General features: G+C 63.3%; 50 protein-coding genes. 22 read left to right on the forward strand and 28 right to left on the reverse strand.

All coding sequences use genetic code 11. The features are described from left to right. Nucleotides 1-201: 201 nt before the first annotated feature. The 4 genes from RA20_RS15860 to RA20_RS15875 are packed head-to-tail and all read right to left on the reverse strand — an operon-like array spanning nucleotide 202 to nucleotide 4,045. On the reverse strand, nucleotides 202-585 hold the full coding sequence (locus RA20_RS15860) for a carboxymuconolactone decarboxylase family protein (protein WP_039130840.1): 384 nt from the start codon (nucleotides 583-585) through the stop codon (nucleotides 202-204). A 14-nt stretch (nucleotides 586-599) separates the two neighbouring features. Further along, nucleotides 600-2,054, reverse strand: a complete 1,455-nt coding sequence (locus RA20_RS15865; protein ID WP_039130842.1) for an aldehyde dehydrogenase family protein — start codon at nucleotides 2,052-2,054, stop codon at nucleotides 600-602. 6 nt (nucleotides 2,055-2,060) lie between these two features. After that, nucleotides 2,061-3,161 (reverse strand): aromatic ring-hydroxylating oxygenase subunit alpha, encoded by a 1,101-nt coding sequence (locus tag RA20_RS15870; RefSeq protein ID WP_039130844.1) that lies wholly within the window; start codon nucleotides 3,159-3,161, stop codon nucleotides 2,061-2,063. Then, nucleotides 3,158-4,045: a MurR/RpiR family transcriptional regulator gene (locus tag RA20_RS15875; protein ID WP_039130847.1), complete on the reverse strand. Its 888-nt coding sequence runs from the start codon at nucleotides 4,043-4,045 to the stop codon at nucleotides 3,158-3,160. Before RA20_RS15875 ends, RA20_RS15870 begins: the two co-directional genes overlap by 4 nt. Nucleotides 4,046-4,116: 71 nt before the next feature. Here RA20_RS15875 and RA20_RS15880 point away from each other — a divergent pair, with 71 nt between their 5' ends. The 9 genes from RA20_RS15880 to RA20_RS15920 all read left to right on the forward strand — a co-directional run bounded on the left by RA20_RS15880 (nucleotide 4,117) and on the right by RA20_RS15920 (nucleotide 14,041). Beyond that, on the forward strand, nucleotides 4,117-6,576 hold the full coding sequence (locus RA20_RS15880; protein WP_039130849.1) for an FAD-dependent oxidoreductase: 2,460 nt from the start codon (nucleotides 4,117-4,119) through the stop codon (nucleotides 6,574-6,576). Between the two features lie 104 nt (nucleotides 6,577-6,680). After that, nucleotides 6,681-7,778, forward strand: coding sequence for an alcohol dehydrogenase family protein (locus RA20_RS15885; RefSeq protein WP_039130852.1), 1,098 nt, complete (start codon nucleotides 6,681-6,683; stop codon nucleotides 7,776-7,778). Further along, nucleotides 7,775-8,383 (forward strand): dimethylsulfonioproprionate lyase family protein, encoded by a 609-nt coding sequence (locus RA20_RS15890; protein WP_039130855.1) that lies wholly within the window; start codon nucleotides 7,775-7,777, stop codon nucleotides 8,381-8,383. The genes RA20_RS15885 and RA20_RS15890 overlap by 4 nt, the downstream gene beginning before the upstream one ends. A gap of 16 nt (nucleotides 8,384-8,399) precedes the next feature. Continuing rightward, complete coding sequence (locus RA20_RS15895) at nucleotides 8,400-9,512, forward strand: mandelate racemase/muconate lactonizing enzyme family protein (RefSeq protein WP_039130857.1); 1,113 nt, start codon at nucleotides 8,400-8,402, stop codon at nucleotides 9,510-9,512. Between the two features lie 87 nt (nucleotides 9,513-9,599). Continuing rightward, nucleotides 9,600-9,884 carry a cupin domain-containing protein gene (locus RA20_RS15900; RefSeq protein ID WP_039130859.1) on the forward strand — a complete coding sequence of 95 codons (285 nt, stop codon included), beginning with the start codon at nucleotides 9,600-9,602 and terminating at the stop codon, nucleotides 9,882-9,884. Beyond that, the gene (locus RA20_RS15905; protein ID WP_039130862.1) at nucleotides 9,881-10,990 is read left to right on the forward strand and encodes a mandelate racemase/muconate lactonizing enzyme family protein; all 1,110 of its coding nucleotides are present in this window, start codon (nucleotides 9,881-9,883) and stop codon (nucleotides 10,988-10,990) included. Before RA20_RS15900 ends, RA20_RS15905 begins: the two co-directional genes overlap by 4 nt. After that, nucleotides 10,971-11,600 carry a dimethylsulfonioproprionate lyase family protein gene (locus RA20_RS15910; protein ID WP_193748855.1) on the forward strand — a complete coding sequence of 210 codons (630 nt, stop codon included), beginning with the start codon at nucleotides 10,971-10,973 and terminating at the stop codon, nucleotides 11,598-11,600. The genes RA20_RS15905 and RA20_RS15910 overlap by 20 nt, the downstream gene beginning before the upstream one ends. Further along, on the forward strand, nucleotides 11,597-12,700 hold the full coding sequence (locus tag RA20_RS15915; RefSeq protein ID WP_039130864.1) for a mandelate racemase/muconate lactonizing enzyme family protein: 1,104 nt from the start codon (nucleotides 11,597-11,599) through the stop codon (nucleotides 12,698-12,700). Before RA20_RS15910 ends, RA20_RS15915 begins: the two co-directional genes overlap by 4 nt. Before the next feature lie 66 nt (nucleotides 12,701-12,766). Further along, on the forward strand, nucleotides 12,767-14,041 hold the full coding sequence (locus RA20_RS15920) for an aspartate aminotransferase family protein (RefSeq protein ID WP_039130866.1): 1,275 nt from the start codon (nucleotides 12,767-12,769) through the stop codon (nucleotides 14,039-14,041). Between the two features lie 112 nt (nucleotides 14,042-14,153). Here the strand turns inward: RA20_RS15920 and RA20_RS15925 are convergent, their stop codons facing one another. The 8 genes from RA20_RS15925 to leuB form a co-directional block, all read right to left on the reverse strand. Continuing rightward, entirely contained in the window at nucleotides 14,154-15,698 is a 1,545-nt protein-coding gene (locus tag RA20_RS15925) for a trimethylamine methyltransferase family protein (protein ID WP_039130869.1), read from the reverse strand. Then, nucleotides 15,695-17,026, reverse strand: coding sequence for an MmgE/PrpD family protein (locus RA20_RS24715; protein WP_052249030.1), 1,332 nt, complete (start codon nucleotides 17,024-17,026; stop codon nucleotides 15,695-15,697). The genes RA20_RS15925 and RA20_RS24715 overlap by 4 nt, the downstream gene beginning before the upstream one ends. Nucleotides 17,027-17,171: 145 nt before the next feature. After that, nucleotides 17,172-18,167 carry a sterol desaturase family protein gene (locus RA20_RS15935; RefSeq protein WP_039130871.1) on the reverse strand — a complete coding sequence of 332 codons (996 nt, stop codon included), beginning with the start codon at nucleotides 18,165-18,167 and terminating at the stop codon, nucleotides 17,172-17,174. A gap of 4 nt (nucleotides 18,168-18,171) precedes the next feature. Then, on the reverse strand, nucleotides 18,172-19,215 hold the full coding sequence (locus RA20_RS15940) for an Ldh family oxidoreductase (protein WP_039130874.1): 1,044 nt from the start codon (nucleotides 19,213-19,215) through the stop codon (nucleotides 18,172-18,174). Between the two features lie 6 nt (nucleotides 19,216-19,221). Continuing rightward, nucleotides 19,222-20,706, reverse strand: coding sequence for an aldehyde dehydrogenase (locus RA20_RS15945; protein ID WP_039130876.1), 1,485 nt, complete (start codon nucleotides 20,704-20,706; stop codon nucleotides 19,222-19,224). Between the two features lie 115 nt (nucleotides 20,707-20,821). Beyond that, nucleotides 20,822-22,435, reverse strand: a complete 1,614-nt coding sequence (locus tag RA20_RS15950) for a 5-guanidino-2-oxopentanoate decarboxylase (RefSeq protein WP_039130878.1) — start codon at nucleotides 22,433-22,435, stop codon at nucleotides 20,822-20,824. Then, the gene (locus RA20_RS15955) at nucleotides 22,432-24,114 is read right to left on the reverse strand and encodes a GMC family oxidoreductase (RefSeq protein ID WP_039130881.1); all 1,683 of its coding nucleotides are present in this window, start codon (nucleotides 24,112-24,114) and stop codon (nucleotides 22,432-22,434) included. Before RA20_RS15955 ends, RA20_RS15950 begins: the two co-directional genes overlap by 4 nt. Then, nucleotides 24,111-25,199: a 3-isopropylmalate dehydrogenase gene (gene leuB / locus RA20_RS15960; protein ID WP_039130883.1), complete on the reverse strand. Its 1,089-nt coding sequence runs from the start codon at nucleotides 25,197-25,199 to the stop codon at nucleotides 24,111-24,113. Before leuB ends, RA20_RS15955 begins: the two co-directional genes overlap by 4 nt. Before the next feature lie 103 nt (nucleotides 25,200-25,302). On the opposite strand from leuB, the gene RA20_RS15965 reads away from it, so the two are divergent. Continuing rightward, entirely contained in the window at nucleotides 25,303-26,196 is an 894-nt protein-coding gene (locus tag RA20_RS15965; protein ID WP_193748856.1) for a LysR substrate-binding domain-containing protein, read from the forward strand. A 42-nt stretch (nucleotides 26,197-26,238) separates the two neighbouring features. On the opposite strand, the gene RA20_RS15970 is transcribed toward RA20_RS15965, so the two are convergent. From RA20_RS15970 to RA20_RS15980, 3 genes are all read right to left on the reverse strand, one after another. Beyond that, nucleotides 26,239-26,589: a RidA family protein gene (locus tag RA20_RS15970; protein ID WP_039130888.1), complete on the reverse strand. Its 351-nt coding sequence runs from the start codon at nucleotides 26,587-26,589 to the stop codon at nucleotides 26,239-26,241. A 63-nt stretch (nucleotides 26,590-26,652) separates the two neighbouring features. Then, nucleotides 26,653-27,003, reverse strand: a complete 351-nt coding sequence (locus RA20_RS15975) for a hypothetical protein (protein WP_039130890.1) — start codon at nucleotides 27,001-27,003, stop codon at nucleotides 26,653-26,655. 123 nt (nucleotides 27,004-27,126) lie between these two features. Next, nucleotides 27,127-27,999, reverse strand: coding sequence for a MurR/RpiR family transcriptional regulator (locus RA20_RS15980; protein ID WP_039130892.1), 873 nt, complete (start codon nucleotides 27,997-27,999; stop codon nucleotides 27,127-27,129). 152 nt (nucleotides 28,000-28,151) lie between these two features. Here RA20_RS15980 and RA20_RS15985 point away from each other — a divergent pair, with 152 nt between their 5' ends. The 7 genes from RA20_RS15985 to RA20_RS16015 all read left to right on the forward strand — a co-directional run bounded on the left by RA20_RS15985 (nucleotide 28,152) and on the right by RA20_RS16015 (nucleotide 36,275). Then, entirely contained in the window at nucleotides 28,152-28,937 is a 786-nt protein-coding gene (locus RA20_RS15985; protein WP_039131147.1) for an N-formylglutamate amidohydrolase, read from the forward strand. Beyond that, nucleotides 28,930-29,526 carry a TRAP transporter small permease subunit gene (locus RA20_RS15990; protein ID WP_039130895.1) on the forward strand — a complete coding sequence of 199 codons (597 nt, stop codon included), beginning with the start codon at nucleotides 28,930-28,932 and terminating at the stop codon, nucleotides 29,524-29,526. The genes RA20_RS15985 and RA20_RS15990 overlap by 8 nt, the downstream gene beginning before the upstream one ends. Further along, entirely contained in the window at nucleotides 29,526-31,028 is a 1,503-nt protein-coding gene (locus RA20_RS15995) for a TRAP transporter large permease (protein WP_039130897.1), read from the forward strand. Before RA20_RS15990 ends, RA20_RS15995 begins: the two co-directional genes overlap by 1 nt. Before the next feature lie 51 nt (nucleotides 31,029-31,079). Then, the gene (locus RA20_RS16000) at nucleotides 31,080-32,114 is read left to right on the forward strand and encodes a TRAP transporter substrate-binding protein (RefSeq protein WP_039130901.1); all 1,035 of its coding nucleotides are present in this window, start codon (nucleotides 31,080-31,082) and stop codon (nucleotides 32,112-32,114) included. A gap of 117 nt (nucleotides 32,115-32,231) precedes the next feature. Then, on the forward strand, nucleotides 32,232-33,584 hold the full coding sequence (locus tag RA20_RS16005) for a glutamine synthetase family protein (RefSeq protein WP_039130903.1): 1,353 nt from the start codon (nucleotides 32,232-32,234) through the stop codon (nucleotides 33,582-33,584). A 98-nt stretch (nucleotides 33,585-33,682) separates the two neighbouring features. Beyond that, nucleotides 33,683-35,065, forward strand: coding sequence for an aldehyde dehydrogenase family protein (locus RA20_RS16010; protein ID WP_039131149.1), 1,383 nt, complete (start codon nucleotides 33,683-33,685; stop codon nucleotides 35,063-35,065). Nucleotides 35,066-35,129: 64 nt separating this feature from the next. After that, nucleotides 35,130-36,275, forward strand: a complete 1,146-nt coding sequence (locus tag RA20_RS16015; protein ID WP_039130904.1) for an iron-containing alcohol dehydrogenase — start codon at nucleotides 35,130-35,132, stop codon at nucleotides 36,273-36,275. Between the two features lie 72 nt (nucleotides 36,276-36,347). Here the strand turns inward: RA20_RS16015 and RA20_RS16020 are convergent, their stop codons facing one another. Together RA20_RS16020 and RA20_RS16025 are read right to left on the reverse strand one after the other, a co-directional pair. Then, the gene (locus RA20_RS16020; RefSeq protein ID WP_039130907.1) at nucleotides 36,348-36,563 is read right to left on the reverse strand and encodes a hypothetical protein; all 216 of its coding nucleotides are present in this window, start codon (nucleotides 36,561-36,563) and stop codon (nucleotides 36,348-36,350) included. Nucleotides 36,564-36,709: 146 nt separating this feature from the next. Next, a complete protein-coding gene (locus RA20_RS16025; protein WP_039130909.1) occupies nucleotides 36,710-37,714 on the reverse strand; it encodes a LacI family DNA-binding transcriptional regulator in 1,005 nt (334 codons plus the stop codon). Nucleotides 37,715-37,857: 143 nt separating this feature from the next. Here RA20_RS16025 and gap point away from each other — a divergent pair, with 143 nt between their 5' ends. Both gap and RA20_RS16035 read left to right on the forward strand, forming a co-directional pair. Continuing rightward, the gene (gene gap / locus RA20_RS16030; RefSeq protein ID WP_039130912.1) at nucleotides 37,858-38,886 is read left to right on the forward strand and encodes a type I glyceraldehyde-3-phosphate dehydrogenase; all 1,029 of its coding nucleotides are present in this window, start codon (nucleotides 37,858-37,860) and stop codon (nucleotides 38,884-38,886) included. A gap of 254 nt (nucleotides 38,887-39,140) precedes the next feature. Then, the gene (locus tag RA20_RS16035) at nucleotides 39,141-40,211 is read left to right on the forward strand and encodes an Mrp/NBP35 family ATP-binding protein (protein WP_039130914.1); all 1,071 of its coding nucleotides are present in this window, start codon (nucleotides 39,141-39,143) and stop codon (nucleotides 40,209-40,211) included. A 200-nt stretch (nucleotides 40,212-40,411) separates the two neighbouring features. Here RA20_RS16035 and RA20_RS16040 read toward each other — a convergent pair whose 3' ends face one another. From RA20_RS16040 to phnC, 5 genes are all read right to left on the reverse strand, one after another. Then, nucleotides 40,412-41,026 (reverse strand): chloramphenicol acetyltransferase, encoded by a 615-nt coding sequence (locus RA20_RS16040; RefSeq protein WP_039130916.1) that lies wholly within the window; start codon nucleotides 41,024-41,026, stop codon nucleotides 40,412-40,414. 30 nt (nucleotides 41,027-41,056) lie between these two features. Next, complete coding sequence (phnE, locus tag RA20_RS16045) at nucleotides 41,057-42,421, reverse strand: phosphonate ABC transporter, permease protein PhnE (RefSeq protein WP_039130918.1); 1,365 nt, start codon at nucleotides 42,419-42,421, stop codon at nucleotides 41,057-41,059. Beyond that, on the reverse strand, nucleotides 42,418-43,287 hold the full coding sequence (gene phnE, locus RA20_RS16050; RefSeq protein ID WP_039130921.1) for a phosphonate ABC transporter, permease protein PhnE: 870 nt from the start codon (nucleotides 43,285-43,287) through the stop codon (nucleotides 42,418-42,420). Before phnE (RA20_RS16050) ends, phnE (RA20_RS16045) begins: the two co-directional genes overlap by 4 nt. A 115-nt stretch (nucleotides 43,288-43,402) precedes the next feature. Further along, the gene (gene phnD, locus RA20_RS16055) at nucleotides 43,403-44,305 is read right to left on the reverse strand and encodes a phosphonate ABC transporter substrate-binding protein (protein ID WP_039130924.1); all 903 of its coding nucleotides are present in this window, start codon (nucleotides 44,303-44,305) and stop codon (nucleotides 43,403-43,405) included. A 63-nt stretch (nucleotides 44,306-44,368) separates the two neighbouring features. Then, nucleotides 44,369-45,187 (reverse strand): phosphonate ABC transporter ATP-binding protein, encoded by an 819-nt coding sequence (gene phnC / locus RA20_RS16060; protein WP_039130926.1) that lies wholly within the window; start codon nucleotides 45,185-45,187, stop codon nucleotides 44,369-44,371. Between the two features lie 220 nt (nucleotides 45,188-45,407). Here phnC and rpe point away from each other — a divergent pair, with 220 nt between their 5' ends. Continuing rightward, complete coding sequence (gene rpe, locus RA20_RS16065; RefSeq protein ID WP_039130930.1) at nucleotides 45,408-46,097, forward strand: ribulose-phosphate 3-epimerase; 690 nt, start codon at nucleotides 45,408-45,410, stop codon at nucleotides 46,095-46,097. Nucleotides 46,098-46,275: 178 nt separating this feature from the next. Here the strand turns inward: rpe and RA20_RS16070 are convergent, their stop codons facing one another. The 6 genes from RA20_RS16070 to RA20_RS16095 all read right to left on the reverse strand — a co-directional run bounded on the left by RA20_RS16070 (nucleotide 46,276) and on the right by RA20_RS16095 (nucleotide 54,477). Beyond that, a complete protein-coding gene (locus tag RA20_RS16070) occupies nucleotides 46,276-48,366 on the reverse strand; it encodes a 3-hydroxyacyl-CoA dehydrogenase NAD-binding domain-containing protein (protein WP_039130933.1) in 2,091 nt (696 codons plus the stop codon). Between the two features lie 231 nt (nucleotides 48,367-48,597). Continuing rightward, nucleotides 48,598-49,830 (reverse strand): Tm-1-like ATP-binding domain-containing protein, encoded by a 1,233-nt coding sequence (locus RA20_RS16075; protein ID WP_039130934.1) that lies wholly within the window; start codon nucleotides 49,828-49,830, stop codon nucleotides 48,598-48,600. A 121-nt stretch (nucleotides 49,831-49,951) separates the two neighbouring features. Further along, entirely contained in the window at nucleotides 49,952-51,418 is a 1,467-nt protein-coding gene (locus RA20_RS25095; protein WP_152618530.1) for an aldehyde dehydrogenase, read from the reverse strand. Beyond that, the gene (locus RA20_RS16085; protein WP_039130937.1) at nucleotides 51,301-52,920 is read right to left on the reverse strand and encodes a tripartite tricarboxylate transporter permease; all 1,620 of its coding nucleotides are present in this window, start codon (nucleotides 52,918-52,920) and stop codon (nucleotides 51,301-51,303) included. Before RA20_RS16085 ends, RA20_RS25095 begins: the two co-directional genes overlap by 118 nt. 9 nt (nucleotides 52,921-52,929) lie before the next feature. Next, the gene (locus RA20_RS16090; protein ID WP_039130940.1) at nucleotides 52,930-53,460 is read right to left on the reverse strand and encodes a tripartite tricarboxylate transporter TctB family protein; all 531 of its coding nucleotides are present in this window, start codon (nucleotides 53,458-53,460) and stop codon (nucleotides 52,930-52,932) included. Between the two features lie 69 nt (nucleotides 53,461-53,529). After that, entirely contained in the window at nucleotides 53,530-54,477 is a 948-nt protein-coding gene (locus RA20_RS16095) for a tripartite tricarboxylate transporter substrate binding protein (protein ID WP_039130942.1), read from the reverse strand. A 161-nt stretch (nucleotides 54,478-54,638) separates the two neighbouring features. Between RA20_RS16095 and RA20_RS16100 the strand changes: the two genes are divergently transcribed. Further along, entirely contained in the window at nucleotides 54,639-55,418 is a 780-nt protein-coding gene (locus RA20_RS16100; RefSeq protein WP_039130944.1) for an IclR family transcriptional regulator, read from the forward strand. A 47-nt stretch (nucleotides 55,419-55,465) separates the two neighbouring features. Then, nucleotides 55,466-56,821 (forward strand): aspartate aminotransferase family protein, encoded by a 1,356-nt coding sequence (locus tag RA20_RS16105; protein WP_039130946.1) that lies wholly within the window; start codon nucleotides 55,466-55,468, stop codon nucleotides 56,819-56,821. The last annotated feature ends 144 nt before the right edge of the window (nucleotides 56,822-56,965 follow it).

Genomic DNA, 56,965 nt, shown 5'->3' on the forward strand with positions numbered 1-56,965 from the left:
CCCGCCGCAAACCCCGCACCCGGGCCACTTACCCACAGACTCGACCCGATTATCCACAGAACAAAACTCATGAATCGCAAAAACGGACCGGTGAATCGCAGACACAATCCCTCGAACACCCCCAATCCCGCCCCACCAAAGGAGCCAAACAAAAAGAGCGGGCCAAAAGGCCCGCTCTGGAAAGGTCGTCACTAATGGCTGTCAGCCCTGCTCTTCCAGAACCTTGCGGGCGACCCGGAAGCATTCCAGCGCCTGGGGCACGCCGCAGTAGATGCCGACCACATGGATGATGGCGCGGATCTCCTCCTTGGTGACGCCGTTGCTGATGGCGCCGCGGCAATGGATCTCCCACTCATGCATTTTGCCAAGCGCACCGATCATCGAAAGGTTCATCATCGAGCGGGTTTTGGCGTCGATCACATCGTCGCCCCAGCCGAACCCCCAGCACCAGGCGGTCATGGCTTCCTGAAAGGGCCGGGTGAAGTCATCCGCCGCAGCCAGGTTCTTCTCGACATATTCGGCACCCAGGGTGCCCTTGCGCTGTTCCAGACCTTTCAGGAACAGGTCTTCGTCAAATGTGCTCATCTCAGCCTCTCAGGTCAGCTCTTCAATTTCATGGCGATGTTCTTGGTCTGCACATAGTTCCACAGCGCCTCGCGGCCTTTTTCGCGGCCGTAGCCCGATTTGCCGAATCCGCCAAAGGGGGTTTCGACGCCGCCGGCATACCATTCGTTCACGAAGACCTGGCCTGCGCGGATCCGGCGGGCCGATTGGGTGGCGCGGTCGAGGTCGCGGGTGAAGACGCCGCCGACAAGGCCGTATTCGGTGCTGTTGGCGATCTCGATCGCCTCGACATCGGACTGGAACTTGAGCACCGACAGAACGGGACCGAAGATTTCCTCGCTGGCGATGGAGTCGTTCGGGGTGATTCCGGACACGATGGTCGGAGCCAGGAAAGCGCCTGCGTTGCCGACAGGCGTGCCGCCGGCGGCGATGGTGGCGCCGTCAGCCTGGGCCTGCTGGACGATGCCCAATGCACGGTCGCGCTGGGGCATGGAGACCATGGCGCCCATGTTGGCGCCGAATTCAGGGCGGTCGATGCCGGCACCAACGCTGAGGCTTTGGGCTACGCTCACCGCACGCTCGACCAGTTCGTCGTGACGGCTTTCGTGCACGATGACGCGGCTCATGGCGCTGCAGACCTGGCCCGCGTTGAAGTAGATGCCCCAGCGGATGTCATTCTCGAACGCTTCTAGGTCGGCGTCCTCATGCACGATGGCGGCGGATTTGCCGCCGAGTTCGAGCACGCAAGGAACAACATTCTGCGCCGCCGCAGTGGCGATGCGGATGCCGGTGGGCACCGAGCCGGTGAAGACGATCTGGTTCACCTGCGGATGGCCGGACAAAGCCGCCCCCGCTTCATGGCCATAGCCGCACAGGATATTCACCGCACCGGACGGGAAACCGGCAGCCTCGGCTGCGCGAGCGAGCCAGGCGTTGGTCAGCGGGGTAAGCTCGGGCGTCTTGATCACGCAGGCGTTGCCGGTGGCAAGTGCTGCCGACAGTGAGCGCGCGGTCATCTCCACCGGGTAGTTCCAGGGGATGATTTGGGCAGAGACGCCCATCGGCTCATTCTCGGTCCAGTCGAAGTAACCGCCGCCCAGCGGGATCGAGCGGCCTTCGACGGTGCTGGCCTGGTTGCCGTAGTATTCGAAATAAAGGGCGGCGCCTTCGATCTCGATCCGGGACTCCCACAGCGGCTTGCCCTGCTCCAGGGTCAGAACGCGGGCGATCTCGTCGATGTTGTCGAGCAGGTAGCGGCCCATCGCCTGCACCATGCGGCCGCGGGCAATCGGGCGCAGCGCCGAGAGTTCGCCGGACAGATGCAGGCGGCGGGCCGCCTGCACCGCGCGGTCCACGTCCGCGGCGTCGGCCAGCGCATGGCGGGCCAGAACCTCGCCATTGGCCGGGTTGGTGACATCAATCCACCCTGCCCCGCCGGGCACCCAGGCGCCATCGATGTAGTTCAGCCATTCGGCATCAAGCTGTGTCATAGTCCGTTAGTTCCCTGCTGCGAGATCGTGGTCTGCCGCTTCACGCATCCACTTCTGGAGATGCAGGATTGAATGTTCCGAGTTCACTCCGCAAGAGGGATCTACCACCAGGGGCCCGGGAACATAGCCGCGGCTCTTGAGGCCGCGCTGGACGGATTCCACCAGATGGATGTCTTCCTCAACCGTGGTGGCCCGGTCCTGCACTGCCATTTTGCGCACGGTTTCATTGTCCTCGCCGCCGATCGAGTACCAGCCGCGCCAGACCACAACATGGTCGGCATCCACTGCGCGCCAGTGGTAGGTGTTCAGCAAGTTGCCCGGGTAAACCTGGAACGAGAACATCGGCCAGAGGAACCAGCTGGAGTACTTCTCGTTATTCTCAAACCCCGAATTGATATCATAGGTCATCTGCTCCAGGGAATTGCACTCGGTGGTGTGGCGCAGGCAGAAGCCCTGGGGCTGGATGTCATAGGTTTCCGGCTTGATTACCCCGGTGGAAAACGTCGGATGGTTCAGGCTGCAGTGGTAGCATTCGGAGTAGTTTTCGACTGATACCTTCCAGTTGCAGTTCTCGGGGATCTCGACCCATTCCAGCGGTTTCAGATCACCCCAGTTTGGCACAAAGCTTTCCAGCTCGCTGCGGACATTGGGGAACCACTCATCCATCGGCTTGGCCTCGGGGTCGAGGTTCACAAAGATGAAGCCCAGAAACACCTCGGTGCGGACCTCGGTCAGGCAGATCTTGGATTTGTCAAAGCCCTGCACCGCTTTGATGTTCGGCCCGGCGCGAAGCTCGCCCGTCAGCTCATAGGTCCAGGCATGGTACGGGCATACCACGACCCGCGTGGTTCCCTCGCCCGAGACCAGCTGGTGGGCGCGGTGCTGGCAGACATTATAGAAGGTGCGGATCTCGCCATCGCGCCCCTTGATGCTGAACAGGCTTTCGCCTGCCAGTTCAAAAGCGAAATAGTCGCCAGTGTTTTCAAGCTGGCTGGCGTGGCCGGCAAATTGCCAGCTGCGGGCCAAAAGACCTTTCCGCTCGGCCTCAAAGACAACTGGGTCCGTGTAGTACCTGGCGTCAAGAGAATGGGTCAGAGGGGCGTTCATTCAGGTTCCTCCGCATAAAGGCCCAGCTGGTGCCTGCGTTTGTGGAATTTCTCGACCCGCTCGACAATTTCCTCGCTGGAGACGGCAATCACGAAGGAGAGCAAAGTTTCCAAGAGGGCGATCATCGAGACGGATGAGGGGAAGAATTGCGGTGTATCCACCGCGACGGTGAACCCGTGGTCCGCATTGAGGATCACGGGACTGGCGGGGCTGTCGGAAATGCCGACGATAGTAACCCCTTGTTCGCGCGCTATTTTAATCGCCTCGATCACCTCGGCCCGGTAGGGCTTGCAGGTCATAGCAATGAGCACATCCTGGCTGTCCGCCCAGGCGAGATCGTCAATCGCCGTGGAACCGGGCCGCGGGATGGCGTGGAATTGCTTCATGCCGGTGGAGGCAAGATAGGTGAAGTTGCGGGCATTGGCGTTGTTCACCCCCACCCCAAGCGTAAAGACCTGCCGGGAGTTCCAGATCGCATGGGCCGCGGCCTCCAGCACCTGTGCATCGATGCCTGCAAAGGTCTCCTCGATATTGCGCATCGCGGCGGCGGCCATATCGGCATAGAGCCCGCCCAGCTCGCCGGACCTGGAAATATCCTGCAGCCAGCGCGCCCGGTCGGGGAACGACACCCCGCCTTTGCGAATCGCCTCGCGGAACGGGGCGCGGAAATCCTCGTAGCCGTCAAAGCCCACCTGCCGCGCCATGCGGACAAAGGTGTTGGGCTTCACATTCGCAGCTTCGGCAATCTCGCGCACAGTGGAAACCCCAACATCCGCAGGGTTTTCCAGCACATAGCGGGCTGCCTTCTGTGCCTCAGGAGTCAGCGCATCCCACTCTTCCGTGAGGCGCTCCAAAACAGTCGATGATACATTTGTGCCATTCATGATTGACGATGGTACAAATATGGAATTAGCCTGTCGAGCAGAAAAGCGACTCTGCAATCAGGAACGGCGAAATGGCTGACAAAGAATTCCCGGCACAGGCCAAAGTGGTCATCGTGGGCGGCGGCGTGATGGGGGTGGGCCTGGCCTATCACCTGGCGCATGAGGGCTGGGGCCCGGAGGTGGTTCTCCTGGAGAAATCCGAACTGACCTCCGGCTCGACCTGGCACGCAGCGGGGCAGATCACCCATTCCACCAGTTCCTTTGGCCTCGGCAAATGCGTCGACTACAACATCGGCCTCTACTCCGGGAAACTGGAGGAAGAGACCGGCCAGGCGGTGACCTGGCACGGCTGCGGCTCGTTCCGCCTGGCCTATACCGAAGACGAGATGGACTGGCTGCGCCACACCCTGTCAGTGGGCCGTTCGCTGGGCTTCAACATCGAGCTGGTCGGGCCCGAGAAGGTCGCCGAGCTGCACCCCTTCTATAATCTCGAAGGGGTTCTGGGTGCGCTTTACACCCCCGACGACGGCCACGTGGACCCGACCAACGTCACCATGGCCATGGCCGCAGGCGCCCGCCAGAAGGGTGCCCGCATCATCCGCCACTGCCGCGCCACCAACATCACCCAGGCCGACAACGGCGAGTGGATCGTCGCGTCAGAGAAAGGCACCATCCGCTGCGAGCACGTGGTCAACGCCGGCGGCACCTATGCCCGCCAGATGGGCGAATGGTCCGGGCTGCAGCTGCCGATGACCTCGATGACCCACCACTATTTCGTGACCGAACCGGTGCCGGAGTTTGAAGCGCTGGACAAGGAACTCCCCGTCATCCGCGACGACAAGAAGGTCTCCGGCTACATCCGCATGGAGCAGAAGCGCGGCCTGATCGGCATCTACGAGAAGGAAGGCTCCAATTCGGTCTGGCATGACCACTGCCCCTGGGAATACGAGAACTGGCTGTTTGATGCCGATTACGACCGGGTGATGCCGTGGCTGGAGGAAAGCCTGAACCGGATGCCGATCTTTGCAGACCTCGGCATCCAGCGCGAAGTGCATGGCGCGATTTCGCATCCGCCGGATGGCAACCCGCTGATCGGCCCGGCGCCGGGCGTCAGGAACTACTGGTGCTGCTGCGGCACCCAGATCGGCATCGGCTGGGGCCCGGGCCTTACCCGCGAGCTGGCGCGCTGGATGGTGCACGGCTCCGCGGACATCTCCATGCGCGAATACGATCCGCGCCGCTTCGGCTCCTACGCCACCAAAGACTGGCAGGTGACCAAGGCGCATGAGGACTACAAGCTGCGCCACGAGATCCCCTTCCCGCATTTCAACCGCCTGGCGGGCCGCCCCATCAAACCATCGCCGCTCTATGAACGGCTAAAGGAAAAAGGCGCGGTCTACGAGGAGGTCTACGGCCACGAGCGCCCGCGCTGGTTTGCAAAGAACGGCGTTGCGCAGCAGGACCACTATTCCTTCCGCCGCAATGAAGTGCACGACATGGTTGGGCTGGAGTGCAAGGCCGTGCGTGAAGGCGTCGGCATCATGGACATCTCCGCCTTCACCAAGGTTGAAGTCTCAGGCCCCGGCGCAGCGGCCCTGCTGGACCGGCTGACCGCCAACCGCTTGCCGCAAAAAACCGGCGGCATCGCCCTCACCCACATGCTGAACCGCCGCGGCCGGATTGAGCTGGAAACCACCGTGGTGAAGCTGGCAGACGACAGCTACTATCTGGTCTGCGCGGCCTTCTTTGAACAGCGGCTGCTGGACCACCTGAACCAGAACCTCGCGGGCGAGGAGGTGGAGATCACAACGCTTTCCACCGACTGGGCCGCCCTTGCTCTCAATGGCCCGAAAGCCCGTGAGGTCCTGGCCGCCTGCACCGATGCGGATCTGACCAACGCCGGCTTCAAATGGCTGACCGCGCAGCAGATCGAGGTTGCAGGCCACACACTCTGGGCCTTCCGCATGTCTTATGCAGGCGAGCTTGGCTGGGAGCTGCACATCCCGCGCGGCAGCACCCTGGCGGTCTATGACGCACTGTGGGCCGCTGGCGAGGCGCATGGCATTGCCGACTACGGCTCCTTTGCGATGAACGCGATGCGGATGGAAAAAGGCTTCAAAGGCGCAGGCGAGCTCACCAACGAGGTCACCCTGGCCGAGGCGGATGTGCTGCGCTTTGCCCGTACCGACAAGAACTACCTGGGCAAGGACAAGACGCTGAACGATGCGGAAAAGCCCTGGGTCTGCGCCTATCTGGAGATCGAACCGGACGGCGTGGAAGACGGCCACGGCGGCGAGGCCATCCTGCTGGAGGGTCAGGTCGTCGGCTCCACCGCCTCGGTTGCCTATGGCCATACCGTCGGCAAGATCCTGGCCTTCGCCTATGTGAAACCGCACGCCAATGTGCCGGGAACAGAAATCGAAGTGATCGTTGCAGGCAGCCCCCGCAAAGGCCGGATCCTGGGCGCGCCCGCCTACGATCCCGAAAGCCTGCTGCCCCGCACCGACGCAGCCCTCGCCCCGGCGGAATAAGCAAACCCGGCTCCCCTCTTCTTCTTTGCAAAAATACTCCGGGGGGAGCCGAAGGCGGGGGGCAGCGCCCCCCTCCCCCGCAACCAACAGGACACCCGCGCGACATGACCCTGCCTGCAACCATGAAAGCCGTGCTTCTGACCGGCCACGGCGGCCTCGACAAGCTCGACTACCGCGACACCGCCACGCCGCAGCCGGACAAGGGCGAGGTGCTGGTGAAGGTCGGCGCCTGCGGGCTCAACAACACCGATATCAACACGCGGACAGCCTGGTACTCCAAGGCGAATACCGATGCCCTGGGCGATGGCGCCGAAGGCGGATTTGAAAGCACCGACGATCAGGACAGCTCCTGGGGTGCAGGCGAGATCACCTTTCCCCGCATCCAAGGGGCCGATGTGGCAGGCACCATTGTGGCCGTGGGCGAGAACGCCGACCCGGCCAGAATTGGCGAGCGGGTGCTGATCGACCCTTGGCTGCTGGGCCATGGCGATTGGCTGAACCCGGAAACCTCCGCCTATTTCGGCTCCGAATGCGATGGCGGCTTTGCTGAATACACCAAGGTCCGCAGCGCCAATGCGATCAAAATTACCTCTAGCTTAAGCGACGCAGAGCTGGCCACCTTCCCCTGCGCCTATACCACTGCCGAAAACCTGGTGCAGCGCACCGCGCCGCGGCCGGGCGAAACAGTGGTGATCACCGGCGCTTCCGGCGGTGTGGGATCGGCAGCGATCCAACTGTGCCGTTTGCGCGGCTGCCGGGTGATTGCGGTGGCCTCCACCAGCAAGGCGGATCTGCTTTATCAACTGGGTGCGGCAACAGTCATCGACCGCAGCACCCCTGATCTGGAGGCCGCCATCCGCGAGGCCGCTGGCGGCCCCGTGGACATCGCGCTGGATGTGGTTGGCGCCACCACCTTCATGCCGCTGATCAATGCGCTGCGGCAGGGCGGGCGTTATTCGACCTCGGGCTGCATTGCCGGCCAGTTCGCTGAATTCGACCTGCGCCAGCTGGTCTACAAGGACCTGCAGCTCACCGGCGCCACCATCTGCCCGCCCGGCACCATGCACCGGGTCGCGGGCATGATCGAAAGCGGTGCGCTGAAACCGCTCCTGGCTGCCGCTTTCCCGCTAGAACAGCTGGCGCAGGCACAGGAAGCTTTCATTGCAAAGAAGCACACCGGAAACATTGTGGTAGTCCCATGAGCAAAAACCTATTCGATCAGGCGCTGGCAGCCGCCAAAGCCTATCACGCCGCCCTGCCTGCCGTGGCAGAGTTCCAGCCCTGGCCCGATGACATCACCTGGGCCGGGCGCGAAAGCCGCCAGATCCCCGGCGCCGCCTTGGTGCAATCCGACCCGGGCTTTGCCGCCGAAGGCATCCCCGCCGAAGCCGAGGTCCGCGCTCTGCAGCAGGCGATCATGGCTTTGGCGCCGCACGCGGAATGGCGCCTCACCTATACCGAGGAGGAAGTCGGCCACGACTTCCTGCAGCGCTTCGGCTGGTTTGAACTGGTCGGTCCCACCGGCCATTTCCATTCTCTTCAGACCCGGATGACCATTGGCTACTGGGGGCCGGGGCTGGATTATCCCTGGCACCAGCACGGGCCGGAGGAGCTCTACACCATCCTCTCCGGAAGTGCCGACTTCATGGCAAAAGGCGAGGAGGTCCGCCGCCTGGCCCCGGGCGACACCAAGATGCACGGGGCAAACCAGCCCCATGCAATGATCACCAACGAGCATCCGATCCTCTGCTTCGTCTTCTGGCGCGGCGAGGGGCTGGCGGATGACCCCGCCATGTCCCCGGGCTGAGACAGGAGCGCACCTCATGAAAATCACCCGTATCCGCGTCTTTCAAACCGGCTTGCCTTATGTTGGCGGTGCTTATGTCTGGGGCGCAGGCAACACCATTGAAACCGCCACCGCCTCTGTGGTGGTGATCGACACCGACGCAGGCCTGCAGGGCTGCGGCGAGTTCACTCCCTGCGGCGAGAATTACATGGTTGCCCATTCCGAAGGCGTGCCGGCCCTGGCCCGCCTGGTGGCGCCAGCGCTGATCGGCGAAGACCCGCGCGACGTCGCCCGGATCGAGCGGGTCATGGACCATCTGGTGCAGGGGCACGGCTATGCCAAGGGCCCGTTCGACGCCGCCTGCTGGGACATTCTGGGGCAATCTCTGGACGCACCGCTGTGGCGGCTGTGGGGCGGCAAGCTGACCGATGGCGCACCAATGTACCGGGTCGCGCCGCAGAAGGGCACCGAGGAAACCATTGCGGAAATGGACGGTTACCGGGCGCAGGGCTACCGCCAGTTCCAGGTCAAGGTCGGCGGCGACTGGGCGGCCGATATCGACCGCATCCGCTCCACCGTGCCGCTGCTGAAGCCGGGTGAAAAGGCGATGGCCGATGCCAACCAGGGCTGGCGGGTCGACAACGCGCTGCGGGTGGCGCGGGCCACCAAGGATCTGGACTACATCCTTGAGCAGCCTTGCCGTACTTACGAGGAATGCCAGCAGGTGCGGATGCGCACCGACCTGCCGATGAAACTGGATGAGTGCGTGACCGGCATGCAGGCCGCCCAGCGCATCGTCGCCGATCACGGTGCCGATCTGGTCTGCCTCAAGATCTCCAACCTCGGCGGCATCTCCAAGGCCTGCCGGGTGCGCGACTACCTGGTCGAGAACCGCTTGCCGGTGGTGGCCGAGGACACCTGGGGCGGCGAGATCTGCAGCGCCGCGCTGGCGCATTTCGCGGCAACCACGCCCGAGGAATACCTGCACAACACCACCGACCTGATGAACTACAACACCCGTTCCACCGGCATCGGCGGCCCGCGCGCGGAAAACGGCAAGCTCTACGCTCCGGACGCTCCGGGTCTGGGGGTGGCGCCCGATTTCGAAAGCCTCGGAGCGCCGGTGGCGGAGTTCGGAGACGCCGGGTGACTGGCCTGATCCCCTTGCCCTGTCTGGCTCGCGGCCCCAGCCGCGGGCGGGCCTAGGCTGGGCAGGTATTCAACCAGGAGAATTGCCATGACCATCGCAGCCCAAGCCACCCAGATGATCGACGACGACCGCGTCCGTGTGACCCGTTTCGACTTTGCCCCCGGCGCCGAAACCGGCTGGCACAGACATGCGATGGACTACGTGATCACCGCTGTCACCGACTGCCGCATGCGGCTGGAGATGCCGGGCGGCGAAGTCAAAGAGGTCACTGTCCCCGCGGGCACGGCCTACCGCCGCGATGAGGGCGTCGAGCACAATGTCATCAACGCCGGGGATGCGCGCATGAGTTTTGTGGAAGTGGAGCTGAAATGAAAATCACCCGGATCACCGTCTATCAGCTCGATATGCCGCTGACCGAACCTTACTACCTGTCGGGCGGACGGCTGAAGTTCGAGAAGCTCGACAGCACATTTGTCCGCATCGACACCGATGAAGGCGTCTCGGGGTGGGGCGAAGGCTGTCCCTGGGGGCATACCTACCTGCCTGCGCATGGGCCGGGGATCCGAGCAGGGATTGAAACGCTGGCGCCAGCCCTTATTGGGCTCGATCCGCGCAGTCTGGACCATGTGAACCGGGTGATGGATGTGCAGCTTCCGGGGCACCCATATGTGAAATCGCCGATCGACATGGCCTGCTGGGATATTCTCGGCAAAGCCTCCGGCCTGCCGCTATGGCAGCTCTTGGGCGGGGCGGAGGCCGCGCCGGTGCTGGTCAACTCGTCCATCTCCACCGGCACCCCTGAAGAGATGCTGGCGCTGATCGGACGGGCTGCGCAAAAGGGCTACACCGTGCATTCGGCCAAAGTGGGCGGCACAGATATCGGCCTCGACATCGACCGGATCGAGGCGATTTCCGAAGGCCTGCCCAAGGGCCACAAGGTAACCTTTGACGTGAACCGCGCCTGGCAGCCCGGCGTGGCGGTGGAAGTGCTGAACTCGGTCAAGGCGCGTGACTGGGTGGAGCAGCCCTGCGAGACGCTGGACCAATGCGCCCATGTGGCCGCCCGCGTCTCCAACCCGATCATGCTGGATGAATGCATGCATACGTTCGCCGACCATCTGGAGGCCTGGAAGCGCGGTGCCTGCGAGGGCGTGAAGGTGAAGCCCAACCGCGTCGGCGGGCTGACGCGCGCGCGGCAGATCCGTGACTTTGGCGTTTCCGTCGGCTGGCAAATGCATATCGAGGATCTGGGCGGCTCGGCCCTTGCCGATACCGCAGCGATCCATCTGGCAGCCTCGACACCGGAGGCGAACCGGCTGGCAAGCTGGCTGTGCCACTACCACCTGGACGCGGACCCGGTCCCCGGTCAGGGCGCCCGCAATGACGCAGGCGTCGCGGTGCCGCCCTCCCTGCCCGGCCTTGGCGTTACGCCTGAGGACGGCGCGCTGGGAGATCCGGTTGCGGTTTACGGAGGCTGAGGCGATGCCGGCGCGGCTGCTGCAGGAACTGACGGGGCTGGCAGCCCGGACCGAAGGTCTGGACTGGTTTGCCGCGCGGATGCAGGGCCTGCCGCGGCTGGACATTGCCCCGCGCCGCCTACCGGTCTGCGGTAAGATCAGCGCCCTGCGCCAAAACGAGACGCAGAACGGTCCGGCTCCCTCCAGTTCGACGCAGGATGCCGTGGAGGCGCTTATTGATGCGATCCCCAGCTTGCACTGGCAGCAGACATATACCGAGGCCGATGGTTTCTCCCGCGCGTGGCTGGACAATTACGGCTGGGTCAACCTGATCTCTCCCGAAGGGCTCTACCAAAGCCATGAGATGCGCCTATCCATCGGCTACTGGGGCGCAGGCCAGCACTACGACGAGCACTCGCACGCGCCCGAGGAGACCTATCTGATCCTCGCAGGTCAGGCCCGGTTCCATTCCGAAGGCCGCCCCGCACGCGATGCCGGGCCTGGAGACACCATCCACCACGCACCGCACCAGAAGCACGCCATCGGCATGGTGCCCGGCCCGCTGCTGGCGGCTGCCTTCTGGCGCGGAGAAGACCTTTTGAAGAAATCCGACTTGGGAACACGCACATGAAAATCACCCGGATCTCCCTGTGGCACGTGCCGCTGACCAGCCACACCGCCTATTACATGGCCGAGGGCAAGACTTGCGACACGGTCGAAAGCGTGGTGCTGGCGCTGGATACCGACACCGGTCTGACCGGCTGGGGCGAGGTCTGCCCGATCCCGCATTACCTGCCCGCCTATGCCCGCGGCGTGGTGCCTGCGGTCGAGGAGATGGCACCTGTGCTGCTGGGGGCCGATCCGGTTGGACCTGAAGCCCTGATGGCCAAGCTGGATGCCTGGCTGCAAGGCCACCCCTATGCAAAGTCCGCCATCGACATTGCTCTGTGGGATCTGACCGCGCAGGCTGCCAGGCTGCCCCTGCATGCGCTGCTGGGCGGGCAGCGGCAGGCGGATATGCCGCTCTATCACTCAATCACCTGCGTCGCGCCCGAGGAAATGGCCCGCATCGCCAAGGAGGCGCAGGCGACCGGCATCACCCAGTTCCAGGTGAAGCTGGGCGCAGACCGGGACTGGCAGGCCGATGCGGCCCGGCTGCGGATGGTGCGCGAGGCGGTGGGTGACGGGCCGCTGGTCTATGGCGACTGGAACTGCGGCGCCACCTCGCTGGATGCCTCGCGCGTGGGCCGGGCTGTCGCCGATCTCGACATCATGCTGGAGCAGCCCTGCGCCACCATCGAAGATTGCGCCCGGGTGCGCGCGGCCTGCGGGCTGCCGATGAAGATGGATGAAAACGCTTTTGACACCGCATCGCTGCTGGCAGGCCATGCCGCCGGAGTGATGGATGCTGTGGCCATCAAACTGTCGAAATTCGGCGGGCTTTCGGCCTCGCGCCGGGCGCGGGATCTGTGCCTGCATCTGGGCGCCAAGATGTGCATCGAGGACACTTGGGGCTCTGACATCACCACCGCGGCGCTGCTGCATCTGGGCGCCTCCACCGAGCCCTTGGCCGTGATGAATGTTTGCGACCTCTCTTCCTACGTCAGTCCCAGACTGGACCCGGCCGGACCGGAGCGGCGCAATGGCCGCATCGCCCCGCCCGAAGGCCCCGGCCTCGGCGTGCGCCCGGACCGCGGGGGGCTTGGTGCTCCCGCAGCTGTGATCGATTAATTTTTGACTTTCTGGTCAAAATTCTCCTAACAATGGGCAACCCCGCCCTCAACAGGAACTGAAGACATGGAAAAGATCCTCTCCCAGGCTGAATGGACCGAACGCGCCCGCGCGGTGCTGCCCGCCGGCGGCTTTGGCAACTTCGACCCCGGTATCGTCATCCGCGAGGGCAAGGGCTCGCGCGTGTGGGATGAAAACGGCAAGGAATACATCGACTATCTGATCGGCTCCGGGCCGATGATGCTGGGCCATGGCCACCCGGAGGTGATGGAGGCGGTGCTGGAGCAGCTGCCTAAGGGCATGACTTTCTTTGCCAGCAACGCCCGCGGGATTGAGCTGGCCGAGGAGATCTGCCGCGCTGTGCCCTGCGGTGAGCAGCTGCGCTATGTGTCGACCGGCGGCGAGGCGGATATGTATGCGATCCGGCTGGCGCGGGCATTCACCGGTCGCACCAAGATCGTCAAATTCGAGGGCGGTTATCACGGCATGTCGGCCGAGGCGCAGATGAGCCTGGCGCCTTCGGTGCGGGTGAATTTCCCGCAGGCGGTGCCGGACAGCGCGGGTATCCCTCCGTCTGTCGCAGCCGAAGTGCTGGTGGCGCCGTTCAACGACTTTGAGTACATCAAGCAGCTGATGGCGGAACACGGATCCGAGATCGCCGCCATCATCGCCGAGCCGCTGCAGCGCATTGTACCGCCGCTTCCGGGTTTCCTTGATCTGCTGCGCGAGGAGACACAGAAACACGGCAGCCTCTTGATCTTTGACGAAGTGGTGACCGGTTTCCGCTCCACCTATGGCGGCGGGCAGGAGCTGTATAGTGTCACCCCGGACCTGGCGACACTGGGCAAGGTGATCGGCGGCGGCTTCCCCCTGGCGGCCATCGTCGGGCGTGCAGATATCATGCAGCATTTCGACAAAGCGCAGGTTGGCGCCGAGGGCTGGCTGATGCAGCTGGGCACCCTGTCGGGCAATCCGGTGGCGGCGGTGGCCGGCCTCAAGACCATGGAAGTGCTGCGCCGCGAGGGCGTCTATGACCGGCTGAACGGCACCGGCCAGCGGCTGATGCAAGCCACAAGTGCTGCACTGGAAGAGGCCGGGGTGCCGTTCCAGATCGTCGGCGAGCCTGCGCTGTTCGAGGTGGTCTTTACCGATGCCAAGGTTCGCGACTACCGCGATACACAGGCGGGCAATGCCGAGCGGACCAAACGCTATAACGCGGTGCTGCGCGAGGAAGGCCTCTTCAAGTCGCCGGGCAAGACCTATCCCAGCCTGGCGCTGACAGAAGAGGACCTGGAGCAGACTGAAGCGGCGATCCGCAAGGCGGCAATGGCGCTGGATTGATGTAAACCCGTGAGGGCAGCGCGCGTCCGCGGGCGGAAGCGTAGCGCCCGCCCATGGGGGCGGACGGGCGCTGCCCGGCCTATCAGCCGGGCGGTACATCTTTGTAACCTGGTCAAATAGCCCGCTGTTGCACGTGAATCGGAAACCGCTTGCGGATCTCAGCGTCGATCTCTGCCGGAATGTGGCTTGGCAGCGGTGCGGCCAGCAGCTCTTGCGTGCGGACGCGGGCCTTCTCCAGCAGATCCTTGTCCGGTGACGCCGCCCATTCCTGCGGGGTGCGGCGGTCGGCGAGCGGCGGGTAGTAATAGTCGCTCTCCATCCGGTTCAGCGTCTGTGCATGGCCCAGAAAGTGCCCAGCCCCGCCAACGCAGACATCGCGGATTACCTCCAGCGACAGCGTCTCTTCGCTGACCTCAAACCCGCGGGTGGCGCGCATGATTGAGCCGATCATGTCGTTGTCCAGCACAAAACTTTCCAGCGAGCAGCCCAGCAGAGAGCCGTACATACCCGCTGCCTCATAGATCAGATTGGCGCCGGAAAGGGCAGACAGCAGCTCGGTGATGCCTTTCTCGTAGCCTGCCTGGAAATCCGGCATCTTGGCGTCGGTCATGCCCGCCGAAACCGCGCAGGGGATATCGTAGTGCTGCGCCATCTGGGCGCAGGCGGCCATCAGAAGCCCCTGCTCGGCGCTGCCGCCTGACATGGCGCCGGTGCGCAGGTCGCTGACAAAAGGCAGCGCGCCGAAGGTGGCCGGGTGGCCGGGGTTCAGGAGGTTCACGTAGACCAGCCCGGCGAGGACTTCGGCAGTTTGCTGAGCAACCGCCCCGGCCAATGGTGCCGGGCTGGTGGCACCCGCCTGCCCTGCCGAGACCAGCTTCAGCGGGATGCCATGGCGGGCCGCGCATTCGATCACGCCCAACGCCTCCTCGGCGAAGGTCAGCGGCGGCACAATAAAACAGGTAGAGACGCAAAACGGCGGCCGCGCCCGCAGAGCCTCCGGGCCGCCTGCGACCATCTGCATCATCTGCACCGCGGCCTCCATGTTCTCTTCCGAGGTGAAGGAGCCACCCACCGGCTTGGCAGTACCTGCAAGACAGGCATAGGCGGTGTTGAGGTCCATCTCAAACGGGTCGGTGAGATCGCGCGCCACCACCGTGCGCTGGAACATGTGGATGTTGGGCAGCGCCTCGGCCAGGCGGGCCATGTCGTAGAGATCCTGCAGGGTGCTGTCGCGGATTTCGCCGGTCAGGCTGTCGACGATATGCACCGCGGCGCCAGAAGTGCCCAGGTGGATGCGGGTGCCGGAAGGGTCGAGGTCGTACTCCGCCTTCTGCCCGTGCAGTTTGAAGCCGCGGCCCGCGATCTTCAGGGTGTTTTCAACCAGACCGGAGGGCATCAGCAAGCGTCCGTCTTCGGTCAGCGAACCACCGGCGCTGCAAACGGTATCAATGCATTTCGGGGTGGCGCCTTTGACGCCGATCTCTTCGAGGATGCGGAAGGCGGTTTCACCGACCATTTCGATCTCGCGTGCGGTGAAGGGCGCAAAACGGCCGCCCTCGATGCCCGGCCAGATCGAGGTTGAAGGGCCGGAGCCGGCGCCACCGGCGCGTTCGGATCGGCGGGCTGCGCGGCCGCCGCTGCGGCGTTGGCGGGTCATGTCAGGGCCTTTCTGAAGTGGTCTGCAATGTCGGGGGCTTCGGTCCAGGCGAGCAGGCGGTCGAACTCTGCCGCAGGGCGGCTGGTGATCGAGTGGTGTTTGGCGGCGTATTGCCCATCGCTCATCGGAGTTTGACGGGAGCCCAGCGGATAGCCGCAGGTGCCCGAGAGGACACGCCCGTTGCGCAAAACCAGCTCCAGGCGGTCGGGCTGGGCCGGGTCATAGTTCCGCGCCGGGTTCAGCGGCTTGACGGTGGTGACTGTGGTGGCATCGATCAGCCGGGCCACGTCCGGGCGCTGCCAGAAGCCGACGGCGCTGTCGGCCATGGTGAGGTCTCCAGCCACCAGCACCTGTGCTGTGCAGGCGGGCACCGAGAACAGCGCTTCGGTTTGCGTCGCGGGGCGGTCGAAGGGCAGGATCGCCTTGTGAAAGTCCGGCATGGTGGCGCGGACCTCTTTGATGTTCGCGTGCGGGGCCTGCCCGCGCAATTCCAGCGCGATGGTCATCAGCCGGTGGATATAACTGCAGGAGGGCCAGGGTTTGATCAGCAGCCCGTATTCCTGCAGCGCCCACGGGGAGCCGAGCTTGGAGGCGGCAGTGGCAAAAGTTTCCGATGTGCCCGCCCCCATCAGCCCATTGAACCCCCGGGAACTGTCCAGAACCTGCGGCTTGCCGGTGGCACCGGCGCGGGCCAGCAGTGCGGCCTCATAGGCGGCACGGGCGGCAAAGCCCGCCTGCAGCGGTTTCACGCTGGAGCCGAATTGCGTTGTGTAGCCGGTGGCCTGCGACACTGCGATGGCCATGGCGTGGGCCGTTTGCTCCGCTGTCAGTCCCAGGGCGCGGGCGCAAGCCGCGGTAGCTCCAATGGTGCCGAGCGTGGCAGTTGAATGGAAGCCGCGGGTGTAGTGATCCAGCGTGACCGCCTCGCCCAAGCGGCAGATCATCTCGAACCCGACGCAGTAGGCAGCAAACATCCGCGCGCCGCTAAGCGGGACGATTTCCGCCACCGCCAGCAGCGCCGGGAAGATCACGATGGTGGGGTGGGTGTTGCCCGGCTCCTCCCAGTCGTCGAGGTCATAGGCGTGGCCGGACACCGCATTGAGCAGTGCGGCATAGGCAGGCGTGGCCGTCTGAGGTGTGCCGTAGAGCGGAGCGGGGCCTGCGCCGACCGGCAGCAGGGCTACTCGTGCGGCCCTGGCGACATCGCTTTTTGTGCCCGCGAGGATGCAGCCGAAGCAGTCGGCGACGGCGCGGGAGACTATGGGCAGCAGGTCCTCAGGCGGTTCGGCTGAGGCGGAAAAGCGGGCGAAGGCTGGCAGGATTGTCATGCAAAAGAACCACTGCAATTGTTCTGCCTGGCCGATAGGCCGGGCAGCGTCCGTCCGCCCCCCCGGGCGGGCGCTACTCGCCCCCCCGCGGCCAGACACTGCCCTAGGTGGATGTCAGGAGCGCTGTGCATCTGGCTTGCTCCTTTCACGTGTACATCTGCTTCTTGCGCTCACGCGTCGCACGGGTGGCCTCTTCGCTGCCATCGTGGAAGGAGCCGAAGATCACGTCCCAGGGCATCTCGGCAGTGCCGTAGTTGCACTCGAAATAGCGGTGATGCAGCTGGTGAAAGAAGTCGCCTGCGTTGAAGCGGTTCTTGTCCTTGACCAGTACGCCTTCGAAGCCGGAGTGGGAAACACAGGGGTTCAGGCCGTTCACATAACAGTGGAACAGGACGTGCACGGGGTGCGAGGGCACTATGAGGTGGATCAGCAGCGTCGAGAAATAGAGAAAGGCCTCGACCGGGTGCATCGAGATGCCGGCCCAGGGGCCGATGTTGATGTTGCGGTGGTGCAGCGCGTGCGCCAGCTTGTACATCGGCGGCCAATGCAAAAGGCGGTGCGCCCAGTAGAAATGGAAGCTGGACCAGATCGGGATGATTACCAGCCAGGCGATGAACCAGACCGGGTTCCCGGCAAATCCGATCTGCGGCGCATAGCCGTTGGCCGCGGCCCAGAAATAGAGCACCTCATACATCGTCCAGAACGTCAGGCTGGAGGCAATGGACCAGAACATGTTGTCCCAGACCTGGTTGCGAAAGGTGAAGTGGCCGTTGTCCCGGGTCTGGCCGCGAGCGTCGAACTTCAGCTGCTGCCCCTGCCCTCTCAGAGTGATGAACCAGAGATGCAGCCCGCCCGCCACCAGGCTCAGCAGGATCAGGTTGCGCAGCCAGATCTGCAGGATCCAGCCCGGGGCGAGGCTTTGCATGGTCTCCCAGCTAGGCTGGAACCAGGCGTAGACCCCCCAAGCTAAAGCCAGTTCGACGGTGACCGAGCTGATCGCCAGCCAATAGGAAGCGACCCATTTCAGCCAGGCAATGGGCCGCGGCGGCCAGCTGAAGATCGGGGACACAGGGATCGGCAAGTCCGGGTGGTGGTTCCAGGTGCGGCTCCTGCCCTGAGGTGCGCCTGCAGTGTCCTTCATGTTCTCACTCCACACCTAGGTTCTCTGCGAGCGCCAGTATTTGCGCCCATGTTTCCTCGGGCACTGCGGCTTGGCCGTTTGCGGCAGCCCGATGGTTGCGTTCACGCTCGCCGGGGATCTCGACCCGGTCAAAGCCCGGCGCGGGCGGGCAGCTGCGCAGATCAACGAGCACCTCTTCCGCAGCGGCCTGCATCGCCGGGGCCTCCCGGAAACGGGTGGCGTCCAGGGTGATCAGCAGCCAGTTGCACTCGGTGGTCGAGGGCCCGAGCATCGCCTCGCCGATCAATTCCGCCACCAGCGCCAGCGCATAGCCCTTCTGGGCTCCGGCGGGCAGAATGGCGCCGCCGTTGAAGTAATCTTCGGGGTCCCGGGTCGGAATGCCGTCTCGGTCGATGACGCAGCCTTTCGGCAGCAGCGCACCTGCGGATTGGGCGGCATAAATCCAGCCGCCAGCAATCTTGGAGGTGGCAAAATCCAGCACAACAGGCCCCTGTGCGCCGCCCGGGATGCCCGCGCACCATGGGTTGGTCGGCAGCTTGGCCCGAGCGCCGCCATAGGGGGCAACCTGGCGCCATGTCCCGCGGTTGCCGCCGCCCATGCAGATGGTGAGGAAACCCTGCTCAGCCGCCATATCGGCAAAGGCGCCGTGGCGGCCGGTGTGGCCCGCATGGCGGATCGACAGCGCCGAGATCCCGCGCTCCCGCGCCTCCTGCATGCCGGTTTCATAGGCCAGCTGCATCGCCGGGATGCCGATGCCGCCGCCGCCCTCGACCCTTGTCACACCACGGGTATCCTGGAAGGCTCGCGGTTCGGCCTTGGGGTCGAGATAGCCGGACTGCATCTGCTCGGCATATTGAAGCACCCGCATGATGCCGTGGCTCTCCATGCCGCAGAGGCTGGTGTCGACCAAGTGCTGCGCAACCTGCGTGGAAACCGGATCGCTGCAGCCCAGCTTCAGGAAGATGCGGAAGATCAGGGCCTCTGCCTCGGCCGCCGCTACAATCGTGCGGGTGCCTTGCAGGGTGAGTTTCGACGCAGGCACTTGCATCCGAGGCTACTCCGCAAACGGGTCCGGCTGGTGCGGGTCGGTCGACAGCCACACGGACTTGGTCTGCATGAAGCAGCGCATGCCCTCCCAGCCGTTTTCGCGCCCGTAGCCGGATTGCTTGTAGCCTCCGACGGGCGACTGTGTGGCTGCATTGAAGTAGTTGTTGATGTAGACAGTGCCTGCCTCGATCCGGTCGGCCATGCGCATCGCCTTGGCCACATCGCGGCTCCAGACGCCGGCAGCAAGGCCGAATATCGTGTCATTGGCGATGCGGATAGCGTCCTCTTCATCGTCCCAAGCCTCGGTTGAGACCACAGGGCCGAAGACCTCGTTCTGGGCCAAGTCAGCAGTGTTGGGCACATCGGCGAAGATGGTCGGGCCGATGTAGTAGCCTTTGTCGCGGCAGGCAGTACGGCCATCGAGAAGCAGTTTATGTCCGGCTTCCTCTGCCGCCGCGATGCGTTTCAGGACTGTTTCATAGTGCGGGCGGTTGGCCATTGGACCGATCTGGGTGGTCGGATCATTGGGGTCGCCGACGCGCGCCTTTTTGACGACTTCAACCAGCCGTTCCGTGAACTCGCCGATGATGGACTTATGCACCAGAAGGCGCGAGCCGGAGATGCAGGACTGGCCGCCTGCCGGGAAAATGCCTGCTGCAACGCCATTGACGGCCAGGTCTATGTCCGCATCTGCCAGCACGATCTGGGGCGACTTGCCGCCAAGCTCCATGACGATGGGTTTTACTTGCTTGGCCGCTGCAGCCGCTGCAGCGCGCCCGCCTGCAGTGCCGCCAGTGAAGGAAACCATGCGCACGTCCGGGTGCTCGATCATCGGGCCCGCCGTGGTGGGGCCAAAGCCGGTGACAACGTTCAAAACACCCGGCGGCAGATCGGCCTCCAGGAGCACATCCATCAGCTCCAGCGTCGAACAGGATGATTGCTCGGAGGGTTTCAGCACCACGGTATTGCCGGCGGCCAGACAGGGCGCGAGCTTCCAGATCAGCGTGCCCAGCGGCGAATTCCAGGGCAGGATCTGGGCGACAACGCCGAAGGGCTCCCACTTCAGGTAGTTGTGGATATTGGGCGCCTCGGCGGGGATCACCCGGCCCTCGAATTTGTCGCACATGCCTGCGTAGTAATGCCAGCTGTCGACCTGCCACTGGCCGGGCTTCAGGCCGGGGGTGATGGCCGCTGGCAGCTTGCCGTTATCGCGGGTCTCGATAGCGCCCAGGCGATCGGCGTGCCTGCTGATCACATCGCCGATCCGGCGCAGCACACGGCCGCGTTCGGCAGGCTGCATCCGACCCCAGGGGCCATCGTAATAGGCGGCTTTAGCGGCCTGCACGGCACGGCCGACGTCGGCAGCGCTGCAGTCGGGAACGCGGGCCCAGACCTCGCCAGTGGCGGGGTTTTCGCTGTCGAAATACTGGCCGGAAGCGGGTTCCTGCCATTTGTTGTTGGCGAAAAATGAAAAGGTGTGGAGGTCGGTCATTTCGTGTGTTCCATATTGTACAACACAGGGCTTCGCCCGGCCCTGGGTGGGTGCAAAGCGCCCTCCCGCGGGGAGGGTCGGGCGCTGCCCGCGCTACGCACGGGCCATTTGATATTCAGGCAAGCCATTCTGCGTCCTCGCGCACCACAATTACGGTGGGGCGGTCAGCGCTCAACGCTGACGTAAAGGCGGTTTCGAATTCTTTGGCGGAAGCGGGTTTTACCCCTTCGCAATGGCAAGCCTTGGCGAGCGCTACGAAGTCCGGGTTGATCCCCTCCACCCCAACGCGCTGGATGTCGCGGATATCCATATCGTCCTGGATCTGCTTCAGCCCGCCGTTTTCCCAGATGATGATTGGCAGAGGCAGGGCGCTTTCGGCGGCGGCCATCAGTTCGGGCATTGTGAACATGAAGCCCCCATCCCCGGCCATCACCGCAACCGGCGTGCCGGGCCGGGCCATCTTGGCGCCAATGCCGTTCGGCAGCGCATTGCCCAGCGCACAAAAACCTGCCGGGTAGAACCATTGCCGGGGGGCAGGAAGGTCAAACGCAAAGGCGCCGGTGTAGACCACCTGGCAGGCGTCGCCTGAGAACACCGTCTCCGGCGGCGCAACCCGGCGCAAGAGCTTCAGGAACTTGACGTGTTTTTCTTCGGACGGGGAGAGATTGGAGAAGATCTCTTCGCGCACACGGGCAACGGCAGCCTCGCCCTCTGCCCGTACCGCGCTGCCATCGTGGCCCGCTAGCAATGCGGAAAGCTCTGCCATGGCCGGTGCCGCATCACCGATGATGCCGAGGGCAGCCGGGTAGAAGTCGTTGATCTTATGCGGGTCCAGGTCAACGCGGATCAGACCGCCGTTGATCTCCATCCGCTCGACAAAACTGTCGGTTTCCGCGAGCTCAGTGCCAACGGCGAGGATAGCATCCGCCGTTGCCAGATAGTCCCGGACCTCCTTGCGGACGGTGGAGCCGGTGAGGTGCAGCGGGTGCGCGTCCGGTACAATACCCTTACCCGCAGTCGAAGAAATCACCACCGCGCCCAGGGTTTCGGCAATAGCTGTCAGGTCCGCAGCTGCCGCAACGCCGCCGCCGCCAGTCATGATCACCGGGCGCTTGGCCGCCTTCAGCTTGTCTGCCGCGGCCTGCAGCTGGCCCGCTGCCGGTGCCGGGCGCGCTGGCAAGCGGACCGGCTTCCACTCTTCCTCAACAATCTCGGCCTGTACGTCCAGCGGCAGAGAGATGTGAACTGGCCGCGGGCGCCGGCTGGCGAAGATCGAAAACGCCTGTGCCAGCAATTCCGGCACATCCGAGGCGCGCATGGCAGTGGCAGAGAGTGCGGTCAAAGGCTCTGTCACCTTCTTCTGCTCTGTCACCTCATGCAGCACCCCCCAGCCTTTGCCGATGGTCTTGCTGTCGGGCTCCGCCGAGATCAGCAGCATCGGCAGGCTGTCGGCATAGCACTGCCCGACGGCGGTGGAGGCATTGGTGACACCGGGGCCTGAGATCACCACCGCGACCCCGGCCTCGCCCGTCGCCCGCGCCCAGCCTTCGGCCATGAAGCCCGCCCCCTGCTCGTTGCGGGCCTGCACGTGGCGGATAGCACCGGAGTTGCCGCCGCCGGTCAGCCCGCGGCACATGTCCAGCGTATGCACGCCCGGTATGCCGAACACCGTTGTCACGCCGTACTGCGCTAAAAGGCGCATGGTGGCTTCACCGCATGTCATGCTCATGCTGCTGTCTCCCTTGGATCATCTGCTGACAGCTGGGGGCGCCCGAGGATCATGTCGGCCGCCCGTTCTGCCAGCATGATCACAGGTGCCCCGATATTGCCACTGACCATGTCCGGCAGGGCAGCGGCGTCCACCACACGCAGACCCTCCATGCCGCGCACCCGGAAATCCAAGTCCAGCACGGCGCCGGGGTCGCTGTCTGCCCCGATACGGGCGGTGCAGGCCGGGTGGTGGCCGGTGGTGACCAGACCGCGGATCGACTGGCGCAAGTCTGCGTCTGATTGTTTGGCTGCGCCAGGGCTGAGTTCTTCATCTGCCAGCCCCTGGAATGCCTTTTGCCGCACCACTTTGCGCGTGTGTTTGATACCTTCAATCAGATCGAGGAAATCGCTTTCGTCACTGAAATAGCCCGCGTCGATGCGCGGCGGCTGCAGCGGGCCGGGTGAGGCCAGCGTAACGGTGCCGCTGCTGCGGGGGCGCAGCAGGTTGACGTCGAACTGCAGCCCGGGCCCGGCAATCTTGCCGCGGGCGATCATCGCCTTGCCCAAGTGGTTGAAGGTCTGAAGCGAAAAGCCCTTGGCGCCAGCAGCGGAGTCCTCGCGCACCACCATCGGTGTGAAGAAGACCTCCAATTCCGGCATATCCCTATCGCGGATAGAGTGAAACAGGACCGAGGCCCAGAACGGCGACGCCGCGGGGCCGGACTTGGTCAGCAGCCATTGCGCCCCCATCAGCGCCGCCTTGTCGAGGCGCTGGAAGCGGGCCATCGACAGGCTGGGGTCGGTGAGACCGAACTGCACCGGCATGTTGGGGTGATCCAAGAGCGACTGGCCGACGCCCGGCAGATCATTCACCACCTGGATGCCGTGCTCCTGCAGATGCGCGCCGGGGCCGATGCCTGACAGCATCAAGAGCTTCGGGCTTTCAAAGGCCCCGAGGCTGAGGATCACTTCGCCGCGAGCATGGAACTTACCCTGGCCGGTGAGAATGCCGGTGGCACGGCGGCCCTCTGTCAGGACTTTCAGCACCGGGGTGCCGGTCAGCACTGTCAGGTTTTTCGGGTGCGGCGTCAGATAGGCCTCGGCGGTGGATTGGCGGACACCGCCTGAGGTCTTTACGTCCATTCGCCCGGTGCCTGCCTGACTGGCGCCGTTGAAATCCGGGTTCAGCGGCGCGCCCGCCTGATGGCAGGCCTCGACAAACACCTGGTTGATGCGGTCGTAATTGCCGGCCGGGGTGATCTTCAGCGGACCCTTGGTACCGTGATGCGCTTCGCCCGCGCGGTGCGCGGCTCCGGCAGCGCGGCGGTAATAGGGCAGCACATCACCGTAGGACCAGCCAGTGAGCCCTTTCTGCCGCCAGCGGTCATAGTCGCCGGCATTGCCGCGGATATAGATCATGCCGTTCATCAGCGACGAGCCGCCCAGCCCCTTGCCGCGCGGGTAGTAAAGCTGGCGCCCTCCAAGCGCCGCCTGCGGGGTGCTCATGTAGCACCAGTCGTATTTCGGGTTTGAGTGGATCATGCCCACGCCTGCGGGCATCCGGGCAAAGATCGACTTGCCCGGGCCGCCGGCCTCAACCAGCAGCACCTTCAGCTTCGGGTTCTCACACAGCCGCGCCGCCAGCACGCAGCCGGCCGAGCCGCCGCCTGCGATGATATAATCGAACTCCGGACTCACACCGCCAGTTCCCGCAGCACGGCGCTGGTCACGTCCGATGTGGAAGCGCTGCCGCCAATGTCCGGCGTGCCGGTGCCGGAGGCCAGCACGCGTTCGACGGCCTGTTCGATCTGCACCTCTAAATCCGGGCGGCCGAGGGAATAGCGGAACATCATTGCCACGCTCAGGATCATGCCAAAGGGGTTGGCCACCCCCTGCCCCGCGATATCCGGGGCAGAGCCATGCACCGGCTCGTAGATGCCTTTGCAGGTCTGCCCTGCCGCCGGCACGCCGCAGAGGCAGGCGGATGGCAGCATGCCCAGGCCACCGGAGACAATTGCCGCCAGATCGCTGAGGAAATCGCCGATCAGGTTGCAGCCCACCACCAGGTCAAAGGCTTTTGGGTCCCGCGCCATCTGATAGGCGCAGTTGTCGGCATAGAAATGGGCCAGTTCCACGTCCGGGTACTCGGCTGAGACCTCATCTGCTATTTGCCGCCACAGCTTGTAGCTTTCCATCACATTGGCCTTGTCGGCCGACACCATCCGCCCCTTGCGCTGAAGCGCCAGTTCGAAACCCGCCTGCATGATCCGGCGCAGCTCGCCCTCGTCATAGCCGGCCGTGTCATAGCCGTAGCGCAGGCCGCCCCGCTCGGACTGGCCGCGGGGCTGATCAAACATCACGCCGCCGCACATCTCTCGCAGGACCATGATATCGGCGCCTTCTGCCAGCCCCGGACGGAAGGGCGTGCGGTCCGCCAGCGGCGCCCAGAAGCGTGCCGGGCGCAGGCCTGCGAAGCTTTGCAGTTCAAACCGCAGGCGCATCAAACCGTCCTGCATTTCCGGGCCGCCCCCGACACGGATATTGTCCCATTTCGGCCCACCGACAGCCCCCACCAGGATCGCATCGGCAGCTTTGGCTTTGGCAAGTGTCTGATCCGTGCAGAAAGTCCCACGCGCTTCCCAAGCGGCACCGTGCAGCAGGTCCTCGGTGATGTTCAGGGCAATGCCGTTCTGATTGGCGACCGCTTTGGTGACGGCCAGACCTGCTTCCAGGACCTCCGGCCCGATGCCGTCTCCGCCCAATGCAAGAATGCTGACTGCCATGCCGCAGGCTCCGCGTCATTGTCTCCAACATTCACTCTACGGGCTTGCGGAATTCTAAAAAGAAGGAAAAAGTGAATGATCTTCATTCATCAAAGGAATGATTATGGCTCGCGACCCTATCCCGTTCCACCAGATAGCCGCCTTTGAGGCCGCGGCACGGAACCTTGGGTTTTCCCGTGCCGCGCAGGAGTTGAATGTGCAGCAGCCCGCCGTCAGCCGTCAGGTGGCAGCATTGGAAGAATATCTGGGCGCGGCGCTGTTTCTGCGCACAAAGCCGCGGCTGACGCTGACAGCAGAAGGAGAAGCCCTGCTGAAAGCCGCAGCCAACGGGTTCGATGCGCTGAGAGCCGGCCTCAGGGAAGTGCGGGCCATGCGGCAAACGCAAGCGCTGGTCGTCAACGCCGCCATCGGCTTTACCAGCTACTACCTGCTGCCGCGGCTTGGGGAATTTCAAAGCATGCATCCGGATATCAGGGTGCAGGTTGTGACCCGCGATCAGAACCCGGATTTCGATCCCGGCCAAAGCGATATCGTGGTGACATTTGGCAGCGACGGTCCGCCCGGCATGACAGCGCGGCGCATTGTCGAGGAAGAGATGCTGGCAATCTGCGCCCCAGATTACCTAGGCAGCCGGGCACCGCTGGCGCTGGAAGCGCTGGCCCAGGAGAAGCTCCTGCACATGTCCAGCGCAGAGCATGCCGGCGATTGGAAGCGCTTTTTCCACGACAGCGGGCTGGTGCCGCCGGAGCCGCAGGAGTTCGAGCGGTTCAACAGCTTTATGGTCTATCTGCACGCGATCCAGAACGGCAATGGCGTCGGGATCGGCTGGCGGCATCTGGTGGAGCGGATGATCGAGGCAGGCTCGCTGGCGCTGGCTTGCAGCCACAGCCACAACTCCGGGCGCGGCTATTTCTGCTCGGTCACCCCCCGCGCCGAGGGGCGCAGGGAAGCGGAAGAATTCCTCCAGTGGATTTCCGGCGGAGCCGCCGGTCCGTAGGAAAGCGGGACGGCGGCCCGCCCTCCTGTCTTCCCAGACGGCTCAGGCCTTGGCAGCGGTGACGATGAATTCCACCAGCAGGTCCTCGCGGGCCAGCTTCGCTTCACCGCAGGCACGGGCGGGCGCATGGCCTTCGGGCACCCAGGCGTCCCAGACCGCATTCATCTCGGCAAAATCCTTCATGTCGGCGAGCCAGATCACTGTCTGCAGGATGCGGGTGTTATCGCTGCCTGCCTCAGACAGCAGCGCGTCGATCTTGTCCAGGCAGTCCTGCGTTTGCTGGGCAACGCTGGCCCCGGCTGTGCCGACCTGGCCGGCAAGATAGATGGTATCGCCGTGGGTGACGATCTGGCTCATGCGCCGGCCGGTGTGGCTGCGGGTGATTTCGGGCATTGGTTCCTCGCCTTTGTGAAATGACAATAAGCACCGCGCCGCAAAACCGGGCGCGTCAGAAGATCAGTTTGACAGCAGCCAGTCGCCGCCGGAGGGGCAGAACTTGCGCTGCACCTGTTTGGGATCGGAGCTGTCCTTCAGATACGCCTGATGCTGCAGCAGCAGGCAATCCCCCTCCTTGCCGCCGACGCGCACCACCCCATGGGCACCGCTGTCCGGGTTGGTCCATTTGGCTTGTTTGCCGGAGCCGCCCTGCGCCTCGGCCAGCAAGCTTTGCTCAGCCTGGCGCATGATGTTGGTGTCCTGCGGCGTGAGCCCCGACTTTGCCAGAATACGGCTGAGCGGGTTGGCTGCCGCCGGTGAAAGGGCCAGCGCCGACACGGCTGCGGCGGCCAGAATTCCTGAAATTCGCATAACAACTACTCCTGCCTGAAAGGTAGAGGCTTGGCCGCCCGCCCTGCGGGCGGCTGCTCATCTGCCAGTAAGGCGCAACCGGAAGGCAATGTCCATGCGGCGGGTCAGGAGAACCCGCCCGTATCAGGAGAACTTGCGGAAAAGGCGGGTCATATCGAACAGCTCGTCCAGGCGGTCGTAGCGGTCCTTGGTCTTGTCCCAGCTCTCCTCCTGGGTGGCAGCGATCATCGCTTCCAGCAGCATCATCGTCGAGCTGTTTGAATCCCAGGCCGAGGGGATCTCGACCCAGCAGTTGAACGTGTGCGCCGACACCGAGGCAATCGGGCTGGCCCATTGGTCGGTGACCAGAACAATCTTCACCCCGCGCTCGGCCGCCAGTTCCGCCAGCCGCTGCAGATTGGTTTCATACCGGCGCACGTCGAACATCAAGAGCGTGTCACCCTCAACCATATCCAGCACGTAATGCGGCCAGGTTGCCGAGGATGAGGTCATATGGGTGACCCGCTGCCGGATCGCCTGGAAATGGGTGAAGGCATAATCCGCCAGCGCCCGGGTGATGCGGCCGCCGACCACATAGAGGCGCCCGTCGGTATTGGCGAGCTGATGCACCGCGGCATCGAATTGGGCGGAGTCGATGTTGGAAAAGGTTTGCTGCAGGTTGTCGGTGACCGCCTGTGCAAATCTGTTCAGCAAATGGCCCTCCGGCGCCTCCGAGGCCCAGTTGTCCCGCCGCTTGGTCGGGCCGGAGACCTTGGCCTCAAGCTCCTTGAGCAAGGCCTGATGGAACTGCGGATACCCTTTGAACCCAAGCTTCTGCACCATCCGCGCCACGGTGGGCGTCGAAACCTCGGCATTTCCAGCCACTATGGTGATCGAAGCCAGGCCTGCCGCAGGGTAATTCTCCAAGAGGAGGTTGGCGAACTTGCGCTCCGATTGCGTGAGAGTCGAATAATTCTCGCGGATCAATTCGCGGACAGTGGCTGGCGGCTTGGTCAACGGGGCATCCCTGCAGTGAACAAATACAGTCTTACGCGGCCCGGAGGTGAAAAGAAAGTTTCAGAAACTCCTGTTCCAAACCGGACATGAAAAGATATTGACACAAATATCTCTTCATGGAAAGATTTTTCCAAATTGCAGGGAGGCGCAATATGCAAGGGAGCGATTCTCACGCTCGGGAAGACGCAGTGGAGGTGGTGAACCGTGACGGCGCCGGCTCTGTGCTTCTGCTGTGCGAACATGCTTCCAGCCATATCCCGGACCGCTACAACGGGCTGGGCCTCCGCGCTGAAGACCGTTTAAGCCACGCCGCCTGGGACCCGGGCGCGCTGTCTGTTTCGCTGCATCTTTCCAAAGCTCTGGACGCACCCTTGGTAGCAAGCCGGGTTTCGCGGCTGGTTTATGACTGCAACCGCCCGCCCGAGGCAGCAAGCGCCATGCCTGACCGGTCTGAACTGATTTCGGTGCCCGGAAACATCGGCCTGGACGCAGCTGCGCGGCAGGAACGGGTGGACACTGTCTATTCTCCATTCTGCAAGGCCGTGTCGGAGATCGTCGAAGCCCGCAAACTGGCCGGACTGCAGACTGTTCTGGTCACCATGCACAGCTTCACACCGGTCTATTTCGGCAAGGAGCGGGAGGTGGAGATCGGCATTCTGCATGACGACGACACTTGCCTGGCCGACGCGATGCTGGCTGTGGCAGACGCCCTGCCCCACCGCCGGGTCGAGCGTAACGAGCCTTACGGGCCGGCCGACGGGGTGACCCATTCGCTGAAGATCCACGGGCTGGCCCATGGGCTGGCCAATGTAATGATCGAAATCCGCAATGACCTGGTGGGGACACCGGAAGAAGAAGAGGCCATGGCAGAAGAAATGCTGACATTGCTGCGCCCGGCCCTGGTCGCGCTGGCGGCAGAAGGAGGGCAGGATGCCTAGGGTCATCAGGGCTTATGTGCGCAGCATCGACGCGATGAACCGCTTCATCGGCCGCTTTGCCATGTATCTGATCTTTGCGCTGATCGGGGTTCTGCTGTGGTCCTCGGTCTCCAAGACTTTCTTCAACCCTTCGCTTTGGACACTGGAGACCGCACAGTTCGTGATGGTGGCCTATTACGTGCTGGGCGGCCCCTATTCGATCCAGATGGGATCGAATGTGCGGATGGACCTGTTCTACGGCGCCTGGTCGACCAAGACCAAAGCCTTGGTCGATGCTTTCACCGTGCTGTTCCTGATCACTTACCTTGTGATCCTGATGTACGGCGCGCTCAGCTCCACCGCTTATAGCCTGGGCTACTTCGGTCTGGAGCCGGTGCAGTTCTTCTGGGACCTGCTGAAAACCCTGCTGAGCGAAGGCCCGGCAGCGGCGGGGGAGAAACTCGGCTATCTGGAGCGCAGCTCCACAGCCTGGCGCCCCTTCCTGTGGCCCGTCAAAACCATCCTCTGCTTCGGCGTCTTCCTGATGCTGCTGCAATGCCTTGCCGAATTGTTCCGGGATATCGGACGCCTGCGCGGAGTTGAAATCTGATGTCCTACGAATGGATCGCCATTGTGATGTTTGCCGGCATGATGCTCATGCTGATGACCGGCCAGCGGGTGTTCGGCGCCATCGGCTTTGTCGGTGCGGTCGCAGGCATGCTGCTGTGGGGCACCGGCGGGGTTGAGATCCCCTTCTCTGCCGCCATGAAGCTGATGAAGTGGTATCCGCTGCTGACGCTGCCGATGTTCATTTTCATGGGCTATGTGCTGTCGGAGTCGAAGATTGCCGACGACCTGTACCGGATGTTCCACGTCTGGATGGGGCCGGTGAAGGGCGGGCTTGCCATCGGCACCATCGGCCTGATGGTTCTGATTTCGGCCATGAATGGTCTGTCGGTTGCCGGCATGGCCATCGGTGCCACCATCGCGCTGCCGGAATTGCTGCGCCGCGGCTATGACAAAATCCTGGTGACCGGCACCATTCAGGCCGGCTCCTCGCTGGGCATCCTGGTGCCGCCTTCGGTGGTGCTGGTGCTCTATGCAATGATCGCCCGCCAGCCGGTTGGGCAGCTGTGGCTCGCCGGCGTGGTGCCGGGGCTGCTGATGGCCACCATGTTCATCATCTATATCTACCTGCGTGCCCGCATGCAGCCGCATCTCGGCCCGGCGATGGAGCCGGAGGACCTGGCTGAATACGAGCGCGTCACCGACCATCCGCTGCGGCTGAACTACATCGTGCTGGGCGCGCTGGTGCTGGTGCCGCTCTTGATCCTGACCGGCGCCCTGGAGACCAAGCCCGCGCTTGGCCTGGCCCTGGCCGCCGGTGCGCTGTCCTTCGCCACCCGCAGTAACCCGATGTTCTACAAAGACATCTTTATGAAGGAGAAGTTCCGCCTGCTGTTCTCCGGCGTGCTGCCGCTGGCAATCTTTGCTGCGATGATGGTGCCCTTTGTGAACGGCTGGACCTCGCTGGTGGAAAGCTCGGCCATCGGTGCCATGACTGCCTTCATCGCGGCAGTGCTGAAGGGGCGGATGACCAAGGAAGTGTTCGAGACTTCGGTGCGCTCGACCCTGGGCATCTCCTGCATGTTCATGTGGATCATCCTGGCCGCTCTGGCGTTTGGCGCCATCTTTGACGGTCTCGGCGCGGTCAAAGCCATTGAGAACCTGTTCACCACCCGCCTGGGCCTCAGCCCTTGGATGATCCTGATCCTGATGCAGCTGAGCTTCATCGTGATGGGCACCTTCCTGGATGACACCGCGATGCTTGTGATCGTGGCACCGCTCTACGTGCCGCTGGTGGGCGCGCTGGGATTCGACCTGATCTGGTACGGGGTCCTCTACACGATCACCACCCAGATCGCCTATATGACGCCGCCCTTCGGCTACAACCTGTTCCTGATGCGGGCGATGGCACCGCCGGAAATCGGCCTCAAGGACATCTATGTCTCGATCATCCCCTTTGCCCTGGTGATGGTGCTGGCGCTCGCTCTGATCATGATCTTCCCGCAGATCGCCCTGTGGCTGCCGGAATATGTCTACGGAAAATAACCAAGGAAGAGTCCTGCCAAGGGGCCGAAAATAGCAACAAGGAGTGAAATTATGACGACAAGACGCAAGTTTATTCAGACTGCCGGTGTTGGCGCCATGGCGGCACCGCTGGCCACCCCGGCGCTGGCCCAATCCACCATCAAATGGCGGATGCAGACCTATGCAGGCGCTGCGCTGGCCGAGCATGTGGTGAAGCCTGCAATCGACATGTTCAACAAGATCGCCGGCGACCGGATGCAGATCGAGCTCTATTATGCCGATCAGCTGGTGCCCACCGGCGAGCTGTTCCGCGCCATGCAGCGCGGCACCATCGATGCAGTGCAGTCGGATGACGACTCGATGGCCTCGCCCACCGAGGTCACCGTGTTCGGCGGCTACTTCCCCTTTGCTTCGCGCTACTCGCTGGACGTGCCGGTGCTGTTCAACCAGTACGGCCTGAATGAGATCTGGGACGCGGAATACTCCAAGGTCGGCGTCAAGCACATCTCGGCCGGCGCCTGGGACCCCTGCCACTTTGCCACCAAAGACCCGATCAACTCGCTGGCGGATCTGAAAGGCAAGCGCGTCTTCACCTTCCCGACCGCGGGCCGCTTCCTGGCGCAGTTCGGCGTGGTGCCGGTCACCCTGCCCTGGGAAGACATCGAGGTCGCGGTGCAGACCGGCGAGCTGGACGGCATCGCCTGGTCCGGCATCACCGAGGACTACACTGTCGGCTGGGCGGATGTGACCAACTACTTCCTGACCAACAACATCTCCGGCGCCTGGGCGGGGTCCTTCTTTGCCAACCAAGGCCGCTGGAACGAACTGCCGGAAGACCTGCAGACCCTGTTCCGCGTTTGCTGCGACCAGTCGCATTATTACCGCCAGTGGTGGTACTGGGGCGGCGAAGCAAGCCTGCGCGTCAACGGCACCAAGATGCAGCTGACTTCTATTCCGGATGCAGAATGGCAGCAGGTTGAAGACGCCGCTGTGAAATTCTGGGATGAAATTGCAGCCGAGTCCGAAACCAAGGCGAAGGTTGTCGAGATCTTCAAGAAATACAACGCTGACATGCAGAAAGCCGGCCGGCCTTACCGCTACGGCTAAGGCACCGGTAAAAACGACGGAGTTTGGCCCGCCCCGTGGCAGGCCAAATTCCTTACTCAAGGAATTTGCCAAAACTTTTGAGGAAAAGTTTTGCGCGTAACAGACAAAGGGCCGCTCATGCTCTCCTTCGACACTCTTAAGGACCAGGTTGCCGATGGCACCGTTGATACCGTTCTGGTCTGCCTTGTGGACATGCAGGGCCGCCTGATGGGCAAGCGTTTCCACGCCAAGCATTTCGTGAATGGCGCCTGGGAGGAAACCCATTGCTGCAACTACCTGCTGGCAACGGATCTCGAGATGGCAACACCGGATGGCTACGCCTCCACCAGCTGGGAGCGGGGCTACGGCGACTATGTGATGAAGCCGGACCTCTCCACTCTGCGCCCTATTCCGTGGCTGGAAGGAACAGTGATGGTCCTGTGCGATGTGCTGGATCACCACACTCATGAAGAGGTCTCGCATTCCCCCCGCGCGATCCTGAAACGGCAGGTGCAGCGGCTTGAGGCCATGGGCTATGACGCCATGTGCGCCACCGAGCTGGAGTTCTTCCTGTTCGCCAAAAGCTTTGACGAGATCCGCCGCTCGGGCTTTCGCGACTTGGAGCCGATTTCGGGCTACAACGAGGATTACAGCATCCTGCAAACCACCCGCGAGGAGCATGTGATGCGGCCCATCCGCAACCATCTGTGGGATGCGGGTCTGCCCATCGAAAACTCCAAGGGCGAGGCAGAGACCGGCCAGGAGGAGCTGAACATCAAATACGCCGCGGCGATGGAGACGGCTGAGTACCACACCATTGCCAAGCATGCGGTGAAGGAAATTGCCGAGCAGCAAGGCCACGCAGTGACTTTCCTGCCGAAGTGGAGCCACGACAAGGTGGGCTCGTCGAGCCATGTGCATCAGTCACTGTGGCAGGACGGCAAGCCTGCGTTCTATGACGAAAGCGACGAGCTGGGCATGTCCGCTCTGATGAAAAACTACATGGCCGGGCTGCTGAAATACGCCCCTGATTACACGGCTTTCATGGCCCCTTATATCAACAGCTACAAACGCTTCATGAAGGGCACCTTTGCCCCCACCCGGATCATCTGGTCGGTGGACAACCGCACCGCAGGCTACCGTCTCTGCGGCGATGGCACCAAGGCGATCCGGGTCGAATGCCGCATTCCCGGATCCGACATGAACCCCTATCTGGCGATGGCAGGCATGCTGGCGGCGGGCATTGCCGGCATTGAGGAAGGGCTGGAACTGCAGGCACCCACAGGAGGTGATGTCTATCAGGGCGACACCGGCATGATCCCGGGCACCCTGCGCGATGCGGCGGCTGCACTGAAGGGTTCGGAGATGCTGCGCGCCGCTTTGGGCGATGATGTGGTGGACCACTACGTCCGTGCCGCGGAAGTGGAAATCGAGGAATTCGACCGGGTGGTCACCGATTACGAGATCGCGCGCGGCTTTGAGCGCGCGTGAGGCGGAGAGGCCTGGATTGGGGCTCTGCCCCAAACCCCGGGGTATTTCGGCCAGAAAGAAGCAGGGGCAGCGGGCCCCGAGGACTGGAGTGAATGGCGATGGGCCAGGTATTGAAATGCATCTCGCCGGTTGACGGATCGGTATTTGCGGAACGCGAAGTGCTGCCGCGCGAGGCGGCTTTTGCGGCAGCGGAGCGGGCGCGGGCAGCGCAAGACGCCTGGGCGGCGCGGCCCTTGCAGGAGCGCATCGGGCTGGTGATGGCAGGCGTGGCGGCTGTCGGCGCGATGAACGCGGAGATCGTGCCGGAGCTGGCGCGGATGATGGGCCGCCCGGTGCGCTATGGCGGCGAGTTCGGCGGCTTCAACGAGCGTGCCAGCCACATGGCCAAAATCGCCGAAGCGGCGCTGGCGGATATCGAGGTGGGCGAGGACGAGACCTTCAAACGCTATATCAAGCGCCTGCCCCACGGGGTGGTGTTTGTGGTGGCGCCCTGGAACTACCCCTATATGACCGCGATCAACACTGTGGCGCCGGCGCTGATTGCGGGCAATGCGGTGGTGCTGAAGCACGCGACCCAGACCCTGCTGGTCGGTGAGCGGATGGCGCAGGCCTTCCATGCGGCGGGGGTACCGGAAGACGTGTTCCAGAATGTCTTCCTGGACCACGGCACCACCTCGGAGCTGATCGCATCCAAGGCGTTCAACTTTGTGAACTTCACCGGTTCGGTCGGCGGCGGCCAGGCGATGGAGCGCGCCGCGGCGGGCACTTTCACCGGTGTCGGCACCGAGCTGGGCGGCAAGGACCCGGGCTATGTGATGGAAGACGCCGACCTGGACGCTGCGGTGGACACGCTGATTGACGGCGCCATGTTCAACTCCGGCCAGTGCTGCTGCGGCATCGAGCGGATCTATGTGCACGAAAGCCTCTATGACGCCTTCCTGGAGAAGGCCATTGCCATCGTGCAGGGCTACAAGCTGGGCAGCCCGCTGGATGAGGCCACAACGATCGGCCCGATGGCCAATGTGCGTTTTGCCGAAGAGGTCCGCGGCCAGATCTCCGAGGCGGTGGCCGCCGGTGCCACGGCCCATATCGAGCCCTTCGCGGAGGATGACGGCGGCGCCTATCTGACGCCGCAGATCCTGACCGGGGTCACCCACGAAATGCGGGTGATGCGCGAGGAAAGCTTTGGGCCCGTGGTGGGCATTATGAAGGTCGCCTCCGACGAAGAGGCCATTGGACTCATGAACGACAGCGACTTCGGCCTCACCGCTTCGCTCTGGACCAAGGATGTGGAGCGGGCGCAAGCAGTTGGCGACCGGATCGAGACCGGCACCGTGTTTATGAACCGTGCCGACTACCTGGACCCCGGCCTGTGCTGGACCGGCTGCAAAGATACCGGCCGCGGCGGCGGCCTGTCGGTCATCGGCTACCACAATCTGACCCGCCCGAAGAGCTATCACCTGAAGAAAGTGACCGGCTAAGGACGGATCCGCCCGCTCCGGCATCTCCTCCCCGGGGCGGGCCACAGCATCAAAGGAACACAACATGTCTCTCACTGGAAACTGGTCCTACCCGACCGCAATCAAGTTCGGTGCCGGCCGGATCAAGGAATTGGCCGAGGCCTGCGCCGCCGCCGGCATCACGCGCCCTCTGCTGGTCACCGACAAGGGCCTGGCCGATCTGCCGGTCACCCAAGGCACCCTCGACATCCTGGAGGCCGCGGGTCTGGGCCGCGCGATGTTCTCGGAGGTCGACCCGAACCCGAATGAAAAGAACCTGGACGCGGGCGTTGCGGCCTATAAGGCGGGCGGCCATGACGGGGTGATTGCCTTTGGCGGCGGCTCCGGCCTGGACCTGGGCAAAATGGTTGCCTTCATGGCGGGCCAGACCCGCCCCGTCTGGGATTTTGAAGATATCGGCGACTGGTGGACCCGCGCCGATGGTGATGCCATCGCGCCGATCATCGCGGTGCCGACCACCGCCGGCACCGGCTCGGAAGTGGGCCGCGCCAGCGTGATCACCGACTCGGTCAGCCACGCCAAGAAGATCATCTTCCACCCCAAGGTGCTGCCAACGGTGGTGATCTGCGATCCGGAACTGACCGTGGGCATGCCGAAATTCATCACCGCGGGCACCGGGCTCGATGCCTTTGCCCATTGCGTCGAGGCCTTCTCTTCACCCCATTACCACCCGATGTCCCAGGGCATCGCGCTGGAGGGCATGCGGCTGGTCAAGGACTACCTGCCGCGCGCCTATGCGGATGGTACTGATATCGAAGCCCGAGCCCAGATGATGAGCGCCGCCGCGATGGGCGCCACCGCCTTCATGAAGGGCCTCGGCGCCATCCACGCCATGAGCCACCCCGTCGGGGCTCAGTTCAACACCCACCACGGCACCACCAATGCCGTCTGCATGCCCAGCGTTTTGGAGTTCAACGCGCCTGCAATTGCGGACCGTTTCAATATGGCGGCGGCCTATCTGGGCATTGACGGCGGCTTCGACGGCTTCCGGCGCTTCGTGCAGGAGCTCAACGACAGCCTTGCCATCCCCCGCCGCCTGGCGGACCTCGGCGTCACCGAGGACGCCATCCCGGCGCTGGCAAAAGACGCTGCCAAAGACCCCTCATGCGGCGGAAACCCCATCGAGCTCAACGAAGAAAACCTGACAGAACTGTTCAAAAAGGCGATCTGAGGCGAGCCGCCTTGAGACCTTGCAGCGCTTCCCGCCCGGCGGGGAGCGCTGTTTCATTTCCAGGCCGCGCGGTCAGCCGCTGACGTAAACCTGGTCTTTGGGGTAATAGAAGATCTTCTGATTGTGCAGCCGGCCCAGCAACTCGTGGACACGGCGCAGAGTTTCTTCATCATCGCTGCCGGGTTCCGGCTGAACCTCGGACAAGCTGTCCCTGGTTGTCTGCAGCGCGGTTTCGATCAGCTCCATGTCGTCAACGGACAGCTCGAACATATCGTTGTACTGGGGCATCTGGGCGCGTTCTCCTGTTTGGCTAGACTGAACTGGCTGCCTTCAGGCTGCACCAAGACAGCGCGCAAAGCCACTGGAAAGCGGGAGCGTAGGCTTGACCCAGCATTAACCGTCTGATTTTCCAGCACTTCACCAGATGGAAAAGGTCAGAGTGTCTCGCCCAGGCTGATAGCCGGGCCGAGCTGATCAAGGATCAGACCCTCTGTTCCACCCGCTTGGCGCGATTGCAGGATGATGCCGGCGGCGCGTTCACCGATTTCACGGCGGCAGGCGTCGGTGGTGGCCAGCTGCTGCGGCAGGCCTTGCAGGATCTGCAGATTGTTGAAGCCCGCCAAGGCAATATCGTCAGGAACCGATAAACCTGCAGCGAGGCAATGCATCAGCCCGCCAACGCTCATCACGTCGCTGGAATAATAGAGGCAATCAAGGTCCGGGCTGCGTTCGAGCATCTGCTCAGTAAGCTCGCGGCCGGTCTGAATCGCGCTTTCGCCGGAGTAATGCTCCAAATCCGCAAGCGTCACGCCCTGAGCGGCAAGTCCGTCGGTGAACCCGTCAAACCGTTTCCGGGCGCGGAAGTCCTGCGGCATCTTGGTCCCGATGAAGCCGATCCTGCGGTAGCCGCGCTCCAGGATCTGTGCTGCCATGTCACGGCCCGCCTGCAGATGCGAGATGCCGACGCAATGGCGCACCGGATCGCCGTCCACATCCATCACTTCAACCACAGGGCAGTCTGCTTGCTGCAGCATCCGCCGGGTGGCTTCGGTATGTTCGAGCCCCGCCACGATCAGGCCGGAGGGACGCCAGCTCAGCATTTCGCGGATGACGCTTTCTTCTTCCTCCAGATCATAGCCGGAAATCCCGACCACAGGCTTCAGCGGGCTCTCCTTGAGAACGGCGGAAATGCCCGAAAGCACCTCGGGGAAGACAAAACTGTTGAGCGAAGGCACGACCACCGCCACCAGATTGACCGATTGCGACGACAGGGAGCCGGCAATCCGGTTCGGCACATAGCCATGAGAGCGGGCGATTTCCTCGATCTTCGCTTTTGTTTTGGCAGAGACATCAGGCGCGCCGCGCAAGGCGCGGGAGGCGGTCATCTCGCTGACCCCGGCCAGCCGGGCCACGTCTTTCAGCAGCAGTTTCTTCGTCATGTGCCCATGCTCCAGCAGTTTGACAGCGGCTGCAAGGGGCCGGCCAGGTGTGAAGGGGTTGATTTAGATAATCGTTATCGTTATCGGTATCGCAACCGTTATCGATACCGGAATCATTCCGGTGCAGCTGCCGGAGGTGAGGCATGGCATTGAAGATCGCAATCAACGGATTCGGGCGGATTGGACGCGGGGTGCTGCGCGCCCTCCTGGAAAGCGGCGCCGAGGATATCGAAGTGGTGGCGGTCAATGATCTGTCACCGCCGGAAACGCTGGTGCATCTGCTGAAGTACGACAGTGTGCATGGGCGGTTGCAAACGCCCGTGTTTCTGGCCGGCGATCTGATCCGGGTGGGGCATCACAGCATCCGGCTAAGCGCTGTCCGCAACCCCGAGGAACTGCCCTGGCAGAACGTTGATATCGCCTATGAATGCACCGGGCTGTTCACTGCCCGCGAGCAGGCAGCGCGGCATTTGCAGAACGGCAGCAAGCGGGTGCTGATCTCGGCGCCGGGCAAGGATGCGGACCGCACTGTGGTCTACGGCGTCAACCATATGGATCTGACCGCAGAAGACGTGATTGTCTCCAACGCCTCCTGCACCACCAACTGCCTGGCGCCGCTGGCCAAGGTACTGGACGAAGCCTTTGGCATCCGCACCGGTTACATGACCACCATTCACGCCTATACCGGAGATCAGCCCACCCATGACACCAGCCGCTCGGATCTGTACCGGGCGCGGGCGGCTTCGCTGTCGATGATCCCCACCTCCACCGGCGCTGCGCGGGCAATCTCCGAGGTGCTGCCGCATTTGAAAGGGCGGCTGGAGGGTTCGGCGATCCGGGTTCCGACGGCCAATGTCTCAGTGGTGGATTTAAGCTTTGTGCCCGAGCGGGCCGCCACGGCTGAAGCGGTCAATGCCGCGGTGAAGGCAGCAGCGGAGAACGGGCTGGCTGGTATCCTTTCCTATGAGGAAGACCCGCTGGTTTCAATCGATTTCAATCACGACTCGCACTCCAGCTGCTTTGCCGCGGCGCAGACATCGGTCACCGCCGATGGGCTGGTGCGGGTGGTCAGCTGGTATGACAACGAATGGGGTTTCTCCAACCGCATGGCGGACACCGGCCGCCGCATCGGCGCCGTGATGGGAACAGCCAAGGTGGCGCTGGCCAGCTGAACTGCTCAACTGACCGGGCTCTCCCGCCCGTCGCCGGTGCATCAGGATGCACCGCTCCCGTTGGGCATGGCGCCGCGCTGACGCGCGGCGCGGTTGCGTTTCGCAGCCGCCGCTTGCCCTGTCAGCCAAGCCAGTTTGTGAAAAACCTGTCTCCAGGATGCAGAATATCAAACTCAGCCGACCGGACGGCTGGCATGCGGCGGCGAATTGCGCCACAACTGCCCGCAAGACATGATCAGCTACAGGAGACCGGCGTGACCGTCACCCGCGAAAGCGTCCTCGAGGCGCTCAAATCCATCGCCGACCCCGTCAGCGGCGCAGATATTGTCAGTGCGGGCATTGCCCGGGCCGTGACGGTCGAAGGCAGCACCGTGCGCTTTGTGCTGGAGGTCGATCCCGCGAAAGCCGGGGCCTATGGCCCGGTGCGAGATCAGGCGGATGCCGCAGTGGCAGCGCTGCCCGGAGTGGACAAGGTCTCGGCCATGCTCACCGCGCACTCCGAGAAGGCACCGCCGGATCTGAAACCGAAACAGCAAGCTCAGCCGCAGCAGCAGGCGCCGCAGAAAGTGCCTGGCGTGGCGCGGATCCTGGCGGTGGCCTCGGGCAAGGGCGGCGTCGGCAAATCCACCGTCTCGGCCAATATCGCCTGCGCGCTGGCGATGCAGGGGCGCAAGGTAGGGCTGCTCGATGCCGACGTTTATGGCCCCTCGCAGCCCAAAATGCTGGGGGTGACCGGGCGGCCCGCCAGCCCCGACGGCAAAACCATCCTGCCCTTGCGCAACCATGGTGTCACCATGATGTCGATGGGGCTGATGACCGGCGAAGACCAGGCGGTGATCTGGCGCGGTCCGATGCTGATGGGTGCCCTGCAGCAGATGCTGCTGCAGGTGCAATGGGGCGAGTTGGACGTGCTGATCGTCGATCTGCCGCCGGGCACCGGCGACGTGCAGATGACGCTGGCGCAGAAGACCCATGTGGACGGGGCCATTGTGGTCTCCACCCCGCAGGACGTGGCACTAATCGACGCCCGCAAAGGCATCGACATGTTCCGCAAGATGAACGTGCCGGTGCTGGGCATGATCGAGAATATGTCGACCCACATCTGCTCCAACTGCGGTCATGAGGAACATGTGTTCGGCCATGGCGGCGTGGCGCTGGAAGCGCAAAAGCTGGATGTGCCGCTCCTGGGCGAAGTGCCGCTGCACCTGGACGTGCGGCTGGCCGGCGATAACGGCACACCGATCGCCGCGGCGCAGCCCGGCAGCGCCCAGGCGAAGGTCTTTCTTGATATCGCTACGCAACTGGTAGACGCCGGCGCCGCCTGACCGGTCCAGCCCTGGCCGGCACCCGTCAGCCTCAAGGCGGGGCTGGCGAACCACTCAATAGGAAACGCGCTTGATGGGCAGAATTGCCCGTCAGGCGCTTCTCAGCCACCTCTTCTGCGCCGCGCAAGCGGCGCCACGCCCAACTGTGGCAAGCATTCTTCGAATGCGCCGGAACAGGCGGGAGCCTCCCGCCCGCAGGATCAGGCGTACTTCTCCAGAAACGCCTCGGCCTGCAAGCTGCGGAAGTCCGGTAGCGCGGCGCGCAAAGCCTCGTGGCTCCAGTCCCACCAGGCCAGCGCCATCATCTGCTCTGCCACAGATTCGGGGTAGCGGCGGCGGATCACATTCGCGGTGTTGCCGCCGACAATGGTGTAAGGCGCCACATCCTTGGTCACGATTGCGCCTGACGCTACAACCGCGCCGTGGCCTATGATCACCTCCGGCTTGATCATGGCGCCATGGCCGATCCAGGTGTCATGGCCGATATGCGCCAACCTCCCGGCGCGGCGGGTGAACCACTCCGCATCATCCACCGCATTGTCCCAATAGCTTGCCGAGCGGTACAGGAAATGATGCAGCGACGCCTTCTCTATCGGGTGGTCCGAGGCGCCGATACGGGTGAAACTGGCGATATTGGCAAACTTGCCGATCCGGGCGTTGGCGATATCGCAGGTCCTGTCGCAATAGCTGTAGTCCCCGAACTCCGTATTGGCGATGCGGCTGCCTGCACCGATTTCCACGTAGGCACCGAAACGGCTGCCGGTGATCTGGCAGTCCGGGTGGATGAAAGGCGCCGCCGCCTGCAAACGGGTCATAGTCTGCCCTCTTCGCTGACGCGCTGCGGATCAGGGCAGCAGGAAGGGCTTGCCCTCTGCCTGCTTGCGCATAGGAGGCTGATCGCTGCCGCTGATCAGTTTCCGCCGCAGCCAGCCGGAGAACCAGTCCATCAGCATCACCATCAGGATGATCAGCGTGATGTAATAGGCCACTTCCTCCCAATCCTTCTGGGTGATGATCGCCTGGGTCAGCAGCAGCCCGATGCCGCCGCCGGTGATCGCGCCGATGATGGTGGCGGAGCGGGTGTTGGATTCCAGGAAGTACAGCAGCTGGCTCAGCAGCACCGGAGTCACCTGCGGGATCACTCCGAAACGGTAGCGCTGCACCGGTTTGGCTCCGGTTGAGGCAACACCCTCGATCTGCTTCTGGTCAACATTCTCCAGCGCTTCCGAGAAGATCTTGCCGAAGGTGCCGGTGTCCGTCACCAGGATCGCCAGCGCGCCGGTCAGCGGCCCGGGGCCAAAGGCGCGGGCCAGCACTACGGTCCAGATCAGCGAGTCGACGCCGCGGACAAAGTCGAAGAAACGGCGCATGGCAAAGCGCAAGGTTCTGACGGGCATGAAATTGCGGGTGGCCACGAAGGCCAGCGGCAAGGCGATGAGGCCGGCACCGATGGTGCCCAGGAAGGCCATCAGCAGAGTCTCGGCAATCGCCCAGGCCACATCCTGGTGGCGCCACATCTTGTTGGTCCAGAACTCCTGGAATATGGCGCCCGCTTCGCCGGTGGCGGCGCGCTGCATCAGCTCCGCTGCCCCGATACCGTAATAGGGGCTGTCGAGAGTGAAGAAAAACAGCTCCCAGCCGGCGAAATACCGGAAGACCTCAGCCCGGTTGCGGGTCACGGTCAGGCGGCCTGCCGCGGTTTTAACCGCCAGGCGGTTCTTGGAAACGCTGATCCAATCCGGAACTTCCCCCGGCGGCAGTTCAGCCTGCACGCCCGCGCTGCGGTTGGGGGTTGCCCGCACCAAGCCGTAGCCGGGGATCATGTACTCTATGGTGTGAGGCCCGAAGGTGACCACATGGCCGTCTTCCAGGTCAATCACAGTGGTTTCGCCCAGATCGACCCAGTCCGGCGACATGCCGTCCGGGTAGGCGCCCTTGCGCTCCCCCTCAACCGCAACCGACACGTCGCCGCTGCGGTTGTCGCGGGTTACATGGGTCTTGTAGCTGTAGCTGTCGCTAACGAGGGTCCTGGCATTCTCCAGGCTTGCCTTTTGCCACAAGCCCTGAACATCAAACGCAAAGAACACATATGCCAGATAGGCCAGAACCGCGGCAGGCAGCGCGAAGTTCATCAGCCGCTTCCTCAGAAACAGCCGCGACATGCTCAGCTTCAGCTCTGCCTTAGACAGGTTGGTATCAAAGGTGGTCATGCCTTCGCTCCATGGGTCAGACGGTCACGCAACAGGCCGGACAGCTGGTCAACGGCCACAATAGTGATGAAGAGAAGAAGGAAAATCGCAGCGGCTTCATCATAGCGCCCCTGCCCCCAGGACATGGCGTTTTTCAGCTCGTAGCCGATACCGCCCGCACCGACGAAGCCGAGGATGGCAGAGGCGCGGATGTTGATCTCAAACCGCAAGAGCGCATAGCTTACGTAGTTGGGGCCAACCTGCGGGATCACGCCCAGCGTCATCCGCTGCGCCCAAGTGGCACCAACGGAGGAAAGGCCTTCGACCGGTTTCAGCGAGGCGTTTTCATTCACTTCGGAAAACAGCTTTCCCAGCGCACCCGCAGTGTGGATCGCAATGGCGATCATCGCGGGCACCGGCCCGCCGCCAAGAACAAAGATCAGAACCAGCGCAATGACGATTTCCGGGATTGCGCGGCAAATGTCGCTGATGCGGCGGAACAGCGGGATCAGTGTCGGCCACGGCGCCATGCCGCGGGTCGCCAGCAGCGACAGCAAGGTTCCGAATACCGCGCCGACCAGAGTGGAAGCCGCAGCGATGTTCAGCGTCTCGACCAATGCCGGGAAGAAATGCACCAGATGCCCGGGCAGCTGCACGGCCTTTTCGGCTGCTTCCGCGAGAACCTCGGACGGGTAATCGAAAACACGGGTGAAGCCATCCGCAAACGAGCCAGCATTGCGGTTGTCTGCGGTACGGAATCCTGCCGCCATCAGCGCCACAAAGACTGCAAGAAGAATGCCGCCGTAAAGCCGCTTGCGCTGAATATGGGCGGTGTAATGTTCCCGGATCTCGTCCACCGCCGGCCGGGCTGCCGTCAGATCTGCCATGTAGGGGTCCTGGTGTTGCTGTGATGGCAGCAGCTGCCGCCATCAAGGAAATTGCGGGGCCCGGGGGAAAGTCCGGAACCCCGCAGAGCACAATTCAATGAGTGCTGGGCTGAAATTACTGGGATTTCAGTTTGCGGGCTTCGATGATCACGCCGTAGGCGTCGTGCGTGATCGGAGCCAGGCCTTTGGAGTCGCCGCCCAGCACGTTGTACATGCAGTCCGGGTCCATCGAGTTCATCGAGGCCAGCAGGCCGGTCATCTTGACCTTCACGTCTTCCGGCAGCGCGGTACGCAGAACAAACGGGCCTTCCGGGATCGGCGCAGACTTCCAGATCTCGACCATATCGTTCATGTCAACAAGGCCCGCATCCACCGCGCGGCGCAGCGCGCCGGAGGTATAGCCGTCTTCCCACTCGCCCAGGCCGTCGGCCCAGGTCACACCGCCGTCCACATCGCCGTTGAATACCGCAACAATGGTCTGCTCGTGGCCGCCAGTGAACTTCACTTCGCCGAAGTAGTCGCCGGAGTCCATGGTGGCACCGGTCACCTGCGGGATCTCGATCGACGGGATCAGGTAGCCCGAAGTGGAGTTCGGGTCGCCGAAGCCGAAGGTTTTGCCCTTCAGGTCCTCCAGGGTTTCCACGCCGCTGTCCTTGCGGGCAAACCCGATGGAATAGTAGCCGTAGCTGCCATCGGTGTTCACCTTGACCAGAACCGGCTCAACCGCTTCCGGGTCGGACAGATAGGTCTTGGCATAGCCGGAGGCCCCCAGCCAGGCCATGTCGATGGAACCGCCCAAGAGGCCCTGGATCACGCCGTTGTAGTCGGCCGGTGCAAACAGTTTGGTTTCGACACCCAGCAGCTCTTCGGTCTGCTCGCGCAGGCATTCCTGCTTGCTCAGCCGGTCCTGTGCGTTTTCGCCGCCCAGGATGCCGATGCGGAATTCCTTGATTTCCTCTGCCGCAACAGGGGCGGTCAGCGCGGTGGTTGCCAGTACGGCAGCAAGCAGTTTTTTCATCTCGTTTCACTCCGGTTGTCTCCCGGCAGAGCAGTCCGCCGGGACGATGAAAATGGGTCAGGGTTATTCGGCCGGAATGGCGGCGCGCCTCGCGTCCGTCTTTTCCAGCGTTTCGATCTCGGTCGAGGTGGCGGCCTCGGAGAATTCCTCTCCGGCGCCGTAGATTTCGCGGGCAACGCCGGTGGTCAGCTGCTCCGGCAGCCCGTCAAAGACGATGCGGCCGTCGCGCATGCCGACAACCCGGTCGCAGTAGCGGCGCGCGGTGTCCAGCGTATGCAGGTTGGCAATGACAGTGCGGCCGTCTTCCTCGTGGATGCGGCGCAGCGCTTCCATCACGGTCTGGGCGTTCATCGGATCGAGCGAGGCAATCGGCTCATCCGCCAGGATGATTTTCGGGTCCTGCATCAGCGCCCGGGCAATCGCCACCCGCTGCTGCTGGCCGCCCGACAGGGCTTCGGCACGCTTGGCCGCATGTTCTGCGATACCAAGGCGGTCGAGGATGTCGATGGCTTTGTGGATGTCCTCCATCGGGTAGAGGTTGAACAGGGTTGCCATCACGTTGCGGCGGTTCAGCGTGCCGTGCAGCACGTTGGAAACCACGTCCATCCGCGGCACCAGGTTGAACTGCTGGAAGATCATTGCGCACTCGGACTGCCAGGCACGCTTGTCCTTGCCCTTCAGCTGCGTGACATCGCGGTCTGCAAACAGGATCCGCCCTTCGGAAGCGCTCTCCAGCCGGTTGATCATCCGCAGCAGGGTGGATTTGCCGGCGCCCGAACGGCCGATGATCCCGATCATGCAGGGCTTGTCGATATCCAGCGTGGCCGCTTCCACTGCGGTCTTGCCGCCGAATCTCTTGGTCAGTTTGTCAATGCGCAGCACGGATGGCGCTCCCTCTTCGTTCCAGGATTGCCTACCGGCTTTGCTCAAATGCTATGTGTCACTGCCGTGAAAGTTTTGTAACGGCGCCCGGCGCAACCCGCAGGCGTGTGATATAGTGAAACCGCACAACGCAGGGATTCTGCCCCTGTCCAGACAGGGCTGCAGCAGCTATACGGCATCCCGACTCCTCAAATTCCCTTTTGCTGAAGGAAGCTGCCAGATGTCCTTTGACCGCAAGATCAAGATCGCACCTTCGATCCTCTCCGCCGATTTCGCCAATTTCGGCCAGGAGATCCAGGCCATCGAAGCCCAGGGCGCCGACTGGGTGCATGTGGATGTGATGGACGGGCATTTCGTGCCGAACCTCACCTTTGGCCCGCAGGCCGTAAAAGCCTTCCGGCCGCATGTGAAGACGGTGATGGACGTGCATCTGATGATCGCGCCGGTGGATCCCTATATCGACGCCTATGCCGACGCAGGCGCTGATGTGCTGACCGCCCATATCGAAGCGGGCCCGCACATCCACCGCACCCTGCAGGCAATCCGCGGAGCGGGCATGAAGGCAGGTGTGGCACTCAATCCCGGCACCCCGGCGGAAGCGGTGGCGCATCTGCTGGATCTCACCGACCTGGTCTGCGTGATGACCGTGAACCCCGGTTTCGGCGGTCAGAAGTTCATCGACATGACCGCAAAGATCCGGACCCTGCGCAGCATGATCGGCGACCGTCCTGTGCATATCGAAATCGACGGCGGCGTTGATCCCTCGACTGCGCCACTGGTGGCAGCAGCCGGCGCGGACGTGCTGGTGGCCGGTTCCGCTGTGTTCAAGGGCGGTTCAGTGGAAAACGCAGAGGTCTACGGCGAAAACATCCGCAAAATCCGCGCCTCCACCGAGGGCGCCTGGGCCTAGACCAGGGATCTCCCGCCAATCGCCAAGCGCATCCAAGATGCGCTGCTCTTGTTGGGCCAAGCGCCGCACGTGCCGCGCGGCGCTGTTTCGTGATACGGTTGAGTTCTGCGGGTGAGCCCGGCACCGCCGGGCCGCGCCCTGATGGCCCTCAACGGGCCGGAAGGGCGCACGCCCCGCTTCAGGCGCTCTGGTTCAGATCACCGAAATCCCTGCCCTCTGCCGCCAGCTGCTCCAACAGCGGCGCGGGCTGCCAGAAAAAGCTGTCTTCGTCCGCATAGGCCTGGATATCGGCCAGGATGCCTTCAAGGCCTTGCAAATCGGCCCATTTCAGCGGCCCGCCCCAGAAGCGCGGGAAGCCATAGCCGAACAGCATCACCATATCCACATCCAGCGGGCGCCGGGCGATGCCTTCACCCACCACCTTGGCCGCTTCATTCACCATGGCGCACATATAGCGGCGCAGAACGTCTTCGTCAGAAAACGCCCGCGGGGTGACGCCCTGCTGTTTCTGATCCTCAGCAACCAGCTCTGCCACTTGCGGATTCGGCACGCCTGCGCGCTTGCCTTCTTCATAGATATAAAAACCTTTGCCGGTCTTCTGGCCGAAATCGCCGCCTTCGCAGAGCATCTCGTAGAACCGCGGCACCCGTTCGCGAGGGTCGCGGGTGGGCGCGCGGCGCTTTCGGGCGGCCCAGTTGATATCCAGCCCCGCCAAGTCGCCCATTGCAAAGGGCCCCATCGGGAAGCCGAAGCCTGTCACCGCTTTATCGACCTGAAAGGGCGAGGCCCCGTCCAGCACCACGTATTCCGCTGCCTTCCGGTAGGCATTCATGATCCGGTTGCCGATGAAACCGTCGCAGATGCCCGACCGCACTGCGACCTTCTTCAGCCGCTTGCCAAGGGCAAACCCAGTGGCCAGCACCTCCGGTGCAGTCTTCTCTGCCGCAACCACTTCCAGCAGCTTCATCACATGCGCAGGCGAGAAGAAATGCAGCCCGACCACGTCCTGCGGACGCGATGTGGCTGCAGCGATCTCATCCACATCCAGGTAAGACGTATTGCTCGCCAGCACCGCACCGGGCTTACAGTGCGCATCCAGCTTGCCGAAGACCTCGCGTTTTACACCCATGTCCTCGAACACGGCCTCGACCACCAGATCCGTATCTGACAACGCAGCATAGTCCGTGGCGACTGTCAGCGCCTCGCCTATCAGCTGCGCAAATTGCGCTTCGCTGATCTTGCCGCGCTTCAAAGCGCCGTTCAGGTTTCCTTCAATCCGGCTGCGGGCCGCAGCTGCCGCCTCTTCCGTCATCTCGACCAGCACGACCGGCAAGCCAGCCAGCAGTGCCGCCGTAGCAATCCCTGCGCCCATGGTGCCGCCGCCGATCACTCCCATCGAGTTCACCTCGCGCGGTTCGATCCCCTCCAGTTCCGGCAGCTTGCTGACTGCACGCTCGGAGAAGAAGGCATGGATCAGCCCCTGCCGCTGGTCCGACTCCATCAGCTCTGTAAACAGTTCACGCTCGCGTTTGAGACCTGCCTCAAAACTCTCCGCCTGCACCGCCGCTTGCACCGCCCGCACAGCAACAGCCGGAGACATCTGGCCGCGGCCCTTCTTCAACGCCGCGGCATAGGCTGCATCGAAGTCGATGGCTTCCGGCGCCGGCATCTCCCCCACCGCGCGGCGCGGGGCGCCTTGCTCCAGCAGTTCCTGCGCATAGGCCAGGCCGATGTCCCGCGGCTCACCCTCTTCGATCCGGTCAATGATGCCTTTCTCCAGCGCCTCGGCGGCGGAAAAATGACGGCCGCTGGTGATCATCTCCAGCGCTGCCTCCGTTCCCGCCAGCCGCGGAAGCCTCTGGGTGCCGCCGGCACCAGGCAAAATGCCCAGGTTCACTTCCGGGAGGCCCATCTTCGCCGCAGGCACTGCAACCCGGTAGTGCGAAGACAAGGCCACCTCCAGCCCGCCCCCCAGTGCGGTGCCGTGCATTGCAGAGACCACGATCAGCGGCGAGGCTTCGATCCGGCTGCACAGCCCTGGCAGATAGGGGTCCTGCGGCGGCTTTCCAAATTCGCGGATGTCAGCGCCGGCAAAATAGGTCCGGCCCTCGCCGTAGATCAGCACGGCACGGGCACCTTCGCTTTCAGCACGTTCGATCCCGGCGAGCAGTCCTTTGCGCACATCGATTCCCAGCGCATTCACTGGCGGGTTCTGTGCTTTCAGAACGGCAATATCTCCAACCCGTTCATAGGCAATGGCTTCACTCATCCGGTTATCCTCTCTCTTCCGGGGCAGCATGGCGTGGCCCGTCTCCCATTAGATTAGGCACGGCGCACATCATGGAGCCAGCCTCAAAACCTGCAGGCAAAGACAAACCCCGCGTCAGCGGACGCGGGGTGCTTCGTCAGGCACGCGGCCAACGTGTAACAAGTTTATACGGAAAAGGGAACTTTTGAAACTCACGGAACGTCACCCCTTCCAGGCCGCACCGGGTTTCGCTCATCCGCCTTTCACCACACCGCTCGCGATCCATGCATCAAAGATCTCCAGCGCCTTGTCGGCGAAGGCCTGATCATTAATGTGGCACTCCAGATCATGAAGTGCAGCGTTCCGCGGGCAGGATGAACGCATTTCGGAACAGAAAGCCTCCAATCCATCCGCATCGTGCAGAGGTGCGCCAGGGCGGTCCCACTCATTGCAGCCGCCTGCAGGCAGCAGCACAGCAACCGGTGCGGTGGCGGTGGACAGCTTTTTGCAGATTTCCTGCGCCACCTGCCGCCGCTCGCCTGCCTCCAGCATGGCTGAGGTAAGCAGCCGGTTGTGGGCATGGGTTTCACGCCCCTGCAGCGGAGCCGGCGTTTCCTGCCAGCCGACAAAATCCACCAGGTCATAGCAGCCCGGGGCCACCAGCTGCGGCGTGCCGGACTTGCCTGCATTGGTCATCCGGTCCGCCCCCGCCGACAACCCGCCGAACAGGTGGTTCGAAACCTCCTGAGGTGCAAAATCCATCACTGCGGCAAAGGCGCCCTCTGCGGCCAGGCTTTCGAACGCCCGCCCGCCCATGCCAGTGGCGTGGAACACGGCCACTTCGAATCCGCGCTCTTCCAGCGCCGGCTTCAGCGACACCATATAGCGCAGCACCGTTTTCCCGAATGAGGTCATGCCGATCAAGGGCCGGTCCCTTTTGGGAGGCTCAGCCGCGCGGGCAGCGCCAAGAACCGCGCCGGCTGCCTGGCTGAGCGAAGCCTTGCAGATCGAGTTCAGCCCATAGAGGCCGCCAGCCCAGAGGATCATCTGCACATCAGCCGGCATCCGCTCCGGAGGCATCAGCGGCGAAAATGCGACGGTCGAGACAATGTACTTGGGCACCCCGACCGGCAGCGCTGCGCATAGATCCAGTGCCAAGTCGGTGCCCATGGTTCCGCCCAGCACAATCACGCCATCAATACGGCCTGCCCGGTACAGCTCCAGCGCCTTCGCGGTCGCCCCTGCGCCCATGATCTGCATGGCCGTATTTTCATCGCCGGAAGCAATTGCAGCCTCGATGGAGCTGCCGCCAGCCTCCGCCACGTCATGTTTGCTGACATCGGCTGGCTGGCTGGGATCACCCAGAACGCTCACATCCATGGTCAGGACACTGCCGCCCTGCCCGCGGATCACTTCTGCCAAGTAGCCCAGTTCATCGTCCTTGGTGTCATAAGTCCCGGCAACCAAAATGGTCTTATCAGCCATTGGATCTTCTCCCGTTTCGTAAACTGCCCGGCAACACGTGCCTCAAGCGCGCAGGCAGCCCTTTCATCTTGCTAAAATACTCCCGCAGGAGGCCACAGGTTTTGCCCAGGCAAAACCTGTCTTACAATTGGATCCATGCGGTCTTCAGGTCGGTGTATTTATCCAGCGCATGCAGCGACTTGTCATGGCCGTTTCCGGATTGCCCGACACCGCCCAAGGGAACAGTATTGTCGGATCCACCGTATGTATTCACATGCACCACGCCCGCCCGGATCCCTGCCACCATCCGGTGTGCACGGCTCAGGTTTTGCGTCCAAACACCAGCTGCCAGGCCGTAGTCGGTAGCGTTGGCCAGGCTCAGAGCCTCTTCCTCGGTCTCGAATTTGATAACGGCCAGCACCGGTCCAAAGACCTCACGCTGGAACAGCGCATGATCGCGGGCGACACCGGTGACAATGGCCGGGGCCATATAGGTGCCGCCGGTCTCTTCCAGGATACGCCCGCCGCCGGTAATCACCTGGCCTCCTTCCGCCCGCGCCATATCCATGAAGGACAGGTTCTGGCGCAGCTGGGTTTCGGAATTCACAGCGCCAACCTGCGTGCCCAGGTTCAGCGGGTCGCCGACCCGCAGCGCTTCGGTCTCGGCCTTCAGCATTTCCACGAATTCGTCGTGAATGGATGCCTCAACCAGCAGCCGCGAGCCTGCGACGCAGACTTGGCCCGAATTACGGAAGATGCCGGCAGCCGACATCTTGGCCGTCTTGGCCAGATCCGGCGCGTCCGCAAAGACGATGTTTGGGGATTTTCCGCCAAGCTCCAGATAGCAGCGCTTGAGGTTCGAGCGCGCCGAGGCCTCCAGCAGCTTGCGGCCGGTTGCACCCGACCCGGTAAAGGCGAGCACATCCACATCGTTTGACATTGCCAGCGCCGCGCCGGCCTCGGCGCCAGTACCGGTCACCACATTCAGCACGCCGTCCGGCAGGCCGCATTCCGCGCAGATTTCTGCCAGCCGGAGCAGCGTCAGCGAGGCGGTTTCGGCCGGTTTCAGCACCACCGAATTGCCCATTGCCAGCGCAGGCGCCAGCTTCCAGGCGCCAATCATCAGCGGAAAGTTCCAGGGCACAATAGCGCCCACCACGCCGACCGGTGTCCGGTGCACCAGCCCCAGCACATCAGGCGCAGTTGGCGCAACTTCTCCGGCGACCTTGTCCAGCGCCTCGGCGTAATAACGGAAAGTGCCTGCCGCCGATCCCGGTTCGGCCTTCAGCGCCATGTTGAACTCGGTGCCATTGTCGCGCACGCCCAAGACTGCCAGCTCAACGGCCTCGGCCTGGATACGATCCGCTATCCTGTGCAGCACCTGTTTCCGTGCGGCGGGGCTCTGTCCCGCCCAGCGGCGGTCCTCAAATGCCCGTCGCGCCGATGCCACGGCGTTTTCGACATCTGCTGCAGAGGCGCCTGCCAGCGTGGTCAGAACAGATCCGTCAACCGGCGAAGCAACTTCGAGTGTCTGGCCCGAACCTTCCTGCCATGATCCTTCAAGAAAGAGTTTTTGCGGCGCAACATCAAGCTGCCGAAGCTTGTCGATGAGCGGTTGGTCTGCCATTCGGCCTCCTTCAGTTCTTTCCGGTCTTTCAGCACCCGCAGGATGTGGACCGCCAGAACGATGATGATGAGTAGAAACAGGATGAACGCCACCGGGCGATCAATGAAATCGAAGGGCTCCTTCACCCGCGCCATGCCCGCGCGCAGCTTGACCTCCATGATGCCGCCCAGGACCATTCCCAGAATGATCGGCACCGAAGGCAGCGACAGGCGCTTCAGCACGTAGCCGAGGACGCCGAAGGCCGCAGCCATCACGCAGTCGGTGGCGGAGTTGCGCAAGCTGTAGACCCCGACGAAGCTCAGCGTCAGGATGCAGACGCCGAGGAAGCGATTGGGGATGCGCACCACCTGGATCAGCGATTTGGTAGCAAAGAGCAGGAAGACAAGAACCAGGACATTCAGCACCAGCAGCGCCAGGTAAAGCGCAACGACAAAATCCATGTCGTTCTGGAACAGCCCCGGCCCCGGCACCACGTTGTGCACGTAGAAGACCGAGAGCATCATCGCCGTCAGCGCCTCGCCCGGGATGCCCAGCGCCAGGAGCGGCACCATGGCAGCGGCGGGCACAGCATTGTTTGCGGTTTCCGCCGCGATCAGCCCTTCCGACGATCCATTGCCAAAGTCCTGCGGCCGTTTCGAGGTCTTCTGCGCATAGGTGTAGGACATGAACTGCGCGGTGAATTCACCAACGCCGGGGATCATTCCCATCAGCACGCCGAAGGTCGCGGAAACCCCTGCCACGCGGGGGTGGCGGGCCAGCTCGCGCAGGCCTTGGAACATGCCGCCGCGCAGGCGGGTCATGCGGACCTTCTCGTCCTCGTCGGTCAGCAGAACAAAGGCCTGCGAGATTGCGAACAGGCCAAGCACCACCACGATCAGGTTGATGCCGCCGCCCAGGAAATCCTGCCCGAAAGTGTAGCGCTGGGTGTATTTCACCGGCTCCAGGCCGATGGTCTGCAGGAAGATGCCGAAACAGGCCAGAGCCCCTGCAACCAGCGCATGGCCGCGGTGAGCGACAACCACCAGAATGAGACCCAGCAGCGCCGCCAGGAAGATTTCGCGCGAGCCGAACATGGGTGCGATTTTGGCCAGCACCGGGGCAAACAGGATCAGGCAGATGACCGAGAAGATGCCGCCAAAGAAGCTGGAGGAATAGGCAAGGCTCAGGGCCCGGCGCGGCTCTCCGCGGGCGGTCATCGGATAGCCGTCATAGGTCGTGAGCGCATTGACCGCAGTGCCGGGTGTGTTGATCAGGATCGCCGGAATGGAGCCGCCGTACATGGACGACCCGTATATCCCCAAGAGCACGGTCAGCCCGACAATCGGATCCATCGAGAAGGTTGCGGGCAGCAGGATCGCAATGGCAACGGCGGGGCCGACACCCGGGATGGCGCCGATCAGCACGCCGCCGACCGAACCGGCCAGCAGCGCCAGCGCCACGTCCCAGCGCATCAGAATGTCTATTGCAGAGAGGATTAGGTCCATAAGACGCGCTCAGAGATAGAGAATGAAGAAACTGCGCAAGGCGCCGGGCAGATACTCATAGATCAGCGCGCCCGGGATCTTGACCGACAGGAAGCCCTTGAACAGCACCACGACGATGACGGCAAAGGCAACACCGGCCCACAGCATGAAACCGCTGCGGTAACCCATCCGCCAGCACAAGAGCGGCACGAAGGCCATTGTCACAGGCAGGTAGCCGATAACGGGCACCAGCAGGACGTAGCCCATGAACCAGCCCGCGAACTCAAACACCTGCCCCCAGCGTTTGACTTCCCACAGGTCATAGCGGCTGACCCGGCGCCAGGGCAGTTTGTACAAATGCAGGCCGCCCATCAGCACCATGCCGCCAATGGCGACGGCAGGCCAGAACCGGGGCTGGGCAAACAGCTTGGTCTTTTTGACCCAGGTGGTCTGCTCACCGATCAGGGCCAGCAGCAGCAGTGCCGCGGCCAACAGGATCAGGGCAAAGACCAGTTGCCCGCGCCGGGGTCCGGCAAAGCGGCGTTCACGTTCCGAAGGCATGTGAGGAATTCTTTGTCCGCGCGAGTGAAAGGGCACCGGGGCCAGTCACGGCCCCAGTGCGGGGGAGGATTACTCAGACAGCAGGCCGCCGATGCGGGCCATGGTGTCGATGTCATTGGACACGCGGGCGGCGCTGTCATCCGCGCTCTGCCAATAGACCAGCGCGCCGGTTTCCTTGGCGACGTTCTGGGCGCGCTCGCTCATCACGGTTTTCTCAGCCACTGCAATGATCTTATCCCGCACGTCCTGCGGCGTGTCCTTGGTCACGAAAAGACCGTTCCACAAAGCGATGTTCAGGCTCTCGTCCAGCTCACCGATGGTCGGCGCATCAGGCGCCAGCGGAATGCGCTCGTCAGTGATTGAGACCAGCACTTTGACCTGATCCAGGCACGGCAGCACCAGTTGCAGCGTGGTGTTGATCACATCTGCATCGCCGGATGCCAGGGTGTTGCAGTCCAGCGCGTCAAAGGCCGCGTCCGAGCCCCATTCGAAGCCTGCGTTCTTGGCGTAGGCCTTGGTCACCTGGGTCGGAGTCAGAACATCACCGAAATGGCCCAGCGCCACGTCGTTTTCCTTGGCATAGGCCGCCAGCTCTTCCATCGAGCTGTAGGGCGCATCACCTGAGGTGGCGATCACAAAGGGATAGGTCAGGAAGATCCCCAGCGGATCGAATTTTTCAGGCGTCAGCGGCGGGATGTCAATCTGGTGGCCCATTACCGGCACGCCGATGACGAAAGAGCCGATGGTGTAGCCATCGCTGGGCGCATTGGCGACTTCGATCGCTCCGGGGAACGGCCCTCCGCCGCCGCCCGGCTTGTTCACAACTGCTGCTGCAACACCGTATTCGTTCTGGAAATCCTCGGCGATCATGCGGGTCAGCACATCCTCCAGATCACCCGGCGGCCACGGCACAATGAAGTTCACCGGCTTCTCCGGATACTCGGCCTGCGCGGCAACCGCGCTCAGCCCCAGCGCCGCCGCTGCGGCCGCACCTTTCATCAGGGTTTTGAGTTTCATGGCTTTCCTCCCAGTTTTTCAGATTGGTTCATTATTCGAACCATTGGTTTGAATTTAGATTGACAGCCGATCCCGTTATCTGTCAAGAAAATTGCATCACGGGTGCGCCTTTTTCAGAAACGGCCGCCGGCAAGGACGAAACAGGGAGCACGGGCAAGAGCATGGGAACGGTATCCAAAGCCTTGTCGTTACTGACATATTTCAATCACGGACGGACCGGGATCGGGCTCAGCGACCTGACTCGTCTGTCCGGCATGAACAAGGCAACCGTCTACCGGCTGATGACCGAGCTGCAGGAATCAGGTTTTGTCGAACAGACCGATGGCGACCGCATGTACCGCCTTGGCCCGCAAGTTTTGCGCCTGGCGGCGCTGCGTGAGGCGGCAGTGCCGATTCTCTCGGTCTCGCGGCGGGTACTGCGGGACCTGAGTGATGAAACCGGAGAAACCACCCACCTTTCGCTTTTACAGGGTGGCCAGCTGAATTCGCTGTCTCACGCCTACTCCCCGCGCCATGCCACCAAGGTGATGATGGAAGACGCCGAGGTGCTGACCTTCCATGGGACCAGCTCGGGACTTGCGGTCATGGCCTATTCGGATCCGGACTTCACCGACAGCCTCCTGTCCCAGCCGCTGGAAGCGCGCACCCCGGCCACAATTACGGACCCCGGCGAGATCCGGGCGCAGATCGCCGATGTCCGCAGCTGCGGCATGGCGCAGTCCATTGGCGGCTATGAGGCAGATGTGCACTCCCACGCGGTGCCGGTTTTCGGCCCCGACCGCCAGGTGATCGGCGCGCTGGCTGTCGCCGCACCTGTTTCCCGCATGAGTCAGGAACAGAAGCAATTGATCCCTGCCGCCCTGCGCCGCGCAGGCGCCACCCTTACCCATCGCATCGGCGGCTCTGCCCCCGCGGACTATCCGCAGGACAGCACCGCCTGACTTCCCCCTCCCCAGCCCCTGCAGGGCTGCATCCAGGAGCTGACCCCATGAAAGACTCCAATTTCCTGAAAGAGCACAACGCCAAATCCCTTTGGCACCCGATGGCGCATCCCGGCGACAGCCTGGCCAACCCGCCCGCGATCATCACGTCAGCCCAGGGCGTAAAGATCACCGACGTCGACGGGCATGAGGTCGTGGACGCAGTCGGCGGCTTGTGGAATGTGAACCTTGGCTTCTCCTGCCAGCCGGTGAAAGACGCCATCGCGGCGCAACTGGATGTGCTGCCCTATTACTCAACCTTCCGCGGCACCACCAACGACCAGGTGATCCAGCTGGCCGAGGAGCTGCGCAAGTTCTTCGCGCCCGACGGTCTGACCCGTGCATTCTTTACTTCCGGCGGCTCGGATTCGGTGGAAACCGCCCTGCGGCTGGCGCGCCAGTACCACAAGATCCGCGGCGAAGAGGGCCGCACCAAGTTCCTCAGTCTCAAGAAAGGCTACCACGGCACCCACATGGGCGGCGCCTCTGTCAATGGCAATGCGAACTTCCGCACCCAGTATGAGCCGCTGCTGCCCGGCTGTTTCCAGATTCCGGCACCCTACACCTACCGCAACCCGTTCAACGAGAGCGACCCGGAGCGGCTGGCCCAGCTCTGCCTGCAGGCGCTGGAGGATGAGATCGCCTTCCAGGGTGCCGGCACCATCGCCGCTTTCATCATGGAGCCCATCCTGGGCGCCGGCGGGGTGATCCCGCCGCATGAAAGCTTCATGCCCGGTGTGCGCGAGATCTGCACGAAAAACGGCATCCTGCTGATTGCCGATGAGGTGATCACCGCTTTCGGCCGCACAGGCTCCTGGACCGGGTCGCGCCATTGGGGCGTGCAGCCGGACATGATGGCCACCGCCAAGGCGATCACCAATGGCTATTTCCCGTTCGGTGCAGTGATGATCGCGGACCGCATGACCGAAACCTTTGAGAAGGACGCCAGCGGCAAGGCCGCCATCGGCCACGGCTACACCTATTCGGGCCACCCGGTTGGAGCGGCGGCAGCACTGGCTTGCCTGGAAGAGACGCTGAAACTGAATGTGCCGGAGAACGCCGCCGCCCGGGGCACTCAGATCCACCGGGGTCTTCTGGACCTGCAGCAGAAGTACGAGCTGATCGGCGATGTGCGCGGCGGCCACGGGCTGATGAGCGCGCTGGAGCTGGTCTCCGATCGCGCAACCAAGGCGCCGGTGGACAAGAAAACCATCGGCAGATTGCAGGAGGTTGCTTATGAGGCCGGCGCCATGGTCCGGGTCAGCGGCCCCAACATCATCCTCTCCCCGCCGCTGGTGCTGAGCGAGGCAGAAGCCGCCGCCATCCTCTCCGCCCTGGACGCAGGCTTTGCGGCGGTGAGCTGACGCCGGCTGCAGACGCAATCCGCGCCCGGGCCGCCAGGCCCGGGCGCCACCAGATGCCATGGCGGGCCCGGGGCTTTGCTTCGGGCCCGCGCCTCCGGCAGCGCCGCTGGCGCGGCGCGGTTGCGTGATGCGGAAACAGGCGCG

Origin of the sequence: Leisingera sp. ANG-Vp, assembly GCF_000813725.1 — a bacterium.
Taxonomy (GTDB): Bacteria; Pseudomonadota; Alphaproteobacteria; order Rhodobacterales; family Rhodobacteraceae; genus Leisingera.

Coding starts and splice junctions, on each gene's coding strand:
- gap (WP_039130912.1), top strand. CDS start 37,858: ATGGCATTGAAGATCGCAATCAACGGATTCGGGCGGATTGGACGCGGG.
- RA20_RS15945 (WP_039130876.1), bottom strand. CDS start 20,706: ATGACCGACCTCCACACCTTTTCATTTTTCGCCAACAACAAATGGCAG.
- RA20_RS16000 (WP_039130901.1), top strand. CDS start 31,080: ATGACGACAAGACGCAAGTTTATTCAGACTGCCGGTGTTGGCGCCATG.
- RA20_RS15925 (WP_039130869.1), bottom strand. CDS start 15,698: ATGACCCGCCAACGCCGCAGCGGCGGCCGCGCAGCCCGCCGATCCGAA.
- RA20_RS16040 (WP_039130916.1), bottom strand. CDS start 41,026: ATGACCCGTTTGCAGGCGGCGGCGCCTTTCATCCACCCGGACTGCCAG.
- RA20_RS16085 (WP_039130937.1), bottom strand. CDS start 52,920: ATGGACCTAATCCTCTCTGCAATAGACATTCTGATGCGCTGGGACGTG.
- RA20_RS15895 (WP_039130857.1), top strand. CDS start 8,400: ATGAAAATCACCCGTATCCGCGTCTTTCAAACCGGCTTGCCTTATGTT.
- RA20_RS15915 (WP_039130864.1), top strand. CDS start 11,597: ATGAAAATCACCCGGATCTCCCTGTGGCACGTGCCGCTGACCAGCCAC.
- RA20_RS16105 (WP_039130946.1), top strand. CDS start 55,466: ATGAAAGACTCCAATTTCCTGAAAGAGCACAACGCCAAATCCCTTTGG.
- RA20_RS16010 (WP_039131149.1), top strand. CDS start 33,683: ATGGGCCAGGTATTGAAATGCATCTCGCCGGTTGACGGATCGGTATTT.
- RA20_RS15870 (WP_039130844.1), bottom strand. CDS start 3,161: ATGAACGCCCCTCTGACCCATTCTCTTGACGCCAGGTACTACACGGAC.
- leuB (WP_039130883.1), bottom strand. CDS start 25,199: ATGGCAGTCAGCATTCTTGCATTGGGCGGAGACGGCATCGGGCCGGAG.
- RA20_RS15965 (WP_193748856.1), top strand. CDS start 25,303: ATGGCTCGCGACCCTATCCCGTTCCACCAGATAGCCGCCTTTGAGGCC.
- phnD (WP_039130924.1), bottom strand. CDS start 44,305: ATGAAAAAACTGCTTGCTGCCGTACTGGCAACCACCGCGCTGACCGCC.
- RA20_RS16025 (WP_039130909.1), bottom strand. CDS start 37,714: ATGACGAAGAAACTGCTGCTGAAAGACGTGGCCCGGCTGGCCGGGGTC.
- RA20_RS15905 (WP_039130862.1), top strand. CDS start 9,881: ATGAAAATCACCCGGATCACCGTCTATCAGCTCGATATGCCGCTGACC.
- RA20_RS15975 (WP_039130890.1), bottom strand. CDS start 27,003: ATGCGAATTTCAGGAATTCTGGCCGCCGCAGCCGTGTCGGCGCTGGCC.
- rpe (WP_039130930.1), top strand. CDS start 45,408: ATGTCCTTTGACCGCAAGATCAAGATCGCACCTTCGATCCTCTCCGCC.
- RA20_RS15860 (WP_039130840.1), bottom strand. CDS start 585: ATGAGCACATTTGACGAAGACCTGTTCCTGAAAGGTCTGGAACAGCGC.
- RA20_RS24715 (WP_052249030.1), bottom strand. CDS start 17,026: ATGACAATCCTGCCAGCCTTCGCCCGCTTTTCCGCCTCAGCCGAACCG.
- RA20_RS16015 (WP_039130904.1), top strand. CDS start 35,130: ATGTCTCTCACTGGAAACTGGTCCTACCCGACCGCAATCAAGTTCGGT.
- RA20_RS16070 (WP_039130933.1), bottom strand. CDS start 48,366: ATGAGTGAAGCCATTGCCTATGAACGGGTTGGAGATATTGCCGTTCTG.
- RA20_RS15890 (WP_039130855.1), top strand. CDS start 7,775: ATGAGCAAAAACCTATTCGATCAGGCGCTGGCAGCCGCCAAAGCCTAT.
- RA20_RS15985 (WP_039131147.1), top strand. CDS start 28,152: ATGCAAGGGAGCGATTCTCACGCTCGGGAAGACGCAGTGGAGGTGGTG.
- RA20_RS15935 (WP_039130871.1), bottom strand. CDS start 18,167: ATGAAGGACACTGCAGGCGCACCTCAGGGCAGGAGCCGCACCTGGAAC.
- RA20_RS15970 (WP_039130888.1), bottom strand. CDS start 26,589: ATGCCCGAAATCACCCGCAGCCACACCGGCCGGCGCATGAGCCAGATC.
- RA20_RS15875 (WP_039130847.1), bottom strand. CDS start 4,045: ATGAATGGCACAAATGTATCATCGACTGTTTTGGAGCGCCTCACGGAA.
- RA20_RS16100 (WP_039130944.1), top strand. CDS start 54,639: ATGGGAACGGTATCCAAAGCCTTGTCGTTACTGACATATTTCAATCAC.
- RA20_RS15920 (WP_039130866.1), top strand. CDS start 12,767: ATGGAAAAGATCCTCTCCCAGGCTGAATGGACCGAACGCGCCCGCGCG.
- RA20_RS15865 (WP_039130842.1), bottom strand. CDS start 2,054: ATGACACAGCTTGATGCCGAATGGCTGAACTACATCGATGGCGCCTGG.
- RA20_RS16020 (WP_039130907.1), bottom strand. CDS start 36,563: ATGCCCCAGTACAACGATATGTTCGAGCTGTCCGTTGACGACATGGAG.
- phnE (WP_039130918.1), bottom strand. CDS start 42,421: ATGACCACCTTTGATACCAACCTGTCTAAGGCAGAGCTGAAGCTGAGC.
- RA20_RS15950 (WP_039130878.1), bottom strand. CDS start 22,435: ATGAGCATGACATGCGGTGAAGCCACCATGCGCCTTTTAGCGCAGTAC.
- RA20_RS15995 (WP_039130897.1), top strand. CDS start 29,526: ATGTCCTACGAATGGATCGCCATTGTGATGTTTGCCGGCATGATGCTC.
- RA20_RS15880 (WP_039130849.1), top strand. CDS start 4,117: ATGGCTGACAAAGAATTCCCGGCACAGGCCAAAGTGGTCATCGTGGGC.
- RA20_RS16090 (WP_039130940.1), bottom strand. CDS start 53,460: ATGCCTTCGGAACGTGAACGCCGCTTTGCCGGACCCCGGCGCGGGCAA.
- RA20_RS15885 (WP_039130852.1), top strand. CDS start 6,681: ATGACCCTGCCTGCAACCATGAAAGCCGTGCTTCTGACCGGCCACGGC.
- RA20_RS15990 (WP_039130895.1), top strand. CDS start 28,930: ATGCCTAGGGTCATCAGGGCTTATGTGCGCAGCATCGACGCGATGAAC.
- RA20_RS15900 (WP_039130859.1), top strand. CDS start 9,600: ATGACCATCGCAGCCCAAGCCACCCAGATGATCGACGACGACCGCGTC.
- RA20_RS16095 (WP_039130942.1), bottom strand. CDS start 54,477: ATGAAACTCAAAACCCTGATGAAAGGTGCGGCCGCAGCGGCGGCGCTG.
- phnE (WP_039130921.1), bottom strand. CDS start 43,287: ATGGCAGATCTGACGGCAGCCCGGCCGGCGGTGGACGAGATCCGGGAA.
- RA20_RS16005 (WP_039130903.1), top strand. CDS start 32,232: ATGCTCTCCTTCGACACTCTTAAGGACCAGGTTGCCGATGGCACCGTT.
- RA20_RS16075 (WP_039130934.1), bottom strand. CDS start 49,830: ATGGCTGATAAGACCATTTTGGTTGCCGGGACTTATGACACCAAGGAC.
- RA20_RS15940 (WP_039130874.1), bottom strand. CDS start 19,215: ATGCAAGTGCCTGCGTCGAAACTCACCCTGCAAGGCACCCGCACGATT.